A 54802-nucleotide genomic window follows, 5' to 3' on the forward strand; every position below is an offset into this window, starting at 1 on the left:
CGCGAATCAAAATACATCATGATGCACGCGCCGACCGAACGCCTGGAAGAAGTCATCGCCCTGCTGCCCGGCGCCGAGCGCCCGACTATTCTGCCGCTGGCCGGCGACAAGCAGCGCGTGGCGATGCACATGGTGAGCAGCGAAACCCTGTTCTGGGAAACCATGGAAAAACTGAAAGCGCTGGGCGCCAGCTCCATTCTGGTCCTGCCGATTGAGAAGATGATGGAGTAATCCGGCGGGTCGGTCACGGGATAAACAGGGGAAACAACCATGAGCTTCAACACAATTATCGACTGGAACGGCTGTAGCGCAGAACAACAGCAACAACTCTTAACGCGCCCGGCCATTTCCGCCTCCGGGAGCATCAGCAAGACGGTGTCGGAGATCCTCACTAACGTCAAAGACAACGGCGATGCGGCCCTGCGTGAATACAGCGCGAAGTTCGACAAAACCGACGTCAAGGCGCTGAAGGTTAGCGACGAAGAGATTGCCGCCGCCGGCGCGCGCCTGAGCGACGAGCTCAAGCAGGCGATGGCCGTGGCGGTCAAAAATATCGAAACCTTCCACAACGCGCAGCAACTGCAGGCCGTGGATGTTGAAACCCTGCCGGGCGTGCGCTGCCAGCAGGTGACCCGCCCTATCGCCTCCGTCGGCTTATATATTCCCGGCGGCTCGGCGCCGCTGTTCTCAACGGTGCTGATGCTCGCAACGCCGGCGCGCATCGCCGGCTGCCAGCAGGTGGTGCTGTGCTCGCCGCCGCCGATTGCTGATGAAATCCTCTATGCCGCCCAGCTGTGCGGCGTGCGCAATATCTTTAACGTCGGCGGCGCGCAGGCGATTGCCGCCCTGGCGTTCGGCACCGAATCGGTGGCGAAGGTCGATAAAATCTTTGGCCCTGGCAACGCCTTCGTGACCGAAGCCAAGCGCCAGGTGAGCCAGCGTCTTGACGGCGCGGCTATCGATATGCCCGCCGGGCCGTCGGAAGTGCTGGTGATCGCCGACAGCGGCGCCACCCCGGATTTCGTCGCGTCCGACCTGCTTTCCCAGGCCGAGCACGGCCCGGATTCGCAGGTGATCCTGCTGACGCCGGATAGCGAGATGGCCACCCGCGTCGCGCAAGCCGTTGAGCGCCAGCTGGCCGCGCTGTCCCGGGCGGAAACCGCCCGCGGCGCGCTTTCCGCCAGCCGCATCATTGTGGCGCGCGATATCGCCCAGTGCGTGGCGATTTCCAACCAGTACGGCCCGGAGCACCTGATTATTCAGACCCGTAACGCCCGCGAACTGGTCGACGGTATCACCAGCGCTGGTTCGGTATTCCTCGGCGACTGGTCGCCGGAATCCGCCGGCGATTACGCCTCCGGCACCAACCACGTGCTGCCGACCTACGGCTACACCGCGACCTGCTCCAGCCTCGGTCTGGCGGATTTCCAGAAACGTATGACCGTGCAGGAGCTGTCGCGCGACGGGTTTGCCGCCCTCGCCTCAACAATTGAAATTCTGGCCGCCGCCGAGCGCCTGGACGCCCACAAAAACGCCGTTACGCTGCGCGTTGCAGCCCTTAAGGAGCAAGCATGAGCATTGAAGATTTAGCCCGCGCCAACGTCCGCGCGCTGACGCCGTATCAATCAGCTCGCCGTCTCGGGGGTAAAGGCGACGTCTGGCTGAACGCCAACGAATTCCCTACCGCGGTAGAGTTCCAGCTGACCGAGCAGACGATGAACCGCTACCCGGAACCGCAGCCGAAAGCGGTCATTGAACGCTACGCGCAGTATGCGGGCGTCAAGCCGGAGCAGGTGCTGGTCAGCCGCGGCGCCGACGAAGGCATTGAACTGCTGATCCGCGCCTTCTGCGAGCCGGGCCAGGACGCGGTGCTCTATTGCCCGCCGACCTACGGCATGTACAGCGTCAGCGCCGAAACCATCGGCGTGACCTGCCGTACGGTGCCGACGCTCGCCGACTGGCAGCTGGATCTGCCGGGCATCGCGGCCAATCTCGACGGCGTGAAAGTGGTTTTCGTTTGTAGCCCGAATAACCCGACCGGGCAGATTATCAACCCGAAAGATTTTCGCACCCTGCTGGAGATGACGCGCGGCAAAGCCATCGTGGTCGCGGATGAAGCCTATATCGAATTCTGCCCGCAGGCGACGCTGGCGACCTGGCTGAACGAGTATCCGCACCTGGCGATTCTGCGTACCCTCTCCAAGGCCTTCGCCCTGGCTGGTCTGCGCTGCGGTTTCACCCTCGCCAACGCCGAGGTGATTAACGTGCTGATGAAGGTTATCGCGCCTTATCCGCTCTCCACGCCGGTGGCCGATATCGCCGCCCAGGCGCTCAGCGCGGAAGGCATTGCCGCCATGCGGGCGCGCGTGGCGCAGATCCTCGCCGAACGCGATTATCTGGTAACCCAGCTGCGCGGCATTGCCTGCGTTGAAGAGGTGTTCGATTCCGAGAGCAACTACGTTCTGGCGCGGATCGTCGCCTCCAGCGCGGTGTTTAAATCTTTGTGGGATCAGGGCATTATCTTACGTGACCAGAATAAACAACCTTCATTAAGCGGCTGTTTGCGTATCACTATCGGTACCCGTGCAGAGAGCCAGCGCGTCATTGACGCTTTGACTGCGGAGAATGTATGACCCAGAAGTTTCTCTTTATTGACCGTGACGGTACGCTGATTTCCGAGCCACCGGTTGATTTTCAGGTAAACCGCTTCGATAAGCTGGCGTTTGAGCCGCAGGTGATCCCGGCCCTGCTCAAGCTGCAGCAGGAAGGGTACAAGCTGGTGATGATCACCAACCAGGATGGGTTGGGAACCGCCAGCCTGCCGCAGGACGAGTTCGACGGCCCGCACAACCTGATGATGCAGATTTTTGCCTCCCAGGGCGTCAACTTTGACGAAGTGCTGATTTGCCCGCATCTCCCGGCGGATAACTGCGACTGCCGCAAACCGAAAACCAGGCTGGTGCTGCCGTGGCTGGAACAAGGGGTGATGGACACCGCCCACAGCTACGTGATTGGCGACCGCGCGACCGATATTCAGCTGGCGGATAACATGGGCATTACCGGCCTGCGCTATGACCGCGAAAAGCTGGACTGGCCGACCATTTGCGAACAGCTGACCCGCCGCGACCGCTACGCCCACGTTGAGCGCATCACCAAAGAGACCCAGGTGGATGTGAAAGTGTGGCTGGACCGCGAAGGCGGCAGCAAAATCTCTACCGGCGTCGGTTTCTTCGATCATATGCTTGACCAAATCGCTACCCACGGCGGCTTCCGCCTGGAGGTTAACGTTGGCGGCGATCTGTATATCGACGATCACCACACCGTGGAAGATACCGGGCTGGCGCTGGGCGAAGCGCTGAAGCTGGCGCTCGGCGATAAGCGCGGCATCGGCCGTTTCGGCTTTGTGCTGCCGATGGACGAATGTCTGGCCCGCTGCGCGCTGGATATCTCCGGCCGCCCGCACCTCGAATATAAAGCCGACTTTACCTATCAGCGCGTTGGCGACCTGAGCACCGAGATGGTGGAACACTTCTTCCGCTCGCTCTCCTATACCATGGCGGTCACTCTGCACCTGAAAACCAAGGGCAAAAACGACCACCACCGCGTAGAGAGCCTATTTAAGGCCTTCGGCCGCACGCTACGCCAGGCGATTCGCGTCCAGGGCGACACGCTGCCGTCTTCGAAAGGGGTACTTTGATGAACGTGGTGATCCTCGATACCGGCTGCGCCAACCTCAATTCGGTGAAATCCGCGGTGAGCCGCCACGGCTACGAGCCGCAGGTCAGCCGCGACCCGGATGTGGTGCTGCGCGCCGATAAGCTGTTTCTACCGGGGGTGGGAACGGCTCAGGCGGCGATGGACCAGCTGCGCGAGCGCGAGTTAATCGAACTGATTAAAGCCTGTACCCAGCCGGTGCTGGGCATTTGCCTAGGCATGCAGCTGCTGGGAAAACGCAGCGAAGAGAACAACGGCGTCGACCTGCTGGGCATTATCGAGCAGGACGTGCCGAAAATGACCGACCACGGCCTGCCGCTGCCGCATATGGGCTGGAACCAGGTGTATGCCAAAGCGGGCGATCGTCTGTTTCGCGGTATTGAAGACGGGGCGTATTTTTACTTCGTCCACAGCTACGCGATGCCGGTCAACGTCAATACCATCGCCCAGTGCAGCTACGGCGAGGCCTTCACCGCGGCGGTACAAAAAGATAACTTTTTTGGCGTCCAGTTCCACCCTGAACGCTCCGGCAGCGCCGGGGCGCAGCTGCTGAAAAACTTCCTGGAGATGTGATGATCATTCCTGCTTTAGATTTAATTGACGGCACGGTCGTCCGTCTCCATCAGGGCGATTATGGCCAGCAGCGCGACTACGGCAACGATCCGCTGCCGCGCCTGCAATCCTATGCCGCGCAAGGGGCCGAAGTGCTGCATCTCGTCGATCTGACCGGGGCGAAAGATCCGGCGAAGCGCCAGATCCCGCTGCTGAAAACGCTGGTTGCCGGCGTAAATGTGCCGGTGCAGGTTGGCGGCGGCGTGCGGACGGAAGAAGACGTGGCCGCCCTGCTTGAAGCGGGCGTGGCGCGCGTGGTGGTGGGTTCGACGGCGGTGAAGTCGCCGGAAGTGGTGAAAGGCTGGTTTAAACGTTTTGGCCCGCAGCATCTGGTGCTGGCGCTTGATGTGCGGATCGACGCGGAAGGCCGCAAGCAGGTGGCGGTCAGCGGCTGGCAGGAGAACTCCGGCGTGACCCTGGAAGAACTGGTGGAGAGCTATCAGTCCGTCGGCCTGCAGCACGTGCTGTGCACCGATATTTCCCGCGACGGGACGCTGGCTGGGTCGAACGTCTCGCTGTATGAAGAAGTCTGCGCCCGCTATCCGCAGGTGGCGTTTCAGTCTTCCGGCGGCATTGGCGATCTCAATGATATCGCCGCGCTGCGCGGAACCGGAGTGCGCGGGGTGATTGTCGGCCGGGCGCTGCTGGAAGGTAAATTTAACGTAACGGAGGCCATTCAATGCTGGCAAAACGGATAATCCCCTGTCTTGACGTTCGCGACGGCCAGGTAGTGAAAGGCGTGCAGTTCCGTAATCACGAAATCATCGGCGATATCGTCCCGCTGGCTAAACGCTATGCCGACGAAGGCGCGGATGAGCTGGTGTTCTACGATATCACCGCCTCCAGCGACGGCCGCGTGGTGGATAAAAGCTGGGTGTCGCGGGTCGCGGAAGTGATCGACATTCCGTTCTGCGTTGCCGGCGGCATTAAGTCGCTGGACGATGCGGCGCAAATCCTCTCCTTCGGCGCGGATAAAATCTCCATCAACTCCCCTGCCCTGGCGGATCCGACGCTGATTACCCGCCTGGCCGATCGGTTCGGCGTGCAGTGTATTGTGGTGGGCATTGATACCTGGTTTGACGCCGCGAGCGGCAAGTATCACGTCAACCAGTATACCGGCGATGAGAGCCGGACGCGGGTGACGCAGTGGGAAACCCTGGACTGGGTGCAGGAAGTGCAAAAGCGCGGGGCCGGCGAGATCGTCCTCAATATGATGAACCAGGACGGCGTGCGTAACGGCTACGATCTGGAGCAGTTAAGCAAGGTGCGCGCCGTGTGCCGCGTGCCGCTGATTGCCTCCGGCGGCGCGGGCACTATGGAGCACTTCCTGGAAGCCTTCCGCGACGCTAACGTCGACGGCGCGCTGGCCGCCTCGGTGTTCCACAAGCAAATTATCAACATTGGCGAACTGAAAACGTACCTGGCAGCACAGGGCGTGGAGATTAGGGTATGTTAAGTGAACAGCTGGATTGGCAAAAAACCGACGGTCTGATGCCGGTCATCGTGCAGCACGCCGTCTCTGGTGAAGTGCTGATGCTGGGCTATATGAATCAGGATGCGCTGGCGAAAACCGAAGAAACCGGCAAAGTAACCTTTTATTCGCGGACCAAACAGCGTCTGTGGACCAAGGGGGAAACGTCGGGCAATTTCCTCAACGTGGTGAGCATCACCCCGGATTGCGATAACGATACCCTGCTGGCGCTGGTCAATCCGATTGGCCCAACCTGCCATAAAGGCACCTCAAGCTGCTTTGGCGAAACCGGCCATCAGTGGCTGTTCTTATATCAGCTGGAGCAGCTGCTGGCGGAACGCAAGCACGCCGACCCGGAGAGTTCGTATACCGCGAAGCTGTACGCCAGCGGAACCAAGCGGATAGCGCAGAAGGTGGGAGAAGAAGGCGTGGAGACCGCGCTGGCCGCAACGGTGCATGACCAGTTCGAGCTGAAGAATGAAGCGTCGGATTTGATGTATCACCTGCTGGTGCTGCTGCAGGATCAGGGACTGAATTTGACGGATGTGGTGGAAAACCTGCGGAGCAGGCATAAGTAAGTTATCAAAGGGAGGCGGCATAACGCCTCCCTTGCAATATAACCCTCGCCAGCGCGCTGGTTGATATCACCTGTTTAGCGTCGTCATGGCTTTTTTCGCGCCGCTATCGCTTTGACGACCCTTAATGGTTTCGTCATTTTCCATGACAAAGATGAAACCAAATCGCTATAGCGCTGAGTCAGCTCCTGGAGCTCATTGTGGACGCTGAGTAATTTCTGCTGTTGCGTGTGATGCTCGTTCTCTAAACGCGTTTTTAGCTGTTCAAATTCGTGGATAAGCGTGGTTTTATCGCTCACTTGCGCCTTCAGGACATCAATTTCACTTCGCTGAGATAAAGTTGACTGTTTAAGCGAAGTGATTTCTTCCTGCAGCGTTGAATTCAACATATGTGCATGTTCAAGCTCGCGCAACACTCTGTCTTTCAGAGAAAAAATATACTCTTCCGCTGACTGATTAACGATCCGGCCATGCGCAGCTTTAATAAAGTCATCATAAAAGTCATCACGATCGATTTCTAAAGATAGGATGAACGACTTCACATCGTTGAAGAGCAGCTTAAAGGAAGGGCCCGAGATCGTATTTAAGTTCCACTCCAGAAAAACAACGGCGTAATTATTAAAATCACGACTTCTGGACGGCAGTAAATCACGATCTTTCATAAACGAACGTAGCGAAGTTAATGCCTCCAGCGCGCAGTGCCACGAGTGTGCCCTGGTGGCAGAAAGCGACTTCGCACGGTTGATCGTATGAGAGATTAAGATTTCATCAACCAGCGAGATGCGGTTTGCTAACAGCATGAAACCACTCACAAAGTACAGGTCGTTTGTGGTTCTCAGCGGTTGAAACTCCAGGCCCATTGCCAGAATAGCTTCGCGTCTGAAGAGCTTATCCCATGGCCACCATATAAAGGCTCTGAAAAAATCGTCAGCAATATCCCGTGAAGAGAAGACCTCTTTTTCAGGCAGTAAATCCTCCCGCGCGGACAAAGGCATGGGAGAATGAGTATTGGTTTGCAGATCGATTGACTGGCACCGACAGATAACAACATCCGTTTGCAGGGCCGTAGCCCGATCGGACATTCTCTTTAACATCTCTTTATCGGCGTAATCATCATCGTCGAGGAAAATAATGTATTCGCCGGTCGCTATACGTAAGCCGATATTTCGCGATTCGCCACCGCCGACGTTGCTCGGGTTGGTTATCACCCGGACTCGCGAATCCTCATCGGCTATTTTAGCGACAATATCCAGAGTATTATCGGTGGAATTATCGTTAACAATGATAATCTCAATCTCTTTTAAAGACTGGGTTAATACCGTATTAAGCGTTTCGGAAATATATTCCGCGGCGTTATGAACGGGGATGATAACGGAAACAATAACGTTACTTGATTCATCAGACATTCAATCACCTTCAAAATAAGAGGCACGCAATCATTAAACATAAATAATGCGTTTGCAGAGCAGTTACATAACATAAAATATAACTGCTTCGGAGGTGTTTGATTTACATGAAGCTGTAATCTCTTGCGTTACATCATCCCTGAACCACATCATGATAAGTCTTTAGGGTCTTACTGATTATCATACCGCTAGAAAACTTATCCTGAACGCGTTGCCGTCCTTTGATACCCATCTCAACTCGTGCTTTGGGATTGGCTAACAAGAATTCAAGCTTATCGGCCAGCTCCTGTGGCGAGTTACTTTTCACGATAATGCCGTTATCGTTATTAATGATCAGGCTATCGCAGCCGCCAACATCGTAGGCAATGCAGGCCCGGCCAACCGAGGAAGCCTCAAGCAGAATACGCGGGACGCCTTCTGAATAGATCGAAGGCAGTGCCACGATGTTCGACTCCTCGATCAAGTCACAGACGTTTGAACTGTGACCTAACCAGTTAATCAGCCCTTCTTTATGCCATTGCTGAATGACCGCAAGGGAAATGGCATCCTTATCGTTTTCAACAAGTATCCCGGCAACGTTTAGCGTAAAATGAATATTTCTGGATTCGAGGATTTTCTTGGCTTCAATTAAATCCCCGAGCCCTTTGCTCCACAGCATTCTGCTGGCAAACAGCACCACCGGAACATCACGCTCCTGCTCCAGAGAATATTTATAGATATCCGGGTTGATACCTGCGCCATCAATGACAATAGTCTGCTGATAGTCAATCCCAACAAAACCCGCAAGTTTTTTACGATCTTTATCATGTTCGAACATAAATATACTGCGCTTATTACTGGCAATATACTTATATGCCATGATAGTGATATTGCGCAATAGCTTAAGCAAGCCCGTATCACAAGAAAATACACGCCCGAGGCCGACAAAACTCACGATGACCGGGCGATTCTTTGCCCTCGAAAGAAGCCCACCGATCAGACATGGCTTGATTGTAATACAGTGTAAAAGGTCGGGATTAATCTCTTTGATGATCCTTCGGGAGGCAAAAAAGGCCCGAAAGAAAGTTAATGCATTAAATGATTGAGCATCAAGTGGGACGTTATGACACTTAAAACCAAATGTTTTAAATTTATTCAGCACTTTACCATCGACAAAATGACTGATGATGTGAATCTCATAACCAGCATCTCGGGCGGCGATTGCACGATCTATCCAGTGCAAATCAAAATACCAATCCGAGTTTATGAAATAACACAGTTTTTTCATTGCTATATCCACTTAATGATTCTTACCGCTGATTCCTTTTACACCATGGATAACTCCACGACGCAAGTATTTAAAATATAACAATTTATTGCGTTGCCATGGCAATATTGACACATATTTAATCAACCGCAAAAGGATTGAGAGACGGCTAAAAATGGCAACTCGCGGAAAAATTCTCTTCGCCAGAATAAGATTTCGACAAAGGTAATAAACCTTCCATTCGGGAAAGACGCACTTCCCCTGGAAACTTACATCGTGCGAGAAGACAACCTCAGGCGAATAACGAATCTCTTCGCCATCGAGCGTCAACTGATAGCCAAAGTAGAGATCGTCAAAATATAAAAACAACTCATCGTGAATATTGTGTATATTCTTTCGCAGCAAATCTCGCTGAATAATCATCCCGACAAAGGATACCGTTTGTACCGCGGTCGAACGGGAAATCAACGGTAGAAACTCGGCCGGTTTTTTGATGTAGCGTAATGTGTCGATAAACGATGACGGTACTTTAGCAAAAGGGATGTTCATCGAACAAGGTTGTCCCCGGAGATCTTTTACCAAAGCGGTGAACACCCGACAGTTAGCCTTATCCAGATGGGCAAATTTTTCCAGCGCATCGCTCTCGGGCCAGGCGTCATCATCGTAAAAGAAAACCCAGTCGCTATCGACGTTGTCGCATAAATATTGACTCCCGGCCTTAAAACCACCCGCCCCACCGGTATTAGAGGGTAGATTGAGGACAATCACGCGGGGGTCGCTAAGGGTGGCTAACCACTCCTGGGTCCCATCCGTGGACCCGTTATTGACAACCATTATCGCTGTAAAATTTAATTTCACAGTGTTGGCAATAGTTACTTTTAACTTCTCTAAACGATTATAAGTGACTATTAATGCGGAGCAATTCATCGCACAGAAACCGTGAACACTGGCATAGCTTCATGATTATCAAGGGAAGATAAGTACTTCTCGGCTGTATTTAATGCTTCTGCGATAGTGACATCCATATCCAGATATCGATAGGTTCCAAGGCGGCCAACAAAGGTAATGTTCTTTTCACTTTCCGCGAGGGACAAATACTTATCGAGTAAAGCCATCTCCCCCATCTGCCGAATCGGATAATAAGGAATATCATTTTCTCCGCACTCGCGGCTGTATTCCTTATAGCATACCGACCCTTCATGGGTTTCCCAGGGCGAAAAGTACTTATGCTCAGTGATACGGGTGTAAGGAACATCCAGTGAGCAGTAATTCATCACCGCGCAGCCCTGATAATCGCCCTGCCGGGTGAATTTTTCAAAATCCAAAGTACGATAGCCCAGGCGGCCATATTGATAGGAATAGAAGGCATCCAGCGGCCCGCTATAGAACACATGATCGTACTTTTCTCTCTCTTCAGCGTTGAACGACTGCTGAAGTTCGATAGTGATATTTTCATGATTGGCAATTGACTCAATCATTTTCGTATAACCCAGTTTCGGCATGCCCTGAAATCTGTGGTTAAAGTAATTATCATCGTAGTTAAAACGAACCGGCAGGCGCTTAAGAATCGACGCAGGAAGCTGTGATGGCTCCATCCCCCACTGCTTGATGGTGTAGCCTTTGAAGAACGCCTCATACAGCTCTTTACCAATAAAACGCAGGGCCTGTTCTTCAAACGTCTTCGGTTCCTGGATCGAACTGTCCCCTTTTTCTGCAATAAGCGCCCGGGCTTCATCTGGCGAACAGGTTTTGGCAAAAAACTGGTTAATGGTATGCAGGTTGATCGGCAGAGAGAACACTTGCCCATTAACGGTTGCTTTGACGCGGTTCACATACGGCATCATCTCAGCGTGCTGAGTCACATAGTTCCACACTGTTTCATTATCGGTATGAAAGATATGCGGACCATAGACGTGGACCATAACGTCCGTTTGCGGATCGCGCGCGTCGTAGGAGTTACCGCCAATGTGGTCCCGCTGGTCGATAATTCTGATACGATGGCCTTGTTCAGCAAGCTGGCGGGCGATAACCGCACCAGAAAAACCAGCGCCGACAATTAAAATATTTTTACTGTTCATAATATTACTCCAGCAGCCTTAACCAAGAATTGAGCGTCTAACTTTATAATAGTATTTTGTTATCGTATTTCGCCTCGGTGAACCGACAGGAGCATATTTATTAAGGAAAGGCATCAACGCTTTTTTGATCCTGGTCTGAAGCAGAACAGGCGTTTGCCCTGCATTATGCGCAGGATTTGATGAATTAATCAAAGATAGCTGACGGAAATAGGCCTCTTTTTCCCATGGCGTGTTGATGACGTTTTCCAGGAAATCGTCATAAAAGTCAACCTTGTCCGTATTCCACGGTTTATTCTCCCCGGCATAGTGAATCATATTCGGGTTCATTCTGGCTTCTAAAAAGCGCATATATGTTGCGAACTGGAGATTGGGGAAAAAGTCATCGGTATTGCCATTACCATGATAGACATTCCACTCCAGCGGTAAAAATTCAACCCGGCCGTAGAAAACTTTGTTCATAATGTCCTGGTCAAGGAACCAGTACTTTTTCTCTTTCAGGGTTTTAATCAGCTCGGAGAAGGTATCTTCCTGCACCATTTGCGCAACGTTGAAAATGATAATCCCCGCCTGGAAATACTCATCAGGATTGGTCATTTTAAGCGTTTTTTGCAGATACTCGCTGGCGGGCATCACGCCATCAGCTGACTCCGACATCGCGCCAAACTTGACGAAGCCTTCCATGACGATATCTTTAACGGCGGCAACAAGGTTTGTGCCGAGTTCGACATTAAGCAAAGTCGCCAGATCGGCCTTCACCACAGTATCGGAATCGATAAAAATAACCTTCTCATATTCACGGAAAAGCTGCGGAATAAACAAGCGAGCATAGGTTGATGCACTAAAGTGCGCACGGGTATGTACGCCATCCAATTCAGTGAAGGCATTCACATCAAAAAATCGAAGTGAAAAGTTTGTATGGGCCGAAACCAGCCTGGTTAAGCGCTGCTTGTTAAGATTGCTAACCTTGTTTTCCAGCACAACAATATCGTAATGGGTGTTTTTATCAGAATGGCGAACGATAGAGTTGATTAAAGCCCCGCCGCTGATGGCGTAGTTATCATCAAAACTGATGACGATTGGCGCAGCGTGAGGAAAGACCGGCATCAGCTTGCCGTTGAAGGTCTCATTCGTCACGAAAGTGCGCTGTAGTTCCTTAACTTTCAGGGCACGATCTTGCTGCTGTTTTATAATGTAAATATTAAACAGGCGCTCTGCGATATGGCCGATAACACGCTTTTCCTGAGCGTTATAATTATTCATCGAGATGCGACTTTCAAGATGAGTCAAAATCGCGAAAAGCCACTCAGAATAGTCTACGAACATATCTTTGTGCATCGCAAACATATTCGTGTAATAGCCATCAGTTGCATTATTAAACTGCTGAATAGCCGTTTTATAATCCGGATAAAGCTCTTCGACAATCTCCAGGGCAGCCAGATAGTCCTTAATATGTAAAAACTCCCCTTTCTCATAATGATCGAGGTTATTTTTACTTCCAGCAGAGGTCACTGACCACTTCTTCGGTAACAGCAGGTCAAATCCTGAAATACAATCCTGGATTGCCGTGTCGGTTAAACCAAACTGCTTTTCATAATCTGCATCAATAACGGGTGAATTAACTACGCCCCAATTATCTTCGGGAAAGCTCTGTTCTGAAGAAAAATTCAGATGTCGGCGATAATGCATAAAGCCGACATAATCAGAAAGAGATTCATTTTTCCAAACCCAATAATGTGCGGTTAACTCACAGTAAAAGGGGTTTTTAAACGAAATATTATCTCCTGTATCATCGCCAATACAGCCGATATCATTATAGGAGTTAGCTTTACCTACATGCAATGGTTTTATAATCGATGCATTAAGGAATGCGCTCGGCTTATGATGACAGGTATAGATCTTAATACTATTCATTTAATTACCAGATTTAGGCCATTGCTTGTTTATAAAGTTCGATGATTCTTTCAGCAGAACCGATTTCCCGGAGACGGTGATTTTCGATCCAGACAACCCGATCGCATATTTTTTCCACATCACTCATGTTGTGACTAACGAACAGTATTGTCACACCACGATTTTTGAACTCTTTAATCGTCTTAATACATTTGGCCTGAAATGAAATATCGCCGACGGCCAGCACTTCATCAATAATCAGAATATCAGGCTCAACTTGACTAATAACCGAGAAGCCAAGCTTCGCTAGCATACCGCTAGAATAGACGCGGATCGGCTCATCAATAAACTCCCCTAATTCGGAAAATTCAATGATGCGATCCATCCGCTGTTGAACCTCTTTACGCCGTAGCCCAAGAAGGGTGGCATTAAGATAAATGTTCTCACGGCCAGTCAATTCTGGATGAAAACCACCGCCTAGCTCAAGCATTGAGGCCACTCGCCCACGAGTTGTGACCGACCCTTTCGTTGGCTTGATAACACCGGCAACCAGCCCCAAAGAAGTGCTTTTGCCTGCGCCGTTTCGCCCAATGAGCGCAACAGCCTCTCCTTTACCTACCGTAAAAGAGACATCCTGAATAGCAAGATATTTACGGCCCTTCAGTAATTGAAAGGCTCTTTTAGGATGAAATATTAAATCTTTAATACCTGAGCCAATATGATGGTAAAGTGGATATTCTTTTGTCACATTATTAAAATCAATTACTGGTTCCATCACAAGATCTCTGCAAATCGATATTTTAATTTATTAAAAATACTTAATCCGATAACTGTCAGCACAATACCAGTCAAATATAACACTGAAATATGCTCGTAGTTTAAAACGCCATCCATAAATAAATTACGCCAGCTTAAAATCATACTCGCCAGAGGGTTATAGTCAATAACCCAGCTATATTTTGCTGGAATCATATCCGACGCGTATAAAATGGGAGTGCAGTAAAACATCAGCATAATACCGAGAGTCACAAATCTTTCTAAGTCTCTGAAGAAAAGATTCAAAGTAGAAAAAATAATTGATATGCCAAAGGTAAAAATCACCTGTCCGATAGCAATGAGCGGTATTCCCCAAAGCCATGAAAGCGAAGGACGCATACCGTACACAAAAAGAAAAGCGACAATGACAGGAATAGTGCATAAGAAGTGCAATCCTTCCATCATCACATTACTAAGTGGAATAACCGAACGCGGAAATACGGTTTTTTTGATAATTTGCGCATTAGCAATAAATGAGAAAAGCGAATTCGTCGCAGAGCTTGCAAACCACTGCCAGGGGAAGAGACCCGTTATTAAGAAAAGGGTATAATTTGGAATCTGGACTCGCATGATCAATTTAAAGATAAAATAGTAGATCATCGCAAAAAGTAGGGGGTTGGCAATTGACCATAAATAACCAAATACACTACTCTTATAGCGTACTTTTAGATCTTTATTGGTGATAACAACAAGCAGGTCAAATAAATACCCTAGATTATACTTCATTTTTATACTCATAAATTATTCTACGAAATTTTAAGCATTGGGTTATGCACTTTAGAATTGCGAGTTGTCGCTGACTGACTAAATCAACTGCGATAGCTCTAACGCCCTGACTGATACACTGCCGATAGACGCCGTGGCTTTGGACATACAACGTGAAAACTTAAGTGCATAGGTTAAAGCAAGATTTTCCCAATTTTTCTGTACGCTTTAATTCATTGGCAGCAGCCGACCATGGTAGCTCATCCAGGCTAAACGGAGACAAGTGAGAGGCTGACATGAAGATCGCCAGTTAAGACGCCGTTTCTGGACGTAAAGTAAAAACTGTTATTTTTCAGTCAGATACTCCTCCCCCATAGTATTACATGATAGCTTTCAATCACGCTACCGCCCTTGGCTATCGCAACCAAACTGCGTAATGATTCAACAACCCTATCTGTAAACATCTCTAGCGACTGCTTTTACGACAGCAGTAAACTGACACACCCTGTTCTTACGTCAAACGGCTCTCGCAGCGGCTATCGGGTAAGATTACTGCCCGTGACGCTGGGTGCTGCTCACTTGAAATTTAAAAAGATTCAAGCAGGCCCACACTCTCGCTGTTTGCTTAACTCCCATCCATCAGGAATTTCTCAATTAGCACGTTTAGCAAGCCCATTTTTTGAACTCCTGACGAGACTCTTCTCGGTTATCGCCCTATCCATCTTCTGTGAACCGGCGTAAACCGTACGCAATATTGATTGAAATGACACCAACAATCAGTCTGGTGTCATATTTAACGCTGCGCACAGGATAGCTGATTAAACTGACAACACAATGGTCATGCAAATGAGTTGCCGCATTATAGCGCTGGTCCATGGGAATAAAAATGAAAATACGTTGCCAATCAATTCATATTGCAAATGATTCATGTCGTAAACATAATGTAAAGCAAATACAACAAAAATACTAACCCATTGATTTTAAATCATAAAAAAAGACACGCCACTATCAATGTGAAAGAATTGTAAATTCATACATAAAATCAATTTTTATCTACGTTAACTTTCGAGGACTTAAGGAGTCGGAAACGCGAGATTATGACAAGACCTCACGCAATTGTTATCTTGCTAATCATCAAGCTTCGATAATGAATCTCATCTCCACCTCAGAATGCCAATGCAAAAGCTCTGATACGGGTGACATCGCTTAGCCATCTAATGCGTGAACATAATCAGCAACGGTAAAGCAGGTGATCCACACGGCAAGCCAGTGTAAAATCGACGAATATATAGCGGGATACAGTCACCCCAGAGGATGAATATGAAATTTTTAGTAACTGGAGCCGCAGGATTCATCGGCTTTCATACCTGCAAGCGCCTTCTGGAGGCGGGTCATGAGGTTGTCGGTCTCGACAACATGAACGACTACTATGACGTCAATCTTAAGCAGGCCCGTCTGGATTTACTGCAGTCTCCCCTGTTCAGTTTTCACAAAATCGATCTGGCGGATCGTGAAGGTATTGCCCGACTTTTTGCTAATGAGAAATTTAACCGGGTGATCCATCTTGCCGCTCAGGCTGGCGTTCGCTACTCCCTGGAAAACCCGTTCGCTTATGCCGACGCTAACCTGATTGGTTATCTGAACATTCTTGAAGGCTGCAGACACAATAATGTTGAGCATTTGCTTTATGCCTCATCCAGTTCGGTCTATGGCCTGAACCGTAAAATGCCGTTCTCTACCGATGATTCGGTTGATCATCCGGTTTCGCTGTATGCCGCCACCAAGAAGGCAAACGAGCTGATGGCGCATACCTACTCTCACCTTTATGGTATTCCGACCACTGGACTCAGATTCTTTACCGTCTATGGCCCATGGGGCCGTCCGGATATGGCGCTGTTCAAGTTCACAAAAGCCATGCTGGAAGGAAAGCCTATTGATGTCTACAACTATGGCAAGATGAAGCGCGACTTCACTTACATTGACGATATCGTTGAGGCGATTGTTCGGATGCAGGATATTATCCCGCAGCCCAATCCTGAATGGACCGTTGAGACAGGATCACCGGCAGATAGCTCAGCGCCATACCGGGTGTATAACATCGGTAATAGCTCACCGGTTGAACTGATGGATTACATCACCGCGCTTGAGGAAGCTGTGGGGATGGTTGCGGAGAAAAATATGATGCCAATACAGCCGGGCGATGTACTGGAAACCAGCGCAGATACCAAGCCGCTGTACGATGCGGTGGGTTTCAGACCGCAGACGACGGTCAGGCAGGGAGTGAAGAACTTCGTTGACTGGTATAAGGCGTACTATAAGGTCTAATCAACCCAGCATGGCGCAGGGTATTTAGCCGCAGTGGGATACGACTGCGGCTTTTTTATATCGAGAATTGTCATTCGGCAATCTTATCCATTCAGATGCTCGTAAAAACACTCTGTTAATACCTATCTCAGCGCAAAGCCCGCGCACCACACAATAACGAAACACAGAATTAACATAAACCAAACAAAATCATCAACAAACTCTGATATAAGCCACTTTCAATACAATCACTGAAGAGCATTCTCGTACGAAAGAAACAATCACCAGCTAATCAAGCTGGCACTAAAGCCAGCTACAGCGCCATTGTTCAAACTACTGGTCGCGAAAAAGGGTTTTCCACTTTCCTCAAAAAAAACCACAAACACCATATAGGAATTTTCTTAAATTCAGGATATGTTAAGCAGGCAAAGGCATGCTTTTGCAGTGATATTAGTTCGCAGGCAAATGGATTTATAACATTCCTTTCATTCTGGTACGCATTATGGCAAACATAATTTTCTTAGCAGTTGCTGCCATCCTGTTGATTGTTTCAGTTTATTTTCTGATTTCTTATATTAAAGATCAGAAAAAGACCAAGCTGACTTTTAACAAACGAAAGTGGTGAAAAGAAAACTTAATATAATTATAATACAGGCATAGGAAATAATAATATAAGAATAAAACACTGCCAGCGGTGGGGATGTGTATTGTCTTTTCAGCTGGCATTGGTCGCCACGTCAAACTAAAAAGTTATGCTAATCGGGTACTAAGACCTTAGCATCAACATTATATCCTGGTGACCGTAAATGGCTTGTGCTTGCTATGCCTGCGCCCTTCCCTTGAAAGATCCCGCTCCCTCACCCGTGTCAATTTCAATCAGAACCTTAACTCGCCGCAAGGCAGCTCTCCTGAAAACCAGGGTTCCAGAAACAACAAAAGCCTGCAAGCAGGCTCTGTTTTACCTTCCGGCGCTTATCTCCAGCGTCTACATCACAGTGACGGTAGCTCTTCACAAGGTGAATTAAACATATCCGACCTCGATGGTTGGGACAAGATGATCGATTGAAGAATCTAAGCGAGGTCACGTTTTTTAGGGGGGGTGATCGGGTAAGAGGAGTAAGATGATTTGCCAGACGAATAGCTGAAGAATTCAGGAGAGGGGAAAATTCTGGCCGACAGCTTATCTCCCGGCCAGAGGGGGTATTTAGTCACTGCCGAACAAATCGCGGGTATACACTTTGTCAGCGACATCCGACAGCTCTTCAGCCATTCGATTTGAGACAATCACGTCAGCTTCTTGTTTGAATGCGTCGAAATCGCGAACCACGCGGGAATTGAAGAACTCATCTTCCTGCATAACCGGTTCGTAGATAATGACCGGAATACCTTTGGCCTTGATACGCTTCATGATGCCCTGAATTGAGGAAGCGCGGAAGTTATCAGAGCCACTCTTCATAATCAGACGATAGATGCCAACGACTTTGGGCTTGCGCGCCAGGATTGAGTCAGCGATAAAATCTTTACGCGTGCGGTTAGCATCAACGATGGCACCGATGATGTTATTCGGTACAGATTCATAGTTTGCCAGCAGCTGCTTGGTATCTTTCGGCAGGCAGTAGCCGCCGTAGCCAAAGGAAGGGTTGTTATAGTGATTACCAATTCGCGGATCGAGGCACACGCCTTCGATGATCTGCTTACTGTTCAGACCCTGGCTTTCAGCATAGCTATCCAGTTCATTAAAGTAGGCTACGCGCAACGCCAGGTAGGTATTGGCAAATAGCTTAATCGCCTCAGCTTCGGTGGAGTCAGTAAACAGCGTCGGGATATGCTGCTTAATCGCGCCTTCTTTCAGCAAATTAGCGAAACGCTCTGCGCGTTCTGAACGTTCACCAATGACGATCCGAGACGGGTGCAGGTTGTCATAGAGCGCGCGGCCTTCACGAAGAAACTCAGGAGAGAAAATGACGTTATCAATGCCCAGGCGCTCTTTAATATCACGCGTGAAGCCAACGGGAATGGTGGATTTAATTATCATTACCGCGTCTGGGTTAATCTCGGTGACATCACGAATAACGGCTTCAACGGTCGAAGTATTGAAGTAGTTCGTTTTCGGATCGTAGTCAGTCGGCGTGGCGATAATGACATAATCTGCATTACGGTAGGCATCATGCTTGTCCGTTGTCGCGCGAAAATTCAACGGTTTTTCCGCCAGATATTCCTGGATCTCCTTATCGACAATCGGAGAAATCTTTTGGTTAATCATATCAACTTTGGATTGAATGATATCCAGCGCCACCACTTCGTGGTTTTGCGCAATCAGGATGCCATTCGATAAACCAACATAACCGGTACCGGAAATAGTAATTTTCATTCGATCACACTTTAATCAGTTAACTGGACGGCGGCGTATTAGCCACCCTGGTAATCAACACTTGTGGCGGTTTTACTCTCAGAAAGATGGGAAGTCAAGAAAGAGCCATAAGGTGATGCATCATTCCACGCACCTACCCTATGGCTCTAAGCAGAATAATTTCTATTTCATTAAAGCTAATATTTCTTCTGTTTTAGCCTTCATTAATTCATCGTCTCCTTTTGACTCTACGTTAAGACGCACAACCGGCTCGGTATTCGAGCTGCGCAGGTTAAAACGCCACTCCGGATATTCAATACTGATGCCGTCGGTGGTATCCACGTTCACGGCATCCGGTTCATAGCGTTCACGGATGCGCGCAATTGCCGCCGCCGCATTCTCCAGCTTGCGGTTAATTTCCCCGGACGCCGGGAACGCCGCCTGCCGGTCCGCCACCAGCGCCTTGAGCGGGCTGTTCTTCAGACACAGTAGCTCCGCCACCAGCAACCACGGGATCATCCCGCTGTCGCAGTAGGCGAAGTCGCGGAAATAGTGGTGTGCGCTCATTTCCCCGCCGTAAATCGCATCTTCCTGACGCATCCGCTCTTTAATAAACGCATGCCCGGTTTTCGACATCACCGGTGTGCCGCCGCTGCGGGTCACCATATCCACCGTATTCCACGTCAGGCGCGGGTCGTGAATAATCCGGGCGCCCGGCTGCTTCTGCAGGAACGCTTCCGCCAGCAAGCCAACAATATAATAGCCTTCGATAAATTCTGCATCGTTATCAAACATAAAGCAGCGGTCGAAGTCACCGTCAAAGGCGATCCCCATGTCCGCGCCGTGCTCGCGCACCGCATCCGCGGTGTCCTGCCGGCACTCCGGCAGCAGCGGGTTCGGGATTCCATTCGGGAAATTGCCGTCCGCCTGGTGATGCACCTTGATAAAGGTCACCGGCACGCCTGCCGCCACAAAACGTTTCTCCACTTCATCAATCACGTGACCGGCAGCACCGTTGCCGGAGTTCACCACAAGCTTCAGTGGACGGGTGAAGCTGGCCAGGTTCACGTAGCCCATCAGGTGGTCCACGTACTCCTGCAGCACCGATATCTGACGCAGGGTGCCGCGACGGGACGCGTCCACCGGCGCAAACTGATTCTCTTCCGCCAGGCGCTGGATATCGCGCAGCCCGGTGTCGCCGCTGATGGGCTTCGCGTTTTCACGCACCAGCTTCATGCCGTTGTAGTTCATTGGGTTATGGCTGGCCGTCACCTCTATCCCGCCATCCACGCCCAAGTGGAAGGTGGCAAAGTAAATCTCTTCCGTACCACTCAGACCAATATCCAGCACGTCCGTTCCCGCATCCATCAGGCCGTTGGCCAGCGCCAGTTTCAGCGACTCGCTGGTCAGACGCACATCGCCTCCCACCACGATTGTTTCCGGCTTCAGAAATTCGCCATAGGCGCGTCCGATACGGTAGGCGATATCTTCGTTTAATTCTTCGCCCAGTTCGCCGCGGATATCATAAGCTTTAAAGCAGTTTAATTTTGCCATCTATTTAATCCTTAAATACAAATTAGCAACGACCATACTGGTCTTTAATACGGATAATGTCGTCTTCGCCCAGATAGGAGCCGGACTGGATCTCCAGCACTTCCAGCGGGATACGTCCCGGGTTCTCCAGACAGTGTTCGGCGCCAATGGGAATAAAGGTAGACTGATTTTCAGTCAGCAGGAACTGCTTACCGTTGACCGTTATCTGCCCCGTCCCTGCGAGGATCACCCAGTGCTCGGCGCGGTGGTGATGCATCTGCATGGAGAACGCCCCGCCCGGCTTGACGGTGATACGGTTAACATTGAAGCGCGGCGTCTGGACCACCACGTCGCTGCGACCCCACGGACGGTAGATTTCGCGGTGTCGTTTGTATTCGCTGCGCTGGTTGGCCTTCAAGTACTCCACGACCTTTTTCACGTCCTGAGCGCGGTTTTTATTCATCACCAGCACCGCATCCTTTGTACTGACGATCACAAGGTCCTCAACGCCGATAGCCGCCACCAACTTTTCGTCGCTGTTGATGTAGCAGTTCTGGCTATTGTGCACCCAGGCATCGCCGGTCAGCACATTGCCAAGCTCATCTTTCGGGCTGACATCCCACAGGGCTGACCATGAGCCGACGTCGCTCCAGTCCGCGTCCAGCCCCACCACCACCGCATCGGCGGTCTTTTCCATTACCGCATAGTCAACGGATTCGTCGGGACAGGTGCTGAACACCTCATGCGGGATGCTGATAAAGTCGCTGCCGCTATCGGCCGCATTGACCGCAGCCGTGCAGACTTCGAGAATATCCGGGCGGAATTTTGCCAGCTCGGAGAGATACTTTTTCGCCCGGAACATGAACATACCGCTGTTCCAGTAATACTCCCCGGAGGCCAGATAGGCTTGCGCACGCTCCAGGTCAGGCTTCTCGACAAAGCGGGCGACCTGATAAGGCGTATGCTCCCCTTCCCCCAGCGCATCGCCGCGCTGGATATAGCCGTAGCCGGTTTCAGGGGTGTTCGGAACGATACCGAAGGTGACCAGATGGTCAGCATGCGCATACTGCTCAGCAACGCGGATGGCGTCGTGGAAGACCTGCTGATTATTGATAATGTGGTCCGCTGCCAGGACAAGCATCAGCGGGTCATCGCCATTCTGCGTGGCCTGCAGCGCCGCGAGGGCGATGGCCGGGGCGGTGTTGCGGCCCACCGGCTCAAGAATGATATTCTTCGACAGCTTGTTGAGCTGTCTTAGCTGTTCAGCAACCAGAAAGCGATGCTCCTCATTGCAGATAACCGTGGGTTCATGAATATCCAGGCCGGAGAGGCGCGAGATGGTTTCCTGCAACATGGAGTTCTGCCCGTACAGTCGGAGAAACTGTTTGGGGTAGAGTTCACGGGACATTGGCCACAGGCGGCTACCGGTGCCACCCGCCATAATCACAGGAAGTAACATGATAAAATCCTTAATAAATATGAAATATTAAATGTGACGTGATGGAAGTAATGACTTCTTCTTTTGCAAATTTTGACAAAATTGCAAAAGAAGAAAGATTAAAAAATTTAGGATGGAATATAAATCTTATATTTTCTAATAAAAACTGAAATTAGATTCCGTGTTACCCCATTAAAAAACAACCTGGCTCTTGCCAGGCTGTTTTATCACGAATTAATCAAGCCATTCAGTATGGAATACGCCTTCTTTATCAGTACGCTTATATGTATGCGCGCCGAAATAATCACGCTGAGCCTGAATCAGGTTAGCAGGCAGTACAGCGGAACGATAGCTATCGTAGTAGGCAATAGCCGCAGAGAAGGTTGGAACCGGAATACCATTCTGCACAGCGTAGGCAACCACATCGCGCAGCGCTTGCTGATAATCATCGGCGATCTGCTTGAAGTAAGGCGCCAGCAGCAGGTTAGCAATACCCGCATTCTGCTCATAGGCATCAGTGATCTTTTGCAGGAACTGAGCACGGATGATGCAGCCTGCACGGAAGATTTTAGCAATCTCGCCGTAGTTCAGATCCCAGTGGTATTCATCAGACGCAGCACGGAGCTGGGAGAAACCTTGAGCGTAAGAGACGATTTTGCCCAGATAGAGAGCGCGACGAACTTTCTCAATGAACTCTGCTTTATCACCCGCAGTCTTCGCTTGCGGCCCGGTAAGAACTTTAGAAGCAGCAACACGCTGGTCTTTCAGGGAGGAGATATAGCGAGCAAAGACTGACTCAGTGATAAGCGATAGCGGTTCGCCCAGATCCAGAGAACTCTGGCTGGTCCATTTACCGGTACCTTTGTTTGCTGCTTCATCAAGGATCACGTCAACCAGGTATTTACCCTCTTCATCCTTTTTGGTGAAGATGTCTTTGGTGATGTCAATCAGATAGCTGCTCAGCTCACCTTCATTCCACTCAGTGAAAGTTTGCGCAAGCTCTTCATTAGAAAGCGCCAGGCCACCTTTCAGTAAAGCGTAGGCTTCAGCGATCAGCTGCATATCGCCGTATTCAATACCGTTGTGAACCATTTTGACATAATGACCAGCACCATCCGCACCGATATAGGTTACGCACGGCTCACCGTCTTCTGCAACAGCGGCAATCTGCTTGAGAATTGGCGCAACCAGTTCATAAGCTTCTTTCTGACCACCAGGCATGATAGAAGGACCTTTAAGCGCGCCCTCTTCACCGCCGGACACACCGGTACCAATGAAGTTAAAGCCTTCTGCAGAAAGTTCGCGATTACGACGAATCGTATCCTGGAAAAAGGTATTACCACCATCAATGATGATGTCACCCTTATCCAGGTAAGGCTTCAGAGAGTCGATGGCACTGTCAGTGCCTGCACCCGCCTTCACCATTAACAGGATACGGCGCGGAGTCTCGAGTGATTCAACAAACTCTTGCACTGTATAATGTGGGACCAGCTTCTTGCCGGGATTCTCGGCAATAACTTCTTCGGTCTTTTCACGGGAGCGGTTGAAAACGGAGACGGTATAACCACGGCTCTCGATGTTGAGCGCAAGGTTACGCCCCATCACTGCCATACCGACAACCCCGATCTGTTGCTTGGACATTACATACTCCTGTCAGGTGTGGTCACTGCGACTGTTCGCAGCTTAAATGTGATGAATATGTTAGCGCAAAATGATTGAAGAGCATAGGTTGAAATTGTGTTACTCATTAATAGGGATAACATAATGAACAATTGTAAGGTTTCAACAATTATATATCGTAACGTTTGACTTTATACAATGAATCCAATTCTTTTTAAGAAGTATTTAGCGACTTTATAAATAAAAACGTTATACTTAGCTATAAATACTAACGGATCAGTGTTTCCTTTAAGAACTTTGGCAAGTGACTCATTAGTAGATTGGCTTAAAGTGATATTAGATTGCTTTAATATTGAAAAAATATGTACAATATTCTGTCTAATTCTTACATTAAGATATTTTTCACATAACCCGGTTGAATTATTTTTTAGTTCCACCAAAGTATTTATACTCTCAAGATAACCTATGATATTTTTCTCTGAACGAGAAGTTTGCATTATAGAGCCTGCTCGCACTCGTCGCTTGAAATACTTCTTATTAGTTATAACTGTTAAGGAAGCCTTAAGAAATAAACGGGGAGTAAATTCCTCATCCTCGTGAATAATTCTTTTAAAGAATAAATTATTATCGCTTTGAAGGCTTTTTTTGAAAATGTAAAGCCAAGCATTAGGAAAAAAAGTTCCATTTTGAGATAGTTTTACAAAAGCATTACAACCAGTATCATATACGCCTTCGATTGTACGTTCATACACAGGCAGTTTATCTTTTTGAATGTTTGCATCTGATGTACTTTCATCAGAAAATGATTCAGCAGAAAATGCAAATACATCGATGCATGGATTTTCTTTATAGATTTTAATGAAATCGCTTATTAGATCCGGCATTAATAAATCATCTGAATCGAAATAATAGATAAACTCGCCGGATGCCAACATTGTGCCTTCATTACGTGCTTGTCCCAACCCCTGATTAATTGTATGAATAATTTTTACAAAAGGGATTTGGCCATAATTAGCGTCAATGATATCGCCAGAACCATCAGTAGAGCCGTCATCAACGATAATAACTTCAAAGGGTTTAACCTTTTGATTTATAACAGAGTCAATTGCTTGTAAAACATAATCCTTTACATTGTATACGGGGATGATGACCGAAACAGTGGGAATATTGATGCTGTTCATACTTTAACTAACTCGCAATTAGGAACGGTATGCGTCCAAGCATCGTAATATGTAGAGTTTTTCCCATAGGAATTATCGAGAAGTTTAGTTGGCATATCAAGAAGGCAACATAAAATATGGCCATGCATCCTTGAAGTAACGACAACCTTATGAGAAAGGAAGTATTCATTGACACGTTTTACAAGCTGATCAGTATAATTCCCCCAGAGCTGGGACGTAGGGATAATGTATCTTCCAGCGATATTATTTATGCGTTCAGCTTTGACAAGAGCTCTCATTATAAAACGATCCTTATTCGAGCAAATATCTTCCCAATCCTCATACATAGAAGATTCAGGAGCATCACTAAGGCCTGATAGATCGGTTTTCTCAATATCTTTCCGTAACATCCATAGCGTATCGCGAGCAACTTGAGTCTTATTTTGCCTAGGGAAAATTTGCCATAATGAGTGAGCCATGTCTGGACACATAATAACATTATCGCAAAACTTCTCTTTAAGTAATTTTTCGCTGTTAAGATCACGACAAAAGATAGTCAAATTTTTATGTTTACGTATTATTTTTGCTGAATCGTTCAAAGCTTGCTGATCTTTAAAATGTACCGTCTGAGGCAGATAAACGATTTTATTATTTGGAAACGCCTTGACTACTTCTTCACGTAAAATTTGATGTTTTGGATATAAATCCCCAAAATTTCCACCTCCATGCAGAAGTATAATAACATCTTCTGGTAGGCTCCTTAAAGACTGGACGTATTTTAAACTACCTTTATCAGTACGTCTAGCCAATACTTGATATTTCTTTTCTCTAAAAAACTGTTCAGTACCTTTATAAATTAACAAATCTCCGACATTGAGATGTAATGGGATATCTAAATAAATAACACGACTCCCTGATGGAACAACTTTCTCTATAACGTCTAATTTCTTCTTCAAAGCAATCATAGGATGCATATTATTTACGCTCTAATAAATTTTCTAACTTTAGGGTTTTTAACAATATAACACTTCATTTCGGAAACAAATTGATTATTGCTGAAAATCAATGTCATACTAAATGTCACTATACCAACAAGAATTTGTATAACTAATGTTATTAGCGGAGAACCGGATAAACTAAATAATCCTGCCAACCATGCAGCTAGCATAGTAGGCAACGTCATTTTTAAGGGAAGAAGTATACTCATGATGTATTCACGATAACTACTTCCTAAAACCGGCTTAATAAGTATAAAATAACTTAAGCAGGTGTTTATCACTTGCACCAACAAAAAACCTAACGCGGCACCAGTTCCCCCTCCAATTTTTGCGCCTAACCAAATCATAGGAATAAAAAGAAAGAATTTAAATACGTTAAATTTAAAACTAACATCAACTCGAGCTTTTGCCATCAGCAAAGCACCAATAGGATTTCCAATAGAGCGTAAAAGCCCAACGACACATAAAACTTGTAAAATGGGTGTAATGAATATCCATTTTTCACCGAATAGAGTAAGGACAAAATTATTGGAAACAACTAACAATCCCAACAAAGCCGGAAAGTTAATCAAACCGACAAATGACAAAAGTTTATAAAAATTAGTTTTTAATTTTTCATTATCATTTTGTATTTTTGAAAATGCTGGAAAAAGAACTCTTGTCAGTATTGGATTAAGGCGAGACGGTGGCACTACAGCTACATTACTAGCAAGATTATATCCCCCTGCAATTATAGCTCCCAGAGAACGCGATAGAACGATAGTAGCAATATTTGAATTAAGTTGATTAATCAACGCATCTGCTGTTAAAAAAGCACCAAATTTTAGATTAGACGATATCCCTTTTAATTTAAAGCTGAAGGATGGCTTGTATATTTTTCTACCAACAATAGAAAACATAAGAGTACGAGATAATGACATACAGAGGTATCCCCATATCGCCGTTATCGCGAATGGGTATACATAAGCTGAAGTTAAAGTCACAGTAAAGCCAATGATCAAAGACAAAGTTTCTATGATCCCCACTTTCGTAAAATCAAGCTCCTTTTGCATAAGCGCTCTAAACTGCTGTCCATGCGGAATGATTAAAAATGCAAAAGCAAGTGTTTGAATCAATTCTTTGACATCAGGTTGATTAAATAGCAAAGAGATCTGTCTACTAAATAAGAAAACAACAACAAATACAAAAATACCTAATGAGACGTTTATCCAATATAAGGTTGTTAACTCTGAATTCGATATTTCTTTTTTCTGTATTATTGAATTAGATATTCCGAAATCAGAAATTGTATCTGCAACCATAATAATCAGCAATGATATAGTGAGTATACCAAATTGGTGTGGCGCAAGAATATGGGCTAACAAAGTTATTTGGAGAAATGATATAGCGATACTTGCAATTGTCGTAATAGCAGACCATTTTGCGCCTCTAACAGTCTTCTCTTTTAAGCTCATAAATATTTAACTCAATGATAGAAATCGTTTTAAGAAGTGAAAGAAATTTACCCCAAGTACTGAAAGAAAAATGAGAAAACATGTATTCTGAAGTAATTTTTAAAAAAATATTTAGCAAGTTTATTATTTTTATAATCTTAAATTCATTCAATTTTAACCCAGCCTACTTGTGGACTTTTATAGATATATTGAGTTATCCCTTCATCAGTGGAAATTTCAGTGGTCATGCCCCGCTGATAAACATCATTTGAAGGCTGCGACCATGAAACCAATTTTTCAATGTAACAATTTCTTGTGGTAAATAAAGGTCTACCTATATAACTAAAACTGCCAATCGAAACGTTTTCAAAATAAACGCGTGAATTACTCTTTAAATTGACCTCTCTAATATTACCACCTCTGATACTTAAAGGAGTGATATCAACACCAGATACTAGACCTTTGAAAGTACAGTCTGAGAAAATGACTGGGTTAGATAGATTTAAATGATCATAGTTTGCAGTAGGCGAATCGCTGATCTCGGCTGATTTGGCAAATGTGCAATTTGCAAAAAAAATATTGGTCATCTTTTCCCCTAATAATACAGAGGAAATATTGCAACCATTCAATAAAATATTTTCAGCATCTTTCGCTAAAGATAAATTTTTAATGTTGCCACCAATAATTCTTATATTTGATTTAGCCAAAAAAGATTTTTTTACTTTAAAATTACTAAAACTAGAATCTCTAACTCCTTTACCAGAGAAAAATTGATATACAGCAAAATTTTCAAATGCTGAATTACGACCGAAATTAGATACAACATGACTGGTGTTAAATTGACCATCTCTCATCGAGGATTGATCAAGATTTATTACTACAGAACTAAAAACCTGTCTCGTGGCAACTTTATCGGAAACATTGTCATATATCATCTGATTAATTGTTGAGTTTCCAATTTGAATAGAGACATTTACATACTTTAAACCTGAGATTAAGGGCTTCGTGCCATCATCGTCTGTCTGAATTAAGGTTCTCTCGGCGTGGATTGTATTAATAACTGAACGTATGCACTTAATTTCTAAACATTTATGGTAGGCCCTTTCGCTCTGTATCCTTCCAATAAATAAACAATTCGAAGTATCACCACCCGGCTCTATGCGTAGTTGAAAATTCTTAACATTTCCACAACGTTCAGCCGAAATACTTTGGATTGTTGAGTCCCACGTCGCAGAAATATGAATTCCAGTACCGTTAAAATTAATTGTTCTGATGCTATCTATAGTCAAAAAGTTACCCTTAATGAATACACCATTAAGGGTAGTTTCACGGTTTTCGGAGATAATTAATAATACTCCAACTATAGAGGTATATATCGCTCGGCCATTTTTGACATTACTGCCTGGTACACCAATATATACAACATAACCGTTTTCGTCTTTAAATGAATTAGGATTTACTATTAGTCGTCCTGTCCAGTCAACAATAATCTGTTTAATATTTGTAAAATCTAGTGCACGAGTAATCCTCCATGGCCCACCTCTCAAATCAACAGCTTTATTATTTTGTTCCGCAAATTTAATTACCCTCAAAATAATTTCTGTGTGATCTATATCAGCATTATTTGACACTGCACCAAAATCAATCGGCGATACAGAAACACGGTTAGCTAGATAAGTTTTACTAATTTTTAAATCTTTTTCATTTGAGAGAGTTGCGCCGTTATCTATTTTAGCCCTCGATGTGCCAGGCATCAAAAAAGATAAAGTACCTAGCGGGGCTATAAAGTTAAAAAGTTGTCGTCTTGATATGCCCATTTTCCCCTCTCGATATTAATCGATAAAATCATTTTCTTTACCAGCTTAACTACTCTTCTTAAAAGCATAATACAACCCTAAATACAACCAAGGATAAATCATATAAAGCTGAGCACCGAAAATAAAAGGCACACAAAAAAGCAGAAGGAAATATATTCCTATTTTGTCCAACTTAAAATATTTTTTTATTGCAAAAATAAATATCAATAAACCGATTACACCATTTTCGACTAAAAGATTAAAAAAGCCTCCCAATCCAGTTAGATCCCATCCTGTCACGACAGGAAAAGAGCCACGATAATTCACATTATTACGAACTAAGGAATATGCACCTAATCCCACACCTAAAAATGGATTATCCTGTAAAATTCTTGGACCAATATCCGTGGCAGCAATCCTACCCATTACTAATGATGAATCATTTTCTCTGCCCTTAATTTCTTCATCAATATTCTGTATATCTTGATAATAATTGTTAGCAATCTTATAAGTGGCACCAACCCCAATTAAAACTACTATTAAAATCGTCATAAAAAAACGAAATATATTCTTGGGATTCAAAAAGCCACTTAAAAATCTATTGTTTTGGAAAAGTATAAAAAATAAAAAAACAAAGAAGGCAACAAAGCCAGCTTTAGACTGCGTTAATAATAGTGCAATAAGAAAGAAAGTTGTAATTATTTTTCTTTTATAAAATGTTAGTTCGAGAAAAATCAAAGTTGCTATGTAAAGCCCATATGGGCCACCTTCGACGTAAAACCCTCTCAATCTAAAAGTACTACCATACGATACCAGTGAAGTTTTCAAGACAATATCAATGGCATAAAGAAGGAGTATAACGATCGTGAGAAATACATTATAAGTGAGAAATTTTTTAACAATATAATCAAAGTCTAATCTTTTATTTTTTATCAAATTGAATGGTATTAACGCTACTATTAAGCATAATATAAGTTCTACGTAACGCACCAGAGAAATACTATACTTGCTTTTCAAGGTAGAGAAGTACTCATAATGAATTGAACTAATCATACCTTTGAATATTGATAGCAAAAGAAGAATAGTAAATGCAAGTAAAAACCATAGCATTTTTTTCTCAACACGCCTTATAAAGAATGGAAAAAAAATTATTGCCAGAAGCTCCCAAAACTTTACAGGGCCGATCGTAATGTCTGTTAATTGACAAGAAAGTGCGATAATGAATATAAGTAATTTTACGGATGTATAGTTTCTAGTGTTAATGGTTTCGTATTCAATAGCTTTTATTGCCTCATTCATAATACTATCTCTATATAAAGCATAAATTATTTATTTCTGGAATCTTCAAATAACTTGTATTTTTCAGAGACGTAAGCTGAGATTTCGTTTTGGAATCTTGGCACAGAAAATTTTTCAGCATTCAATCTACATTCCATATATGAGATTCTATCTTGATTAAGTTCAAATTTGTTTACAGCATCAATAATAGACGAGATTTCTTGTCTCTCAAAAAGTATCCCTGTTACATTACTTTTGACCGTTTCAAGTGCCCCACCTTTACCAAAGGCAATAACTGGAGTTCCACAGGCTTGAGCCTCTACAGGGGTAATGCCAAAATCTTCTTCAGCAGCGAAAACAAAAGCTTTCGCTTGCCTCATATGTTCTTGCATTACTGAATTAGGCTGATATCCTAAAATTTCAATATTTTTTGTAGCTTTAGACTTAATTTTATCCATTTCAGAACCATCACCAATAACAACTAGCTTTTTATCAGGCATATGGCTAAAGGCTTCGACAATAAGATCCATTCGCTTATAGGGAACCATTCTAGAGGCTGTAAAATAATAATCATCTTTGCACTCACATAATGAAAAGCGCTCCACATCAACAGGTGGATATATTACATCAGCTTCCCGTCCATAAACTTTTTTTATTCTTCGCGCAATAAATTTGGAGTTTGCAATAAAATGATCAACTCCATTGGAAGTACGATGATCCCATATCCTAATTTTATGCAATAGCCATTTTGCTAATAATCCTTTAACTCCAGAATCCATTCCAGCCTCTTTCAAATACTGATGTTGTAAATCCCAAGCATATCGTATAGGAGAATGAACATAGCTAATATGGAGTTGATCAGGCCCCGTCAAAACTCCTTTGGAAACAGCATGACTGCTGGACAAAACTATGTCATGTTTGGAGACATCAAGTTGTTCAATTGCTAATGGCATTAACGGTAGATATTTTTGATATTTTTTCTTGGCAAAAGGCATATTCTGTATAAACGTTGTGGTTGCCCTTTTACCATTAAATAATTGTCGATCGCTTTCTGATAAATAATCAACTACTGAATATAAGCTAGCGTTAGGATATAATTCTATAAACTCTTTTATTACTTTCTCTGAGCCCGCATAAGTCACAAGCCAATCCGCGACAATTCCAACATTTAAATCCTTGCTCATGAATAACCTCAATACATTGATAATGAAGGGTCGCTTCATATCATTTTAACCAGAAATATACATCATAAGTATAATAAAACATACATCAATTACGACATGTGCGTCTAATATTGCCATTGTATGTTTTACAATTAGTAAAGAATACTATGATTAAGTATATGTTTTTTTTAAATTATTTAATACGTCGGAGATGATTATCAACTTTTCGTGCAACTTCTTCCCACGTAAACTTTCTTGCCTGCATTAATCCTTTATTTACAAGTTGCTGCCGACAATTATTATCTAAAATAATCTGATTTATAGCATCCGCAATTTCATTTATATTTTCTGGGTCAACCAATAACGCAGCATCACCGGCCACCTCACCCAAAGAAGTTGTTCTTGACGTTACCACTGGGATACCACTTGCCATGGCTTCTATCACTGGTAATCCAAACCCTTCATAAAAAGAAACAAATACTAAAGCTGCTGCTCCTCTGTATAAAAGCGGTAGTTCATCATCCTTTAAATACCCAGTGAAATGGACGGATTCCGTCAAGCCATGATGTTCTATAAAATCTGAAATAGTTTCATTTGGAGATCCAGTAAACACCAGTTTATATTCATTATATAACCCGGACTTCTTGAACGCTAAAATAGTATTATATTCATTTTTATGTGTTTTCCGATTACTCACGCACAGCAAGTATTTAAACCCAAAATTTTTCTTCTCACCTTCCGGTGTAAAGCATTCAGCAACACCGTTACCAACGTTGATTATTTTTGATGGATCTTGCCCTGACCACTGTACTATTCTTGATTTAGAGAATTCTGAAACAGTAAAAATGAATTTCGATTTTGAACAACCGCGCTTAATGATGAAATTATAAAAAGCTTTTTTAAAAAAACTTGAGTTATCTTGGCGATCTAAATGGTTTAAATCATGTATAGTAAATACGTATGGTTCTAATGAAAAAAGAGGTGGTAAAAATCCAGGGAAGAAAACAACACTGTTTTTTTTCTTTATTAACCTAAGCGCTGTTTTTATAGGATCAAAAGGTGAATAAGGCTTGCCAGAAAAACCTGGCGTCTCATAACGATTAATTCTATTGATTTCCTTTGCAAAAGTCCCTATTCCACCAGTCCCTTCCCATCTCATATCCATTAATATTCTACGCATTTATCCTCCATCTTTAAAAATATACTTATTGTTCTTTTAATACCTTATTATAAAGGCTTAAATATTCATCAGTTATTTTGCTTTTATCAAATGGATTTGACACTTCATGAACGGTACCTTTAAATAATAAATTAATACTTTCTGCATTAAAATCTCTGATATCTTTAACCCATGGGAATTTTTCGGATATCTCTCTAATTCCGCCTGTTAAATTGGCGAACACTGGAATCCCACTAACAGCGGCTTCTGCAACAACACGACCGAAAGGTTCGTTCCATTTTGTAGGAAGGAGAAGCACATCCACTTCAGAAAAAAGTTCATCAATAGCTATAAATCCTTTTAACACAATGCCACAATTAATTGCATCCTTCCTCAAAACATCAGAATTACTAGTAGATGCAAAATCGCCTGCTGCAATAAAGTTAAAATTATTTTTATACTTGACTGCATACTCAATAAAGACATCAAATCCTTTTTCGGTTGTCAATCTGCCCAAAAAGCCGATAGTTAGCTTATTGCAAGCTTTTTTTCTAATATTTACTTTTTCTATTGGATTATATATATGTGTATGCGTTGCTTTACCCGCAAAACCATTTTTCTTATGTAAATCACTAATGTATTTACTGATGCCAATCATTGCATCTATTTTTTGGCTCTTCTTCTTTTTATACCATGAGTATGACTTAACGAAGCTATTATTTATGTCCATATTCGCTCCATTTTTAAAAAGTGTAGAGTTAGGATGGAATAAGTAATAATCACGCGTTGTATGGATCAATGGAGATTTAATATCTTCAGCTATATCCCAGATACCAACTGAAAAACCAGCAAGGTTATTTGTATGAATAATATCTGGGTTGTCATTTGAGATTTCTTTATGAACCATTTCAACGATAGGATTTTTTAAATAATCTCTTACATGCCAAATCGCTTTTTTTATCTTAGTATGATTTGTTTTATCAAACGGCCAATAAATGTTACGGAGAGGGAAGGATACCACCTCCACTCCGTTATGATTGAAACGTTCTATTTCCTTTTTATTATTTAAAGTTATTACCTTAACTGTAATGCCTCTGGCGACTAAACCTTCTGCAAGTAACTGCACAGAAACTTCCGCCCCACCAAACTTATAAGGATAATATAATGAGTTGACGATAATTATTTTCATGGTAGCACTCCTTAAAACATTAATATGCGCCATCTTTTTTTATAACTACACCAATTGTTTTAAAGAGAATTGCAATATCGTTCCACATTGACCAATTCTTTACATACCAAGCATCCAGATAGACCCTTGTTTCATAATCAACGTCACTTCTACCACTAACTTGCCACAATCCTGTCATACCCGGTTTGCTTAATAAATAATAATCGACCTCTTCATTATATCTTTCCAATTCAGCTGTAATTATAGGACGAGGCCCAACTAAACTCATTTCTCCTTTGAGAACATTAAATAATTGAGGTAATTCATCTAAACTTGTTTTTCGCAAAAAATGACCTATTTTTGTAATACGAGGATCATTCTTCAATTTAAATGTTTCATCCCATTCTGCTTTTGCATCAGGATTATTAGCCAACAATTCTTCTAAAACCTCTTTAGAGTTTGTGACCATAGAGCGAAACTTCAGACATTTAAATGGCTTACCATCTTTACCAATTCTTTCATGTCCATAAATTGCCGCCCCTCCGTCTTGCTTAACTTTTTTACTGATATACAGCAGAAGTGGTGATATTATTACTATAATTAGCGTTGCACCAATAACATCAAAAAGCCGTTTGATTATTCGTGAAGACCATTTAGCTAAGTTTTGCTGTACCCGGAAAATCATTACTTCGTGGCTAAAAATGAATGACATATCAGTGCTATCTAATGGCATTCCTCGTAAGGTTGGTATTACTGAAACATATCGATATCCTTTAATCATAAAGTTGCGTAACCACGCATTTCTGATATCACTTTGTGCTGATTCAACAGCAACTATAAACTGCGTTTTTTTATCAATTGTACTTAGCCAGTTTTGATCATTAATAATAACTGGCACACCATCAATATTACTCTCCAGTGTGTCATGCGCTTCTGTAGAGATAAACCCTACAATTTCAAGCCCAAGATTACCTTCACTATTTATTGCTTTGTAAGCTTCTTTTGCATTAGAACCACTACCTATAATCCATGTTGGCCTTCGCCATAATCCAAAGAAATTTAAAATATGCTTAGTAATCATACGTGAAACTGGTACTAGTATGATTATTAACAACCAAGTCAGTATCCACAAATAACGTGATATTGACCAAGTTGTAAATGCTACAACTGCAATTTCAATCACAGCAAATATTACTAAAGTTCTTAATATTTCCTTAAGCTCAAACCAAAATGTTTTTCGATAAAAATAATGTCGTAACCTAATTGAATACCACCCAACGCAACAGATAGCGAGTAGCCAATGTAAAACTGTCCACTCTTCAATTTGTGCAGAGCTATATAAATCAACGCTCTGATTTGTTGTTAAAATAGCTAATGCTATATAAAGCGATATTGTAAAACTTAACAAATCTGAAAAGGCAAGAGCGGCGCTGACGATAAAGTTTCTCGCAAGAAGTGTCATACCTTCCTCTCTGTTCGAAGAATCATACTTTAAACCTATAATGTTTAAGCCAATAAACATTTTATTGGCTTAATTTTCTATGATTTAGTCTTTTTTGTCAGAATATGAATAGCCATAATGGTTATATCCATATCCATAATAACTACTGGCTTTCTTCACAACACCATTCAAAATACATCCTTTGACATGTATTCCACTTTGCTCAAATCGTTTCATACTAACTTCTATTTCTTTTGCTGTATTTAATTCGAAACGAGCGACCAAAAGTGTTGTCCCGACATAACCTCCAATAATTGCAGCATCAGTAACCGCTAAAATTGGTGGTGTATCAACAATAACCAAATCATAATTTTTCGCGGCCCAACTCAGCAACTCCTGAAAACGATGATGCATTAATAATTCTGCGGGGTTTGGCGGCACCATTCCTCTAGATATATAGTCGAATCCAATGGCTGGTATTTTTTTGACTACCTGGGTGATTTGTGACATACCAGATAAATACTCAGACAAACCATTTTCATTATTAGTCGAAAATAATTTATGGGTATAACCTTTCCTCATATCTGCATCAATAAATAATACAGTTTTATCAGCCTGAGAAATAATCTTCGCAAGATTAGAACTTACGAAAGTTTTACCTGCGTTGGGACTTGCACCTGATATCATCAGAATATTATTCTGTGCTTCAAGCATTGCAAAATGCAAACTTGTTCTTAATCCTCTAATAGCCTCAATTGCTAAATCAGCTGGATTTTCAATAGCAAGAAGTCCCTGAATTTTTTCCTGCTTTTTCCCGCGCCAATCTTTTTTCTGGCTTATGTTTTTCGTGAATGTTTCAGAGACAGGTATGCTAGCATATACATTTATGCCTAACTCCTCGAGCTGTTCTGGTGATTCAATCCCACGCCGTAAAAACACCCTAAACATCACAATAATCGCAGAAATAAATATCCCTACAATGATACCGATTAGGACCACCAAAGCTTTCTTCGGCTTAATTGGATCTGGTTGGCTTACTGCACTATCTATAATCCGTACATTACCTATTGCGCTCGATTTCGAGATACTTAGTTCTTGCTGTCGGTTGAGTAGTTGCATATATACAGCTCGACCTGAATCTACATCTCTACTTAAACGTAAAACCTCCTGCTGAGTTTCAGGCATTGAGGTAACTCTTTTATTAAGCTTTACCTTTTCATCCTGTAAAACTTTTCGTTTTTCCATCAATGCTTTATAAGTTGGATGCTCTTTAGTATATAACTGCGATACCTCAGATTCCCTGAATGTTAATTCGTTTAACTGGTTATCAACATTTACAATCTGATCAAGTACAGATTTTGCTTCTAAGGATAGATCAACTGAATCATTTTGTCTTCTATAAGCATTTAACTTATCTTCTGCTATGTCTAAATCATTACGTACTTGAGGCAGTTGCTGATTAAGAAAATCTAAACTCTTTGCATCTTGGGCTGCTTGCCTGGATATATTCTGCGCTAAGTAATTATTACTAATGCTATCAATGATAGCAGTAATTTTATCTGGATTCTCGCCAACAAATGATACTGTTAGCATGCCAGTATTTTTGCCCTCTTCAAGTACCTCCAATGATTCTTGTAGATCTGTGATCGCTTGCAAGCGACTTACATAAGATACAATAAACTTGGTACCCGGTTGGGCCTTGAAATCATCAATTTTAAGAGATAATCCTTTTCCTTCAACCAGTTCACCTTTTTTACCTTTTATTTCATAGCCATCACCAATAACCGTGTAATTATCTTTATCATTAATTAAGACTTCTATCTTAGGTATTTTTTTGCTATCAGAAAACAAATATAATCTTGAAATTGAGAGGGAACCTTCACTTTCTCCGGTTAATCTTGCCCAGCCACGACCAAAAACAGGAAAGTAATCCTGTTTGATCCTGGCCTGCAAGTTTAAATCGTCTACGGTTTTTCCCAATATCATCCTTGACTGGAGAAGAGTGATTTCTGGTTGTGATTGTGGTTGAGTATTAGGCAGAACTTGACTAAGACTGTTTAGAATGGCATTGCCTTGCCTTTGCTCTACCTGTATTAATGCATCAGCTTGATAAACTGGAGTGGCAAATAGGGCATAGATAAGTGCAACAAGAGTAAATAAAGATGTAATTGCAATAATCAACTTTCGATGATCAATCAACTCACCTATAAGCCGACCAATATCAATTTCATCATTATCTTTTTCTGTTTTTTTATACGAAGTTAGTGACATGACTTATTCCTAATAATTATACAACTAGTTTCTTAGCCCATAATTGCCCAGCTTGTTCAATCAATTGATATACCAAAGCGAATGCTTCTTCGCTTTTACGGTATGGGTCTGGTATTTCCTTCTGATCAATCCAATGACCGAATAACATAGTCTTACCTCTTGCCTCTGGAGCAATCTTACCTATTTGTTCAATATGCGATTTTTCCATAACGAGAATAAGATCATATTTCCTTGCTAATGAAGATGTAAATTGCTGACCTTTATGGCCTTCAAGGGATAAATCATGCATTCTAGCTATTTCAATAGCACTCGCATCAGCCTCATGTCCTACTAACGCGCCAGTGCCTGCTGAATCAATTTTTTTCGAAGGTAAATACTTCCTTAATAATCGTTCCCCTATCGGAGAACGACAAATATTCCCAGTGCAAACAACAAGAATTGAATTGAACATAATTTTATGGCCATGTCTTAATATAGCGGACGGTTTCTGTCATATCATGTACACCAGTGATCGTTGGGACCAACTGGGATATAACTCTGTTCCAACGAACCAGAGGTGCAGTTGTTACATAAACAATATCATAGGGTTCTAATTGAAACTCGGTACCTAAAACCATAGCTGAAGCATCTTGTGCATTTAGCTGATATATATTCGCGATTTTACCTTTCTTATCACCTTGTAATTGGCGAATCACAAAAATTCCAGTAGCATCACTCATTGATTGTGAAATACCTTCAGAGTTCCCTATGGCTTCTGCGAGTGTCATTCCGCTTCGGTCCATTTTAAGCGTGCTTTGTTTTCCTACCTCACCCATCACAAATACTTTGAGTTCGTCATTTCGTGGGATAAACAAAATATCGCCTGGGAATAATAAATGGTTTTGAGTTAAATCTCCTTTTTGCATTAATGCATAGAGTGAGATTTTTTTATCTTTCCCATTATGGGTAAGTACAACGTTACGCCAATCTGCATCAGGGGCAAGTCCACCAGCAGCATTGATAGCATCCATTACCGTTAATGGAATGTTTGTAATTGCTTGTTTCCCAGAATTTGTAACCTCACCTGTTACATATACTTTCTGAGACCGGAAGGCTGCTATACTTACATCAACTTGTGGGCTTTCGATATATGTTGTAAGTCTATTCGCTATATCCTGTCGCACTTGGCTCAATGTTTTTCCAGCGACTAATACTTTTCCAATATAAGGATAGAAAATCGTCCCATCAGAATTTACCCAGTTCCCCGTATCACTCGCGCTACGATATTGGCCTGCAGGAGTAGTTAATTCAGGGTGATCCCAGACCGTTACCATCAAGACGTCGCCAACACCGATTCGGTACTCATAACTTTTCAGTAAATTGTCTAACTGCGGATTTGGACGCGCCATTACAGTTTCGGGACGAAGCTGATCCACTAATCCCGGAGTTAATGGATAGACATTCACCAGTTTATCCAAATCGTAGTCGCTATCCGGTAACTCAACTACGTTCTTACGCAGACTATTTAACCCCTGTCCCGGCAAAATGGTACAGCCTGATAAAAAACCTATTGCTAATGCCAATGCCGAAAATCTAACAATTTTTTTCTTCATAATGTCACATCATCAGTAAACCAAAAGTTTCTAATCCCCAAACAACAGTCTATTTCCAGAAGCTGTGTTAAGGCTATAAATTAAATGGGATTTCTATCCCCGCGCTCGCACCCACATCATCACTATCGCTATTGTCTGCGTCTGTGTACCAGAGAGAGGTATTCAGCCTTACCGATTTATAGATATCCCCGCTCCATCCCAATTGCACACCTTTCAAGGTATCCGAACGAGGAAACGCCTTATTAATTGACTGGTTTTCAGGGTTAACCTTCGCATACGCTAAACGCGCGCTCCAACGTTGATTATTCTCGGTCACCAGCTCGACTTTCCCTGCAAACAGTTGGCCATCGCCTCCCATTGCATCCCCGAGTGAGTACCCCTGTTGATAGTAACCATTTTTGTAGATGTGGTGCGTATAGCTATAGTTGGTTCGGCTCATATTCGTCCGGGTATCATGAGCTTCAAGATACCAGTTGACTGCATCTTTACCCCAACCGTGGTGTCCTTCGATACCCCCAAGGAACATATTCGCTGAAGGTAAGAAACCAGATTCATCTTCACCAATCATCTGCCCATAGACACTAACCGGCCAGCCAAGCGTGGGTTCCAGTTTCAACTTAAAGTCGAAACCAGCAAGCTGATTGCCTGGTTCATTGGGATCGTTTGCTTCGGTATTATCTTTACCCGTCAGGCCATCCCAAAAATTACTAAACGACTCCGGTCTCCCCTCCCCTCCCCACTGCATAATGCGTGATGCGCCAAGCTCAAGGGACTGGAAAGGAGAAAACGTCAGACGACCGCCGATAATTTTGGTATGCGGTACGGCGGTATATTGATTCATCTGGCTGGCGGAAATCTGATACTGCCAAGGGCCAATCCAGCGCAGCCACCAGGTTTCCGGTGCGGCCTGTTCAGCACGCTGCATTAAAACGCCGGTCATCGGGCGCATCGCATCACCGCGGATCAGGCTGCCCTCGTAACCCGGTCCCCACCACTGCGGCATCTGGCCGAACGAGAGCCACTGGTTCCAGAACTTGACCGCGCCGTAGGCGCCATTAGCATTAAAACGGGAACCGTTGCTGATGCGTTCGTCACCTTCAACGTTGCCCTGTAGATGCACATCCCACCATTCGCCGCTGTTATTAAAGGCCAATGATAAAGAACTATCCGCAGGCTGATTCTGGCCAAATCCCTGCGGCGTTCCGGGTTTATCCGTTGAGGTATAGCCACTCACCCGGAAATCAGCTTTTAAGGAATCGAGGCGTTGGTTGATTCGAGCGAGAACAACCTGTTCAGAAGAGTAAGAGGGTTTTGCTTTCTTAAGCGCCCGATTAATCTCTTCCTGGCTCAGAGGCCAGGTCGACAGGCTAAGATGAATAACGCCGCGATCGGAAAGCCACGCCAGATCGTTGCGCAGTTCGTTATCATTCATCACTAACCCGGAGGCATAGGCAAGTGAGCTGGCAGAAGTAAGCAGCCCTAATGCGAGTGCGATTCGCGCAATTTTTATCATTGTACAAGATCCATTTAAAGCCCCGTTTCCGCAAGCTGGCGCGACAAGGGGAACACAGATAGATGCAGCGCCCTCTGACGCCAACCTTTGCTATTTTTGGTCTACAGGTTTGAGCAAAGAAAACGAAAGCATGTTATCGGATTCTCAGGCCAACGGCCGCTTTTGATTCACAGGCTACCTGCAGTACACAATGTATGCGAAATTGTTATTGAAGGCCATTCCTTACGCTTTATACCCGCAGTTTCTCCTGCCCGCCCCCAAACGGAACGCTCTGAGCTGGCGACAACACGCAAGTATATACTGGTTGTGAAGATAATCACCTGTATGAAGGCTACTTTAGGAATTTCGGTCGCATGAAATGAGATTTGATATAGAGAAAACGTCCGTCCGCAGGTACGCTACCGCCCTTGGCTTAACAGCTACCAATGCACTGCACTTCTTTCCCTTTAAATTCAATCGCAGATTTCGATAAATCGGTGATTAATCCATCAAAACAAACAATTTCGCGGCCATAAGTTTACGAGATTCTGCCCTCAATTGGGAGCGTAATCTTAAATTATCAGATACGCGGGCAGCACTATGAACTGCTCGTCGATAAGGTTATTGTTTTCCGGTCGCCACTTACAAATGACAGCAGTACAGAACAACTGAATAATTTCAACCGCATGATTTTATTACTTTTTCACCACAAAAAGTGTGTTGACTTAGTTTCAAATTAATTATAGTTAGTCAACTACAAAAATTAATAGTGAAAAGAATTATGCCAGCATGCTGTTATCATTAATAAATTCGATATTTAGCCAGAAAACTTATTTAGGAAACATCCTGGCGACTTATCATTAAGCTAATTATTGTGCAGAATGGCCCATCACAGATTTATTTCATGGATATGAAATATCGCAGCGGCAGACCATTTCACCTTAAATTTCATCTTGCATACAATGTGAACAGCACATGAATCACTCTGAATCCTTCATCTCGCCCACGCTCACCTGAGTCAGTAAAATCCCTTGTGCAGATCAACTCGGGTAAAAGGTTTCTCCAGTGGGCCAAGCTTCACCGCAATCTCGCCCAACAGCGACTGGGTTGGCGCCTTCGCCCCGGTATTCAGCAGAAGCGCCGGGATAATGACCATGCTCGCCAGGCCGCCAAACGATAGCTGCGCTGTATGAGTATCGCGAACGCGCGACTGCAGCAGCAGAAAGGCTGCACTCCCTGCGGCGCCCAGCAGTAAGCCGGCAATAACTTCCGAAGTTGAATGTGCATGAACCATCAAACGGGAATAGCCTACCAGCCCGGCTAGTGCATATCCGAATACGACGGCAGTAAAACGAAGAACTGGTGTGGCACGCGCGCACAGCAGCCATAAGAGGATTGGCCAGAAAGCGGAAGAGAGTGCGGTGTGCCCGCTAAAGCCGGTGAAGTCCAGCTCGCGAATCCCGATACCCCAGCCCATAAATGCCAGTTTCGATGCGCAGACAATTGCGCCAGTTATGCCGAACAGCAGAGCCCAGTGCCAGGCCAGCTGCTTTGAATCTTTTCGCAGAAAAAGAACGATAAACAGTACGGCCGCACTGGGTAACAGTACGGTGCTATCGCCAAAAAAAGTGACAACCTGCCAGTTCATTTCTTTTTCATCCTTTGACGATCTCTCCAGTCCGTAACGTCTTTTCCGCGACATTGGTGTGGGCATACACAATCAGTAACTTCACATTATTATGCATGCGTTACCGTTGTTTAATGCGCAAACATGATCTCAGTCAAGTTTTATTTTCGTCTCACGCCTTGACTAAGGGCCACTTACTTAAGAAAAGTCTTAGTAAGTAATTATCAGCAAAGAGTAAATTTAGCTAGTCCGACCATTTCAGCATGATACGTGTTCTTCTACTACCAGAAGTCTCCGAACATTGCCTCATGTTCGCAAACGCTACAATATAACAAGAAAACCGCTAACTCATTGAATTAAAATGGATACTAATCAGCGATACCTGCTGTACTTATCGGTGTGAACGGCCACGAATTGTCTGTTCTTCATCAGAAAACTCGGACCGCTCACTCTCATCCGCTAAAAAGCCATGCGCTTAAACTATGCCAGCAGCTTCTTAATGCTCTCGCGGAATTTTGCCCCTTCTTTATGGTTACGCAGACCGTAGCTTACAAAAGCCTGCATGTAGCCCATTTTTTTACCGCAGTCATAGCTATCGCCAGTCATTAACATCGCATCGACCGACTGCTTTTTCGCCAGTTCGGCGATGGCATCGGTTAACTGGATGCGTCCCCAGGCGCCCGGCTCGGTACGCTCCAGTTCGGACCATACATCGGCAGAGAGCACGTAACGCCCCACCGCCATCAGGTCGGAATCCAGGGTTTGTGGTTCATCAGGTTTTTCGATGAATTCAACGATTCGGGCCACCTGCCCTGCCGATTCCAGCGGATCTTTAGTCTGAATAACAGAGTACTCGGAGAGGTCGCCTTCCATTCGTTTGGCCAGAACCTGGCTACGGCCCGTTTCATTGAAACGCGCTACCATCGCGGCAAGGTTATAGCGCAGAGGATCGGCGCTGGCGTCGTCCAGAATGATATCCGGGAGCACAACCACAAAGGGGTTATCGCCAATCAGCGGGCGCGCGCAAAGAATGGAGTGGCCTAACCCCAACTGCTGGCCCTGACGTACGTTCATAATGGTTACGCCAGGAGGACAGATAGCCTGCACCTCCGCCAGAAGCTGACGTTTTACGCGTTGTTCGAGCAATGCTTCCAGTTCATAGGAGGTGTCGAAATGGTTTTCTACCGCATTCTTGGATGAATGCGTTACCAGCACGATTTCCTTGATTCCCGCAGCTACAATTTCATCAACAATATACTGCACCATAGGCTTGTCGACGATCGGCAACATCTCTTTCGGAATGGCCTTAGTGGCGGGCAACATATGCATCCCTAATCCTGCTACCGGTATAACTGCTTTCAAACTCACCATTTTCATATCCACCCGTATGGTTATAAACCTTTTGATCCTGTCAGTTTGTATCTATCACTGGCATTTATCAGTGATGATACACGGTTGATCCCTGCCATACTGTCCGTCAAATTCTGAAATTACACGTATAATTTAAGAATACACGTAAAGTCTACATACCAATAGACAGATTTAAGAAAATTCTTATGCGCAATGTTTCGAAGTAAATACCCAATATTTACAATATGTTAGGCAAAAAAACCGCTCCATTCAATTCATAAGATAGAGTAATGACGTTCATCGTTCCTCCATCATTCCTCTTTTAATACCTTGTTATCTTTCACTATGAGTTGATACAGAACAAGTGACTGCAAAAAAATAAAAATCCAGACCATATAATCGATTATAGTGTTAATAAAATTATTTAACGCACAAAACCGTCTGAACGGCAGCAAATTACTCGTCACAACGGGTTTCAGCAGCAGCGACGTCTTCCCGGCTAACCCCTGGTGCCTTTTACTGGCAACAAATTATTCCCACTGCTGTTTTGCCACTCTGCATCCCCCGATAACGCGCATCACATCCTCCGGTAAAAATTGATCTCCGACAAGCCACGACATTAAGTAGTATAAATATCTAAATTCCAGGAAATCGTTGTTATATACATCAAATCTATTGATAGACTTTACCGTTTGCCGGAGACCGCCCTGGTATAGCCGTTCATCGCCTGCGCGGAATCCGGCATAAAATCAGGCGGGCCATTTCAGTCTATATCGATGGAAATTCGCGCGATGGCAAATAATAACCTGCCGATATGCTTGTGGTTGAATATGGTTATATCCTGCGCAAGTGGCTATTTTATTTACAGGTATTACGAGGCCCCGTTTGGCGCCCGAGGTAATTAACAGCAGAAAATATTGCATTTTATCTATGGCTTATCCATGATCGGTACATGGCACTCTTAGGTTGTAAAGGTTTTAACTGAATATGGAATGGATTACCGACCCCTCGATCTGGGCCGGGCTCATCACGCTTGTCGTTATTGAGCTGGTACTCGGTATTGATAATCTGGTCTTTATCGCCATTCTCGCGGAAAAACTCCCTCCCGCGCAGCGCGACAGGGCGCGCGTGACCGGTCTGCTGCTCGCAATGGTGATGCGCCTGCTGCTGCTGGCGTCGATCTCATGGCTGGTTACTCTCACCAGGCCGCTGATTACGTGGCACGATCTGAGCTTTAGCGCTCGCGATCTCATTATGCTGTTTGGCGGATTGTTCCTTCTCTTTAAAGCCACCGTTGAGCTCAACGAACGGCTGGAAGGCAAAGATAGCGATAACCCGACCCAGCGCAAAGGCGCCAGGTTCTGGGGAGTGGTTGCGCAAATCGTGGTGCTTGATGCCATCTTCTCTCTCGATTCGGTGATAACCGCGGTCGGCATGGTTGACCACCTGGCGGTAATGATGGCTGCGGTGATTATTGCCATTAGCCTGATGCTGATGGCCAGCAAGGCCCTGACCCGCTTTGTTAACAGCCATCCGACAATTGTTATTCTCTGCCTGAGCTTCCTGTTAATGATCGGTTTTAGCCTGATTGCCGAAGGCTTTGGCTTCCCTATTCCCAAAGGATACCTGTACGCCGCCATCGGCTTCTCGGTCATGATTGAATCCTTCAATCAGCTGGCGATCTTTAACCGTCATCGCTTTCTCTCGGCCAACCTGACGTTACGCCAGCGAACCACTGAAGCGGTAATGAATCTGTTGAGCGGCCACAAGGAGAATAACGAGCTGGATAGCGATACCGCTTCGCTGGTTGCCGATCGCGACGATAACCCGCTGTTTAATCCACAGGAACGGCGGATGATTGAGCGGGTACTGAATCTCAATCAGCGCACCGTCAGCAGCATCATGACCTCGCGTCATGATATTGAACATATTGATCTCAGCGCTCCGGAAGAGGAGATCCGCGCCTTACTCGACAAAAATCAGCATACCCGCCTGGTGGTTACCGGCGTCGATGATGACGAAGATATGCTTGGCGTCGTGCATGTGATCGATCTGCTGCAGCAATCGTTACGACATGAACCGCTCAACCTGCAGGCCCTGATTCGTCAGCCGCTGGTGTTCCCGGAGACGCTACCGCTGCTTCCGGCGCTGGAGCAGTTCCGCAAAGCCAGAACCCACTTTGCCTTTGTGGTTGATGAGTTTGGCTCCGTCGAGGGCATTGTCACGCTCAGCGACGTTATGGAAACTATCGCCGGTAATTTGCCTAATGAAGTAGAAGAGATTGACGCTCGCCACGATATTCACAAAAACGGCGACGGTAGCTGGACGGTCAACGGGCATATGCCGCTGGCAGACCTGGTCCAGTATGTCCCCCTGCCGCTGGATGAGAAACGTGAATACCATACGGTCGCCGGTCTGCTGATGGAGTACCTGCAGCATGTGCCGCAGGAAGGTGAAGAAGTGAACCTTGACGGCTACGTTCTGCGCACGCTGCAGGTGGAGAGCCATCGGGTGCAAAAAGTACAAATAGTGCCGCCGGCGCATAATGAAGATGAACTGGACTATGAAGTGTAATGCTCACTTCAATGAATATTCTAAAGCCGCACGAACAATGGAAAACCGGTTTTTGAGGAGCCGTTGACATTACTGCCGGGCGGCGGCTGACGCCTTACCCGGCCTAAAAATCCACGCCCGCAACACATAACGCCTTCCCCGTAGGCCCGCGCAAGCAAAGCGCCGCCGGGCAATGCCACATGTCGCACTTTGTCAGCAAAGACGCCGGCCATGGATTATCATCCGCCGACAACAACCGCCAGACTCACAGCTTATCCAGCAGCTTCTTCACATCCTTGCCATCCTGAGTGTTTTTATTGCGTTCGGCCCATTCACTAAGCCGTTTTTTCGCTTCATCCTGCAGCTGCTTGCGGAGTATCTGGTCCACCTGCAGACTGTAGCTCAGCGTCTGCCAGTTGCCATAAATTCGCAATGGGATCGCCGTCTGCTTGAGCCTATCGATGAGTTTGCTCTCGCCCTTCCAGCCGCCCAGTACCCGGACGTTGAAGCGCATATCGCAGTCTTCTTTCAGCAGATTGAGTTCACCCTGCCCGGTTAACGCCATCAGTTCAGATTGCCCCTGCATACCCTTTAAGGTCACCTGTCCATTATCCAGCGCAAACTCGGTGCTGACGGAGTCCAGCCTGGTCGCATTATCGTAGTTTTCCTGCGCCTGAACGTTGGTGCTGCGCTCGACGGCCTGCTGGACTAGCTGCTGGAAATTAAGCCCTTCAGTGCGCGTATCCGTCATCTGAATTTGCGCCTGCCCCTGCCAGCTGCGGCGGAACTCGTCGGCATCAATCTTGCCGCCGGAGAACTCGCCGGTCAGCGAGAGCTTGCCGGTCAGGTTTATCGAATAATTGAACGCTTTCAGAATCGAGCCGATCTCAACGTTGTCGAGCTGCGGCTCGAAGGAGGCTCGCGGCGTTTCACCTCGCGCGTCCAGCGAGCCGGGGAGCGAGAGTCGCCCGCCGTCCAGGTTCCCCTGCATCTGATGAATCGTCAGCAGCCCCTGCTGGTTGCTGATATCGCTTTTCACTTGGGTAAAATGCATGCCACGCCACTGCAGCTGCTCGGCCGTGATGCTCAGCCGGGCGTTAAAACCGCGCAGCGAGTTGTAATCCTGCTGAATACCGTTATCCGCAATAACCGGGCGTAGCTGCCTGGCCTGGCTTTGCCCCTGCTGGTTAACGCCATTATTGTCAGATGCTGAGGGATGAGACAGCAGGCTATCGAGGTTGAGCGTGCCCGCCTGAAGATTCAGCGTCCAGTCAGGCTGTTGGCCCAGCACCACGCTGCCGTTGCCGGCAACGGTACTGCCGTTAGCCGTTAAGTTCAGCTTATCGAAGCTGAGCTTTTTCGCATCCTCGAACCAGCTGGCCTGCATGCTGGCCTGGCCGCTAATCCCTTCAGGGGGAAGCTCCGCGCCGCGAAGCTGCCAGTTCAGTTGTGAAATGTCCGCCTTCAGAGAATGAGGATAATCACCGCCCTGCACCTGGGCGGAGAAGGAAAGCGCCAGATCGCGCTGATCGCGGTTCACCCGGCCAGAGAAATCGACCGTTGCGCGATGGCTGCTATCCTGCTCCATCTGCAGGCGGATATCGCGCACCGTCACCTGCTCGCCATCTTCATGCTGAAAAAACAGCACGCTATCGGCTATCTGCAGCTTCTGGACATCATACGACCAGCCGCGATCCTCCGGAACCTGAGGCAGCGTGTTGTCGTGCGGAACGACCGGCGCTCCTTTGCTGCGCACGGCTTCGGTTTTGGGAGTCAACTGGATCACCGCCCCCTTCAACATCACCTGCTTAACCTGCAGCTGATGCGAGATCAGCGGCAGCAGCCCGACGTCAAGGCGCATATTATCCGCGCGAATGACCGGTTCTGCCGCGCCGGGCGCGGTCAGGGTCATGCGGCCTGAGAGAATGCTGAGCTGCGGCCAGACGTGCCAGCGCAACGGCCCATTGAGTTCAAGCTGATAGCCGCTACGATCCGCCACCTCTTTAACCATATAGGCGCGAAAATCGTTGGGGTTGACCAGCAATACCAGCGCGGTAAGACCGGCGACAACTACCGCCAGTAAGATCATCAGCGTGGTCAGAATTCGTCTCATGGCATCCTCAGCAAACCGCTAAAATTATCAATCCTTGTCGATTCGACTCGCTACCGCGCCCTGCTGGTCGCGATATTTCGCATCTTCGCGGCGGTTATAAGGACGCACCGCCGGGCCGGATAAGGGTTCAAAACTTAACGCGCCGATCAGCATCCCTGGACGCAGCGCCAGCGGCAGCTTACCCGAATTATAGAATTCCAGAACGATACAGCCGGACCAGCCCGGATCGATGCGGTGCGCGGTAACGTGCACCATCAAGCCCAGACGCGCTAGCGAAGAACGGCCATCCAGCCAGCCGACGAGATCCGGCGGCAGGGTAACCGATTCAAAGGTCACCGCCAGCGCCAGCTCGCCCGGATGCAGGAAGAACGCCTCACCATCCGGCAGAACAATCTCTTCGCTCATCACCCGATCCAGCGCCGCGCTGACTTCCGCCTTCGGCCCGCTCAGGTCAATAAAGCCCGCCGTGTGCCCGCGGAAAGTCCGAAACTTATTCCCCAGCCGAACATCGACCGTCGCGCCATTAATGCGCTCAACGGGCGGGCGCGGATTAATGGCCAGTCGCCCCTCATCCAACCAGGCTTCTATATCTCGGTCGCACAGACGCATGAACGTTCTCCTTTAAGGCATTGCGCCCCTACGCCTTCCGGGGATAAGGGCAAATTGGCTTCTCTTTGCACGTTACACAATTCGTTCGTGTTATTCAAAGAACTGACTGATTTTGGCCTTCAGAATATCGATGGCGATACGGTTCTTACCGCCGCGAGGCACAATAATATCGGCATACTGCTTGGAAGGGTCGATAAACTGCAGGAACATCGGGCGCACCGTTTTCTGGTACTGCGCCATCACTGAATCCATCGAACGTCCGCGCTCGTTGACGTCTCGCTTGATGCGGCGCATCAGGCAAATGTCCAGCGGGGTGTCGACAAAAATGGAGAAGCTGAGTTCGTTGCGCAGGCGAGCGTCGGTCAGCAGCAGAATCCCTTCAAGAATGATGACTTTCTTCGGTTCGATATGGATAGTTTCCGGCATACGGGTATGTTCAACGTAGCTGTATACCGGCAACTCTATCGGCTGGCCGCTTCTCAGCATCTGCAGATGCTGAAACAGCAGACTATGATCCATGGAGCTTGGATGGTCATAGTTGGTTTTTACACGCTCTTCCATCGACAGATGACCTTGATCCTTGTAATAGCTGTCTTCCGGAATAACGCCGATATGTTCATCGCCGACCTGTTCACGTAATTCACGATATAGCGTACTGGCGATAAGGCTTTTGCCCGAAGCCGATGCGCCGGCGATGCCTATAATGACGCACTGATGAGACGTATCAGTCATAAATTTTTGCGACCTGATTAACCTGGGAATGTAGGAAGGGTGGCGGTTGACCGCCAAACGCCGCAATTATAGGGATTTCAGCGCGTCGATACCAGTGCTAAGCGCCTCTCGGGTCTATTCCTCCTCCGGCGACCAGCCTTGCGTATACCAGATATGCAATAAAGCGTACGAGCGCCAGGGGTGCCAGCGGCTGGCGTAGCGCGCAATCCGGCTCGGCGTCATGCCGGGAAAACGCTGTTTAATCAGATAATCATCCGCCAGAAAGATATCCGGCGCCTGCCAGCCGCGCAGCGCGAAATAGTTCGCCGTCCAGCGGCCAATGCCGGGCAGCGTCTGCAGCTGCTTTATTCCAGCGTCGATATTATCCGGCGCCCGGAGGGGAAGTTCGCCGCTGATGGCCGCCCGCGCCAGGTGAATCAGCGCCTCCGCCCGCCGCAGGGGCATACCCAGCGCCTTCAGCGCCAGCGGATCGGCCTGCGCCAGCCGCTGCGCGCTCGGGAACAGATAAAAGCCCGGCGCATCGGTCAACGGTTCCCCGAAGGCAGCCACCACTTTCCCGGTCAGCTTTGCCGCCATGGCCACGCTCACCAGTTGGCCGAGCACCGCGCGTACCGCTTGTTCAAACGCATCCAGGGATCCCGGCAGGCGCAGCCCCGGCCTTGGCAGCGCGAGGTTTCCCAGCGTCAGGGCGATCCGCTGCGGGTCGCAGGACAAATCAAATAAGCGCGCAACCCGCGCCAGGCACTCTTCCGCGACCGGCTGTAGCCCGGCGGAAAGCGTCACCCGCATGCCCTGCGCGGCGTCATCCGGCGTCACCGCGATCAGCCCGGCGTGGCCATTGAGGGCAAAGCTGCGGCAGTAGCTGTTGTCGACAAAAGTTTCAATCCCCTGCACGGTACGCGCCTCAAGAAAATGAAACATCCATTGCCAGTCGTAGGGGGGATGCCAGGGTAGCAGCGTCATCATTTCTCCTTTTTTAGCGCTTCAATCATAGCGGCTCTGCGCCGCGGGCGCCTTGCTTTTAAATTCCAGTTGTCGCAGTGCCGTCAATCCGCTAAAGTCGCCCCCCTTCTTCACCGGCATGGGGATTTTGCAGGCTATGTTTATTGGTTTTGACTACGGTACCGCTAACTGTTCGGTGGCGGTAATGCGCGAGAATACGCCGCAGCTGTTGACGCTGGAAAACGGCAGTTCACTGCTACCATCCATGCTTTGCGCGCCGACCCGCGAAGCGGTCAGCGAGTGGCTCTACCGCCATCACGATGTCCCGCCCAACGGGGATGAAAACCAGGCGCTGCTGCGTCGCGCCATTAGCTTCAACCGCGAGGAAGATATCGACGTACTCGGCAACAGCGTGCAGTTTGGTCTCGCTTCGCTGCATCAATACGTTGAAGATCCAGAAGAAGTCTACTTCGTGAAGTCGCCGAAATCCTTTCTCGGCGCCAGCGGGCTCAAGCCGCAGCAGGTGGCGCTGTTTGAAGACTTAGTGTGCGCCATGATGCTGCATATCAAACTCCAGGCGCAAACGCAGCTGCCAGAAACCATCGACCAGGCGGTTATCGGCCGGCCGATTAACTTCCAGGGACTGGGCGGCGATGACGCCAACGCCCAGGCGCAGGGCATTCTCGAACGTGCGGCAAAGCGCGCGGGCTTCCGCGACGTGGTGTTTCAGTTTGAACCGGTCGCCGCCGGTCTGGATTTCGAAGCGACGCTGAGCGAGGAAAAACGCGTGCTGGTCGTCGATATCGGCGGCGGTACCACCGACTGTTCACTGCTATTGATGGGGCCGCAGTGGCGGGAAAAAGCCGATCGCCAGCAAAGCCTGCTTGGCCACAGCGGCTGCCGGGTCGGCGGTAACGACCTTGATATCGCCCTGGCCTTTAAATGCCTGATGCCGCTGCTGGGTATGGGCGGCGATACCGAAAAAGGCATCGCGCTGCCGATTCTGCCGTGGTGGAATGCGGTGGCGATTAACGACGTCCCGGCGCAAACCGATTTTTACAGCGCCGCCAACGGTCGCCTGCTTAACGATTTGCTGCGCAGCGCCCGCGATAGCGAAAAAGTCGCGCTGCTGCTGAAGGTCTGGCGTCAGCGTCTGAGCTATCGCCTGGTGCGGAGCGCGGAAGAGAGCAAAATCGCCCTGTCCGCGCAGCCGAGCGTCACCGCCGGGCTGCCGTTTATCAGCGACGAGCTGGCGACAGCCATCAGCCAGCAGGGTCTGGAAGCGGCGCTGGATCAGCCGCTGGCCCGCATCATGGAGCAGGTTCAGCTGGCGCTGGATAACAGCAATGACAAGCCGGATGTGATTTACCTGACCGGCGGCAGCGCTCGCTCGCCGTTGATCAAAAAAGCGCTGGCGGCACACCTGCCGGGCATTCCGGTGGCCGGCGGCGATGATTTTGGCTCGGTCACCGCCGGGCTGGCCCGCTGGGCGCAGGTGGTGTTTCGTTAATCACACGGTACGATCCCGGATTGCGGCTGACGCCTTATCCGGGCTACCGACCAGGGTTTGGTAGGCCGGGCAAGGCGACAGCCGCCGCCCGGCAACAATACGAACACAATATCAAAACCGCGCTCTGTTATTTCCCTTCACGCCGTGAAACGTAATCCCGCCGCTGTTCGCCGGTATAAATCTGCCGCGGACGATAAATCGTCAGCGGCGCTTCGTGCATTTCGTTCCAGTGCGCCACCCAGCCAAGCGTTCTGCCCACGGCGGTAATCACCACAAACATCGATGAAGGCAGCCCCATCGCCTTGAGGATCACCGCAGTATAGAAATCCACGCTCGGCGACAGGCCATTTTCAACAAAGTACGGGTCGGTGAGCGCCACCTCTTCGAGGGCCATCGCCACCTGCAACGGCATGTCGGACATCCCCAGCTCTTCCAGTACCCGATGACAGGTCTCGCGCAAAATGGCGGCGCGCGGGTCAAGATGACGGTAGCGAGAGTTACCGAATCCCAGACGACGGAACGTCTGCGGGTCGCGTTTCGCTTTGCTCAGGAACGCCGGAATTTGATCGACGGTGTTGATCTCCTCCAGCATCCGCATACTGGCTTCGTTCGCCCCACCGTGGGCCGGTCCCCACAGAGACGCGAGCCCGGCGGCGACGCAGGCAAAGAGATTCGCCCCGGAGGAGCCCGCCGCCCGGACGGTGGTCGTCGATGCGCACTGGCCATGGTCGGCGTGCAGCACCAGGATCTGGTTCATCGCCTGCTCAATCACCGGATTCAGCTGATACTGTTCCGCCGGAATAGCAAACAGCATATGCAGGAAATTCCCCGCATAGGAAAGATCGTTGCGCGGATACTGCGCCGGTTGCTCAATTGAAAACTTATAGCTCATCGCCGCGAGCGTTGGCATTTTCGACAGCAGGCGGGTGGCGGCCAGCGCGCGGTGCTCAGGATTTTCAACGTCCAGCACATCGTGATAGAACGCCGCCAGGGTGCCTACCAGGGCGCACATTAAGGCCATCGGATGCGAGTCGCGACGAAAGCTGCTGCACATGCGGGCAATCTGCTCATGCACCAGGCTATGGCGGGTAATCGTGTTTTTGAAGTCCTGATAGCTGGCTTCGTCAGGCGCATCTCCGCGCAGCAGAATCCACGCCACTTCCAGGAAGTCGCACTGGCGCGCCAGCTGATCGACCGGATAGCCGCGGTGCAGCAGAATGCTCTTTTCGGTATCGATCCACGAGATGGCCGACTTACAGCCTGCGGTGTTAGCAAAGCCGGGGTCGAAACTGCATATCCCCGCGGAAGCCAGCGGACGAATATCCATGCCGAGGTAGCCCAGGATCCCCGAGACCGTACTCAAAGGAATTGACTGTTGTTCATCCAAAGAAAGCGTTAGCGATTTCGTCGTCATCCTGTCAGGTCCCCTTCCACAACGAGTGATGAATTAACCCGGGCGTTTCTCCAGGCGCAACGGCCAACATAACCAGAGTCGTCCGGCGATTCTTTGATATGGATAATCAAAACATTCATAAAACAGCGTTATTATCAGCGGTTTTATGTTGATTACCCTTTAATAATTACCGATAAAAATAGCGCGTAATCGCTTGTTCACCTTGCGGTTTACCTGCCATTACGCGCGCTCGCTACGATAATATCCGCTGCATGGCAGCAAACTTATCGTATTTGTTTTATCAATCCTTCGTCCGTTTCGCTTTCACTTCACGGTACCAGCGCGGATGATGCTTCTTCGCCCAGGTCTTCGTCACCCAGCCTTCCACCATCGCGGTAATGGTGCCCTTCACCCACAGCGCGGCGTAAATATGCACCATGATCACCACGATCAGCGCGACCGCCGAGAAGGAGTGCAGCATCAGCGCGACGCGGATAACCGGGATGGAGAACGCCGGCGCAAAGTACGGACGCCAGATAATCACCCCGCTCACCAGCAGCAGCACCAGGAAGATAATCGCCGCCCAGAACACGCACTTCTGGCCGAAGTTATAGCGCCCGGTGTCGCCCACTTCCTCGTTGACCACAATCTTGCGAATGTTCTTCGCCCAGAAAATATCGTCCCGGTTGATCAGGTTATGGTGCCAGTAGCGGAAGAACATGATGATGAATGAGGCAAACATAATCACGCCCACGAACGGGTGCAGAATACGCGCCAGCTGCGGGGTGCCCATGATGTGCATCAGCCAGTTGAAGGACGGGAAGAAAAAGCCCAGCCCGCTCACCGCCGCCAGCACGAAGCAGAAGGCAGTGACCCAGTGGTTGATGCGTTCCGGCGCGGTGTAGCGCACGATGGTGTCACGTCTTTTCATTTGCGCACCTCGTCTTTCTCTTCATCCAGATTGTCCTCTTCCTCTTCCGCGCGGTTCGGACCAACGCCGACGTAGTGGAAGATGCTGGCGGCGAAAGTGGCCGCAAAGCCGACCGCCGCGAGAGGCTTCCAGATCCCTTTCCAGAACTTAACCGTGGCGCTGATTTCCGGGTTCTCCGGCAGGCCGTGGTACAGGTTCGGCTTGTCGGCGTGGTGCAGCACGTACATCACGTGCGTGCCGCCAACGCCGGCCGGATCGTACAGCCCCGCGTTGTCGTAACCGCGGGTTTTCAGCTCGGCGACGCGCTCGCCAGCCAGCGTTTTCATCTCCTCT

The 54802-nt window shown here is 46.9% G+C and carries 45 protein-coding genes (1 of these 45 cut by a window edge); 12 read left to right on the forward strand and 33 right to left on the reverse strand.

From position 1 onward, the window contains the following. The 8 genes in view from hisG to hisIE are tightly spaced (at most 39 nt apart) and all read left to right on the forward strand, a layout consistent with a single transcriptional unit that may run on beyond the window. Window positions 1-231: the final stretch of an ATP phosphoribosyltransferase gene (hisG, locus tag KOSB73_RS20600; RefSeq protein WP_004138766.1), read on the forward strand. The gene continues 669 nt to the left of window position 1, outside the view; the window shows 231 of its 900 coding nt (coding positions 670-900); the start codon falls outside the window, past its left edge; the stop codon is at window positions 229-231. Window positions 232-270: 39 nt separating this feature from the next. Beyond that, a complete protein-coding gene (gene hisD, locus KOSB73_RS20605; RefSeq protein WP_024360019.1) occupies window positions 271-1575 on the forward strand; it encodes a histidinol dehydrogenase in 1305 nt (434 codons plus the stop codon). Continuing rightward, complete coding sequence (hisC, locus tag KOSB73_RS20610) at window positions 1572-2633, forward strand: histidinol-phosphate transaminase (RefSeq protein ID WP_098140908.1); 1062 nt, start codon at window positions 1572-1574, stop codon at window positions 2631-2633. The genes hisD and hisC overlap by 4 nt, the downstream gene beginning before the upstream one ends. Then, window positions 2630-3697, forward strand: coding sequence for a bifunctional histidinol-phosphatase/imidazoleglycerol-phosphate dehydratase HisB (gene hisB, locus KOSB73_RS20615; RefSeq protein ID WP_098140910.1), 1068 nt, complete (start codon window positions 2630-2632; stop codon window positions 3695-3697). Before hisC ends, hisB begins: the two co-directional genes overlap by 4 nt. Next, entirely contained in the window at window positions 3697-4287 is a 591-nt protein-coding gene (gene hisH / locus KOSB73_RS20620) for an imidazole glycerol phosphate synthase subunit HisH (protein WP_004122439.1), read from the forward strand. The genes hisB and hisH overlap by 1 nt, the downstream gene beginning before the upstream one ends. Then, window positions 4287-5024: a 1-(5-phosphoribosyl)-5-[(5-phosphoribosylamino)methylideneamino]imidazole-4-carboxamide isomerase gene (hisA, locus tag KOSB73_RS20625; protein WP_049089485.1), complete on the forward strand. Its 738-nt coding sequence runs from the start codon at window positions 4287-4289 to the stop codon at window positions 5022-5024. Before hisH ends, hisA begins: the two co-directional genes overlap by 1 nt. Continuing rightward, entirely contained in the window at window positions 5006-5782 is a 777-nt protein-coding gene (gene hisF / locus KOSB73_RS20630; RefSeq protein WP_004122444.1) for an imidazole glycerol phosphate synthase subunit HisF, read from the forward strand. Before hisA ends, hisF begins: the two co-directional genes overlap by 19 nt. Beyond that, window positions 5776-6375, forward strand: a complete 600-nt coding sequence (gene hisIE, locus KOSB73_RS20635) for a bifunctional phosphoribosyl-AMP cyclohydrolase/phosphoribosyl-ATP diphosphatase HisIE (protein WP_004122447.1) — start codon at window positions 5776-5778, stop codon at window positions 6373-6375. The genes hisF and hisIE overlap by 7 nt, the downstream gene beginning before the upstream one ends. 83 nt (window positions 6376-6458) lie before the next feature. Here hisIE and KOSB73_RS20640 read toward each other — a convergent pair whose 3' ends face one another. The 7 genes from KOSB73_RS20640 to KOSB73_RS20670 all read right to left on the reverse strand — a co-directional run bounded on the left by KOSB73_RS20640 (window position 6459) and on the right by KOSB73_RS20670 (window position 14534). Next, window positions 6459-7778 (reverse strand): glycosyltransferase family 2 protein, encoded by a 1320-nt coding sequence (locus KOSB73_RS20640; RefSeq protein WP_098067550.1) that lies wholly within the window; start codon window positions 7776-7778, stop codon window positions 6459-6461. A 133-nt stretch (window positions 7779-7911) separates the two neighbouring features. Then, window positions 7912-9057 carry a glycosyltransferase family 4 protein gene (locus KOSB73_RS20645; RefSeq protein WP_165775025.1) on the reverse strand — a complete coding sequence of 382 codons (1146 nt, stop codon included), beginning with the start codon at window positions 9055-9057 and terminating at the stop codon, window positions 7912-7914. Next, complete coding sequence (locus KOSB73_RS20650) at window positions 9058-9951, reverse strand: glycosyltransferase (protein ID WP_064410846.1); 894 nt, start codon at window positions 9949-9951, stop codon at window positions 9058-9060. It lies immediately after the preceding gene. Further along, window positions 9948-11102: a UDP-galactopyranose mutase gene (glf, locus tag KOSB73_RS20655; protein WP_004138737.1), complete on the reverse strand. Its 1155-nt coding sequence runs from the start codon at window positions 11100-11102 to the stop codon at window positions 9948-9950. The genes KOSB73_RS20650 and glf overlap by 4 nt, the downstream gene beginning before the upstream one ends. A gap of 18 nt (window positions 11103-11120) precedes the next feature. After that, complete coding sequence (locus KOSB73_RS20660; RefSeq protein ID WP_098140914.1) at window positions 11121-13013, reverse strand: DUF4422 domain-containing protein; 1893 nt, start codon at window positions 13011-13013, stop codon at window positions 11121-11123. Window positions 13014-13026: 13 nt separating this feature from the next. After that, entirely contained in the window at window positions 13027-13767 is a 741-nt protein-coding gene (locus KOSB73_RS20665) for an ABC transporter ATP-binding protein (RefSeq protein WP_004138732.1), read from the reverse strand. Continuing rightward, the gene (locus KOSB73_RS20670; RefSeq protein ID WP_004138730.1) at window positions 13767-14534 is read right to left on the reverse strand and encodes an ABC transporter permease; all 768 of its coding nucleotides are present in this window, start codon (window positions 14532-14534) and stop codon (window positions 13767-13769) included. The genes KOSB73_RS20665 and KOSB73_RS20670 overlap by 1 nt, the downstream gene beginning before the upstream one ends. A gap of 1299 nt (window positions 14535-15833) precedes the next feature. On the opposite strand from KOSB73_RS20670, the gene KOSB73_RS20675 reads away from it, so the two are divergent. Next, on the forward strand, window positions 15834-16838 hold the full coding sequence (locus KOSB73_RS20675) for an NAD-dependent epimerase (RefSeq protein ID WP_024360028.1): 1005 nt from the start codon (window positions 15834-15836) through the stop codon (window positions 16836-16838). Window positions 16839-17319: 481 nt separating this feature from the next. Next, entirely contained in the window at window positions 17320-17442 is a 123-nt protein-coding gene (locus tag KOSB73_RS30905; RefSeq protein ID WP_004138729.1) for a small membrane protein, read from the forward strand. 579 nt (window positions 17443-18021) lie between these two features. Here KOSB73_RS30905 and ugd read toward each other — a convergent pair. The 19 genes from ugd to galF form a co-directional block, all read right to left on the reverse strand. After that, a complete protein-coding gene (ugd, locus tag KOSB73_RS20680; protein WP_049087571.1) occupies window positions 18022-19188 on the reverse strand; it encodes a UDP-glucose 6-dehydrogenase in 1167 nt (388 codons plus the stop codon). 162 nt (window positions 19189-19350) lie between these two features. Next, complete coding sequence (rfbK, locus tag KOSB73_RS20685) at window positions 19351-20721, reverse strand: O9 family phosphomannomutase RfbK (protein WP_049087572.1); 1371 nt, start codon at window positions 20719-20721, stop codon at window positions 19351-19353. A 22-nt stretch (window positions 20722-20743) separates the two neighbouring features. Next, window positions 20744-22159, reverse strand: coding sequence for a mannose-1-phosphate guanylyltransferase/mannose-6-phosphate isomerase (locus KOSB73_RS20690; protein ID WP_049087573.1), 1416 nt, complete (start codon window positions 22157-22159; stop codon window positions 20744-20746). Between the two features lie 213 nt (window positions 22160-22372). After that, window positions 22373-23779, reverse strand: a complete 1407-nt coding sequence (gndA, locus tag KOSB73_RS20695; protein WP_023321280.1) for an NADP-dependent phosphogluconate dehydrogenase — start codon at window positions 23777-23779, stop codon at window positions 22373-22375. A 170-nt stretch (window positions 23780-23949) separates the two neighbouring features. After that, on the reverse strand, window positions 23950-24939 hold the full coding sequence (locus tag KOSB73_RS20700; RefSeq protein ID WP_098140916.1) for a glycosyltransferase family 2 protein: 990 nt from the start codon (window positions 24937-24939) through the stop codon (window positions 23950-23952). Beyond that, entirely contained in the window at window positions 24936-25883 is a 948-nt protein-coding gene (locus KOSB73_RS20705; RefSeq protein WP_049087574.1) for a polysaccharide pyruvyl transferase family protein, read from the reverse strand. Before KOSB73_RS20705 ends, KOSB73_RS20700 begins: the two co-directional genes overlap by 4 nt. Window positions 25884-25897: 14 nt before the next feature. Continuing rightward, window positions 25898-27370: an MOP flippase family protein gene (locus tag KOSB73_RS20710; RefSeq protein ID WP_098140918.1), complete on the reverse strand. Its 1473-nt coding sequence runs from the start codon at window positions 27368-27370 to the stop codon at window positions 25898-25900. A gap of 143 nt (window positions 27371-27513) precedes the next feature. After that, the gene (locus tag KOSB73_RS30715) at window positions 27514-29166 is read right to left on the reverse strand and encodes a hypothetical protein (RefSeq protein ID WP_133116575.1); all 1653 of its coding nucleotides are present in this window, start codon (window positions 29164-29166) and stop codon (window positions 27514-27516) included. A gap of 45 nt (window positions 29167-29211) precedes the next feature. Next, window positions 29212-30444: an O-antigen ligase family protein gene (locus KOSB73_RS20715; protein ID WP_049087576.1), complete on the reverse strand. Its 1233-nt coding sequence runs from the start codon at window positions 30442-30444 to the stop codon at window positions 29212-29214. 26 nt (window positions 30445-30470) lie between these two features. Beyond that, the gene (locus tag KOSB73_RS20720; protein WP_049087584.1) at window positions 30471-31607 is read right to left on the reverse strand and encodes a glycosyltransferase family 4 protein; all 1137 of its coding nucleotides are present in this window, start codon (window positions 31605-31607) and stop codon (window positions 30471-30473) included. A 172-nt stretch (window positions 31608-31779) separates the two neighbouring features. Beyond that, the gene (locus KOSB73_RS20725) at window positions 31780-32766 is read right to left on the reverse strand and encodes a glycosyltransferase family 4 protein (RefSeq protein ID WP_023321287.1); all 987 of its coding nucleotides are present in this window, start codon (window positions 32764-32766) and stop codon (window positions 31780-31782) included. 25 nt (window positions 32767-32791) lie between these two features. Next, window positions 32792-33934, reverse strand: a complete 1143-nt coding sequence (locus tag KOSB73_RS20730) for a glycosyltransferase (protein WP_098140920.1) — start codon at window positions 33932-33934, stop codon at window positions 32792-32794. 19 nt (window positions 33935-33953) lie between these two features. Beyond that, window positions 33954-35375 (reverse strand): undecaprenyl-phosphate galactose phosphotransferase WbaP, encoded by a 1422-nt coding sequence (gene wbaP / locus KOSB73_RS20735; protein WP_049087585.1) that lies wholly within the window; start codon window positions 35373-35375, stop codon window positions 33954-33956. An 84-nt stretch (window positions 35376-35459) separates the two neighbouring features. Further along, window positions 35460-37625, reverse strand: coding sequence for a polysaccharide biosynthesis tyrosine autokinase (locus tag KOSB73_RS20740; protein WP_049087578.1), 2166 nt, complete (start codon window positions 37623-37625; stop codon window positions 35460-35462). Between the two features lie 16 nt (window positions 37626-37641). Then, window positions 37642-38076: an arsenate reductase/protein-tyrosine-phosphatase family protein gene (locus tag KOSB73_RS20745; RefSeq protein ID WP_004200407.1), complete on the reverse strand. Its 435-nt coding sequence runs from the start codon at window positions 38074-38076 to the stop codon at window positions 37642-37644. A 4-nt stretch (window positions 38077-38080) separates the two neighbouring features. After that, window positions 38081-39217, reverse strand: coding sequence for a polysaccharide export protein (locus KOSB73_RS20750; protein WP_049087579.1), 1137 nt, complete (start codon window positions 39215-39217; stop codon window positions 38081-38083). A 73-nt stretch (window positions 39218-39290) separates the two neighbouring features. Continuing rightward, the gene (locus tag KOSB73_RS20755) at window positions 39291-40730 is read right to left on the reverse strand and encodes a capsule assembly Wzi family protein (RefSeq protein ID WP_049087580.1); all 1440 of its coding nucleotides are present in this window, start codon (window positions 40728-40730) and stop codon (window positions 39291-39293) included. 997 nt (window positions 40731-41727) lie between these two features. Continuing rightward, window positions 41728-42357 carry a phosphatase PAP2 family protein gene (locus KOSB73_RS20760; RefSeq protein ID WP_049087581.1) on the reverse strand — a complete coding sequence of 210 codons (630 nt, stop codon included), beginning with the start codon at window positions 42355-42357 and terminating at the stop codon, window positions 41728-41730. Window positions 42358-42816: 459 nt separating this feature from the next. Further along, window positions 42817-43713: a UTP--glucose-1-phosphate uridylyltransferase GalF gene (gene galF / locus KOSB73_RS20765; protein WP_024360046.1), complete on the reverse strand. Its 897-nt coding sequence runs from the start codon at window positions 43711-43713 to the stop codon at window positions 42817-42819. Between the two features lie 960 nt (window positions 43714-44673). Here galF and KOSB73_RS20770 point away from each other — a divergent pair. Next, window positions 44674-46260 (forward strand): TerC family protein, encoded by a 1587-nt coding sequence (locus tag KOSB73_RS20770; RefSeq protein WP_098140922.1) that lies wholly within the window; start codon window positions 44674-44676, stop codon window positions 46258-46260. Window positions 46261-46504: 244 nt separating this feature from the next. Here KOSB73_RS20770 and asmA read toward each other — a convergent pair whose 3' ends face one another. The 4 genes from asmA to alkA all read right to left on the reverse strand — a co-directional run bounded on the left by asmA (window position 46505) and on the right by alkA (window position 50656). Then, window positions 46505-48352: an outer membrane assembly protein AsmA gene (gene asmA / locus KOSB73_RS20775; RefSeq protein WP_049088543.1), complete on the reverse strand. Its 1848-nt coding sequence runs from the start codon at window positions 48350-48352 to the stop codon at window positions 46505-46507. A gap of 27 nt (window positions 48353-48379) precedes the next feature. Beyond that, window positions 48380-48961, reverse strand: a complete 582-nt coding sequence (dcd, locus tag KOSB73_RS20780; protein ID WP_004122535.1) for a dCTP deaminase — start codon at window positions 48959-48961, stop codon at window positions 48380-48382. 90 nt (window positions 48962-49051) lie between these two features. After that, entirely contained in the window at window positions 49052-49693 is a 642-nt protein-coding gene (gene udk, locus KOSB73_RS20785; RefSeq protein WP_004122537.1) for a uridine kinase, read from the reverse strand. A 114-nt stretch (window positions 49694-49807) separates the two neighbouring features. Beyond that, window positions 49808-50656 carry a DNA-3-methyladenine glycosylase 2 gene (gene alkA, locus KOSB73_RS20790; protein ID WP_004138693.1) on the reverse strand — a complete coding sequence of 283 codons (849 nt, stop codon included), beginning with the start codon at window positions 50654-50656 and terminating at the stop codon, window positions 49808-49810. A gap of 136 nt (window positions 50657-50792) precedes the next feature. On the opposite strand from alkA, the gene yegD reads away from it, so the two are divergent. After that, a complete protein-coding gene (yegD, locus tag KOSB73_RS20795) occupies window positions 50793-52145 on the forward strand; it encodes a molecular chaperone (RefSeq protein WP_004138692.1) in 1353 nt (450 codons plus the stop codon). 127 nt (window positions 52146-52272) lie between these two features. Here yegD and KOSB73_RS20800 read toward each other — a convergent pair whose 3' ends face one another. The 3 genes from KOSB73_RS20800 to KOSB73_RS20810 all read right to left on the reverse strand — a co-directional run. Further along, window positions 52273-53559, reverse strand: coding sequence for a citrate synthase (locus KOSB73_RS20800; protein ID WP_098140924.1), 1287 nt, complete (start codon window positions 53557-53559; stop codon window positions 52273-52275). Window positions 53560-53839: 280 nt separating this feature from the next. Further along, window positions 53840-54469, reverse strand: coding sequence for a formate dehydrogenase cytochrome b556 subunit (gene fdoI / locus KOSB73_RS20805; protein WP_004138689.1), 630 nt, complete (start codon window positions 54467-54469; stop codon window positions 53840-53842). Beyond that, the coding region (locus KOSB73_RS20810) for a formate dehydrogenase N subunit beta transmembrane domain-containing protein (RefSeq protein WP_279338420.1) at window positions 54466-54802 on the reverse strand (337 nt) is incomplete at its 5' end. The genes KOSB73_RS20810 and fdoI, both read right to left, overlap by 4 nt.

This window comes from Klebsiella grimontii (assembly GCF_900200035.1).
GTDB lineage: Bacteria > Pseudomonadota > Gammaproteobacteria > Enterobacterales > Enterobacteriaceae > Klebsiella > Klebsiella grimontii.

Bases quoted from the DNA above. Each gene is read 5' to 3' on its own strand.
- KOSB73_RS30905 (WP_004138729.1), top strand. From the start codon at position 17,320: ATGGCAAACATAATTTTCTTAGCAGTTGCTGCCATCCTGTTGATTGTT.
- KOSB73_RS20740 (WP_049087578.1), bottom strand. From the start codon at position 37,625: ATGTCACTAACTTCGTATAAAAAAACAGAAAAAGATAATGATGAAATT.
- KOSB73_RS20710 (WP_098140918.1), bottom strand. From the start codon at position 27,370: ATGAGCTTAAAAGAGAAGACTGTTAGAGGCGCAAAATGGTCTGCTATT.
- KOSB73_RS20705 (WP_049087574.1), bottom strand. From the start codon at position 25,883: ATGATTGCTTTGAAGAAGAAATTAGACGTTATAGAGAAAGTTGTTCCA.
- KOSB73_RS20690 (WP_049087573.1), bottom strand. From the start codon at position 22,159: ATGTTACTTCCTGTGATTATGGCGGGTGGCACCGGTAGCCGCCTGTGG.
- KOSB73_RS20760 (WP_049087581.1), bottom strand. From the start codon at position 42,357: ATGAACTGGCAGGTTGTCACTTTTTTTGGCGATAGCACCGTACTGTTA.
- KOSB73_RS20725 (WP_023321287.1), bottom strand. From the start codon at position 32,766: ATGCGTAGAATATTAATGGATATGAGATGGGAAGGGACTGGTGGAATA.
- fdoI (WP_004138689.1), bottom strand. From the start codon at position 54,469: ATGAAAAGACGTGACACCATCGTGCGCTACACCGCGCCGGAACGCATC.
- glf (WP_004138737.1), bottom strand. From the start codon at position 11,102: ATGAACAGTAAAAATATTTTAATTGTCGGCGCTGGTTTTTCTGGTGCG.
- alkA (WP_004138693.1), bottom strand. From the start codon at position 50,656: ATGACGCTGCTACCCTGGCATCCCCCCTACGACTGGCAATGGATGTTT.
- KOSB73_RS20800 (WP_098140924.1), bottom strand. From the start codon at position 53,559: ATGACGACGAAATCGCTAACGCTTTCTTTGGATGAACAACAGTCAATT.
- hisC (WP_098140908.1), top strand. From the start codon at position 1,572: ATGAGCATTGAAGATTTAGCCCGCGCCAACGTCCGCGCGCTGACGCCG.
- KOSB73_RS20660 (WP_098140914.1), bottom strand. From the start codon at position 13,013: ATGAATAGTATTAAGATCTATACCTGTCATCATAAGCCGAGCGCATTC.
- udk (WP_004122537.1), bottom strand. From the start codon at position 49,693: ATGACTGATACGTCTCATCAGTGCGTCATTATAGGCATCGCCGGCGCA.
- ugd (WP_049087571.1), bottom strand. From the start codon at position 19,188: ATGAAAATTACTATTTCCGGTACCGGTTATGTTGGTTTATCGAATGGC.
- KOSB73_RS20700 (WP_098140916.1), bottom strand. From the start codon at position 24,939: ATGAACAGCATCAATATTCCCACTGTTTCGGTCATCATCCCCGTATAC.
- dcd (WP_004122535.1), bottom strand. From the start codon at position 48,961: ATGCGTCTGTGCGACCGAGATATAGAAGCCTGGTTGGATGAGGGGCGA.
- rfbK (WP_049087572.1), bottom strand. From the start codon at position 20,721: ATGGCAAAATTAAACTGCTTTAAAGCTTATGATATCCGCGGCGAACTG.
- hisD (WP_024360019.1), top strand. From the start codon at position 271: ATGAGCTTCAACACAATTATCGACTGGAACGGCTGTAGCGCAGAACAA.
- KOSB73_RS20675 (WP_024360028.1), top strand. From the start codon at position 15,834: ATGAAATTTTTAGTAACTGGAGCCGCAGGATTCATCGGCTTTCATACC.
- KOSB73_RS20770 (WP_098140922.1), top strand. From the start codon at position 44,674: ATGGAATGGATTACCGACCCCTCGATCTGGGCCGGGCTCATCACGCTT.
- hisA (WP_049089485.1), top strand. From the start codon at position 4,287: ATGATCATTCCTGCTTTAGATTTAATTGACGGCACGGTCGTCCGTCTC.
- hisH (WP_004122439.1), top strand. From the start codon at position 3,697: ATGAACGTGGTGATCCTCGATACCGGCTGCGCCAACCTCAATTCGGTG.
- KOSB73_RS20755 (WP_049087580.1), bottom strand. From the start codon at position 40,730: ATGATAAAAATTGCGCGAATCGCACTCGCATTAGGGCTGCTTACTTCT.
- yegD (WP_004138692.1), top strand. From the start codon at position 50,793: ATGTTTATTGGTTTTGACTACGGTACCGCTAACTGTTCGGTGGCGGTA.
- KOSB73_RS20750 (WP_049087579.1), bottom strand. From the start codon at position 39,217: ATGAAGAAAAAAATTGTTAGATTTTCGGCATTGGCATTAGCAATAGGT.
- KOSB73_RS20745 (WP_004200407.1), bottom strand. From the start codon at position 38,076: ATGTTCAATTCAATTCTTGTTGTTTGCACTGGGAATATTTGTCGTTCT.
- KOSB73_RS20670 (WP_004138730.1), bottom strand. From the start codon at position 14,534: ATGAAGTATAATCTAGGGTATTTATTTGACCTGCTTGTTGTTATCACC.
- hisF (WP_004122444.1), top strand. From the start codon at position 5,006: ATGCTGGCAAAACGGATAATCCCCTGTCTTGACGTTCGCGACGGCCAG.
- hisB (WP_098140910.1), top strand. From the start codon at position 2,630: ATGACCCAGAAGTTTCTCTTTATTGACCGTGACGGTACGCTGATTTCC.
- KOSB73_RS30715 (WP_133116575.1), bottom strand. From the start codon at position 29,166: ATGGGCATATCAAGACGACAACTTTTTAACTTTATAGCCCCGCTAGGT.
- gndA (WP_023321280.1), bottom strand. From the start codon at position 23,779: ATGTCCAAGCAACAGATCGGGGTTGTCGGTATGGCAGTGATGGGGCGT.
- hisIE (WP_004122447.1), top strand. From the start codon at position 5,776: ATGTTAAGTGAACAGCTGGATTGGCAAAAAACCGACGGTCTGATGCCG.
- KOSB73_RS20650 (WP_064410846.1), bottom strand. From the start codon at position 9,951: ATGAATTGCTCCGCATTAATAGTCACTTATAATCGTTTAGAGAAGTTA.
- KOSB73_RS20715 (WP_049087576.1), bottom strand. From the start codon at position 30,444: ATGAATGAGGCAATAAAAGCTATTGAATACGAAACCATTAACACTAGA.
- KOSB73_RS20640 (WP_098067550.1), bottom strand. From the start codon at position 7,778: ATGTCTGATGAATCAAGTAACGTTATTGTTTCCGTTATCATCCCCGTT.
- KOSB73_RS20730 (WP_098140920.1), bottom strand. From the start codon at position 33,934: ATGAAAATAATTATCGTCAACTCATTATATTATCCTTATAAGTTTGGT.
- asmA (WP_049088543.1), bottom strand. From the start codon at position 48,352: ATGAGACGAATTCTGACCACGCTGATGATCTTACTGGCGGTAGTTGTC.
- wbaP (WP_049087585.1), bottom strand. From the start codon at position 35,375: ATGACACTTCTTGCGAGAAACTTTATCGTCAGCGCCGCTCTTGCCTTT.
- KOSB73_RS20665 (WP_004138732.1), bottom strand. From the start codon at position 13,767: ATGGAACCAGTAATTGATTTTAATAATGTGACAAAAGAATATCCACTT.
- KOSB73_RS20720 (WP_049087584.1), bottom strand. From the start codon at position 31,607: ATGAGCAAGGATTTAAATGTTGGAATTGTCGCGGATTGGCTTGTGACT.
- galF (WP_024360046.1), bottom strand. From the start codon at position 43,713: ATGAAAATGGTGAGTTTGAAAGCAGTTATACCGGTAGCAGGATTAGGG.